The organism is Marinobacterium sp. xm-a-152, from assembly GCF_013282965.1.
GTDB lineage: Bacteria > Pseudomonadota > Gammaproteobacteria > Pseudomonadales > Balneatricaceae > Marinobacterium_E.
Map to the genome: position 1 here is coordinate 1 of NZ_WBYI01000009.1, position 57,671 is coordinate 57,671.

The 57,671-nt window shown below is 47.8% G+C and carries 59 protein-coding genes and 1 rRNA gene (1 of these 60 running past the window's edge); 37 read left to right on the forward strand and 23 right to left on the reverse strand.

Annotated features, from left to right (window positions below; all coding sequences use genetic code 11):
• Positions 1-43: 43 nt before the first annotated feature.
• From rrf to XMA152_RS09505, 3 genes are all read left to right on the forward strand, one after another.
• A 5S ribosomal RNA gene (gene rrf / locus XMA152_RS09495) occupies positions 44-159 on the forward strand.
• Positions 160-732: 573 nt separating this feature from the next.
• Positions 733-993, forward strand: coding sequence for a succinate dehydrogenase assembly factor 2 (locus XMA152_RS09500; protein WP_173483448.1), 261 nt, complete (start codon positions 733-735; stop codon positions 991-993).
• Entirely contained in the window at positions 971-1,390 is a 420-nt protein-coding gene (locus XMA152_RS09505; protein ID WP_173483449.1) for a hypothetical protein, read from the forward strand. Before XMA152_RS09500 ends, XMA152_RS09505 begins: the two co-directional genes overlap by 23 nt.
• On the opposite strand, the gene nadB is transcribed toward XMA152_RS09505, so the two are convergent.
• On the reverse strand, positions 1,380-2,987 hold the full coding sequence (gene nadB, locus XMA152_RS09510; RefSeq protein ID WP_173483450.1) for an L-aspartate oxidase: 1,608 nt from the start codon (positions 2,985-2,987) through the stop codon (positions 1,380-1,382). The genes XMA152_RS09505 and nadB overlap by 11 nt on opposite strands.
• Positions 2,988-3,202: 215 nt before the next feature.
• Between nadB and rpoE the strand changes: the two genes are divergently transcribed.
• The 16 genes from rpoE to adk all read left to right on the forward strand — a co-directional run bounded on the left by rpoE (position 3,203) and on the right by adk (position 18,038).
• Positions 3,203-3,781 carry an RNA polymerase sigma factor RpoE gene (gene rpoE, locus XMA152_RS09515; RefSeq protein ID WP_371731764.1) on the forward strand — a complete coding sequence of 193 codons (579 nt, stop codon included), beginning with the start codon at positions 3,203-3,205 and terminating at the stop codon, positions 3,779-3,781.
• Positions 3,782-3,799: 18 nt separating this feature from the next.
• The gene (locus tag XMA152_RS09520) at positions 3,800-4,594 is read left to right on the forward strand and encodes a MucB/RseB C-terminal domain-containing protein (protein WP_173483451.1); all 795 of its coding nucleotides are present in this window, start codon (positions 3,800-3,802) and stop codon (positions 4,592-4,594) included.
• Positions 4,595-4,597: 3 nt separating this feature from the next.
• Positions 4,598-5,026 (forward strand): SoxR reducing system RseC family protein, encoded by a 429-nt coding sequence (locus XMA152_RS09525; RefSeq protein WP_173483452.1) that lies wholly within the window; start codon positions 4,598-4,600, stop codon positions 5,024-5,026.
• A 22-nt stretch (positions 5,027-5,048) separates the two neighbouring features.
• Positions 5,049-6,446, forward strand: coding sequence for a DegQ family serine endoprotease (locus XMA152_RS09530; RefSeq protein WP_173483453.1), 1,398 nt, complete (start codon positions 5,049-5,051; stop codon positions 6,444-6,446).
• Between the two features lie 133 nt (positions 6,447-6,579).
• Complete coding sequence (lepA, locus tag XMA152_RS09535; RefSeq protein WP_173483454.1) at positions 6,580-8,379, forward strand: translation elongation factor 4; 1,800 nt, start codon at positions 6,580-6,582, stop codon at positions 8,377-8,379.
• 7 nt (positions 8,380-8,386) lie between these two features.
• The gene (gene lepB / locus XMA152_RS09540) at positions 8,387-9,178 is read left to right on the forward strand and encodes a signal peptidase I (RefSeq protein WP_173483455.1); all 792 of its coding nucleotides are present in this window, start codon (positions 8,387-8,389) and stop codon (positions 9,176-9,178) included.
• Positions 9,179-9,196: 18 nt separating this feature from the next.
• Positions 9,197-9,571 (forward strand): DUF4845 domain-containing protein, encoded by a 375-nt coding sequence (locus XMA152_RS09545; protein WP_173482122.1) that lies wholly within the window; start codon positions 9,197-9,199, stop codon positions 9,569-9,571.
• Positions 9,568-10,245 carry a ribonuclease III gene (gene rnc, locus XMA152_RS09550; RefSeq protein WP_173483456.1) on the forward strand — a complete coding sequence of 226 codons (678 nt, stop codon included), beginning with the start codon at positions 9,568-9,570 and terminating at the stop codon, positions 10,243-10,245. Before XMA152_RS09545 ends, rnc begins: the two co-directional genes overlap by 4 nt.
• Before the next feature lie 2 nt (positions 10,246-10,247).
• Positions 10,248-11,150 (forward strand): GTPase Era, encoded by a 903-nt coding sequence (gene era / locus XMA152_RS09555; protein WP_173482120.1) that lies wholly within the window; start codon positions 10,248-10,250, stop codon positions 11,148-11,150.
• Positions 11,151-11,855: a DNA repair protein RecO gene (gene recO, locus XMA152_RS09560; RefSeq protein WP_173483457.1), complete on the forward strand. Its 705-nt coding sequence runs from the start codon at positions 11,151-11,153 to the stop codon at positions 11,853-11,855. It begins immediately after the preceding gene.
• The gene (gene pdxJ, locus XMA152_RS09565) at positions 11,855-12,598 is read left to right on the forward strand and encodes a pyridoxine 5'-phosphate synthase (protein ID WP_371813300.1); all 744 of its coding nucleotides are present in this window, start codon (positions 11,855-11,857) and stop codon (positions 12,596-12,598) included. Before recO ends, pdxJ begins: the two co-directional genes overlap by 1 nt.
• On the forward strand, positions 12,599-12,973 hold the full coding sequence (gene acpS / locus XMA152_RS09570; protein ID WP_173483459.1) for a holo-ACP synthase: 375 nt from the start codon (positions 12,599-12,601) through the stop codon (positions 12,971-12,973).
• 71 nt (positions 12,974-13,044) lie between these two features.
• On the forward strand, positions 13,045-13,950 hold the full coding sequence (cysM, locus tag XMA152_RS09575) for a cysteine synthase CysM (RefSeq protein WP_173483460.1): 906 nt from the start codon (positions 13,045-13,047) through the stop codon (positions 13,948-13,950).
• A gap of 90 nt (positions 13,951-14,040) precedes the next feature.
• Positions 14,041-16,305, forward strand: coding sequence for a GTP diphosphokinase (relA, locus tag XMA152_RS09580; protein WP_173483461.1), 2,265 nt, complete (start codon positions 14,041-14,043; stop codon positions 16,303-16,305).
• Complete coding sequence (gene mazG, locus XMA152_RS09585; protein WP_173483462.1) at positions 16,305-17,126, forward strand: nucleoside triphosphate pyrophosphohydrolase; 822 nt, start codon at positions 16,305-16,307, stop codon at positions 17,124-17,126. The genes relA and mazG overlap by 1 nt, the downstream gene beginning before the upstream one ends.
• Positions 17,127-17,384: 258 nt before the next feature.
• The gene (adk, locus tag XMA152_RS09590) at positions 17,385-18,038 is read left to right on the forward strand and encodes an adenylate kinase (RefSeq protein ID WP_173483463.1); all 654 of its coding nucleotides are present in this window, start codon (positions 17,385-17,387) and stop codon (positions 18,036-18,038) included.
• A gap of 175 nt (positions 18,039-18,213) precedes the next feature.
• Here adk and XMA152_RS09595 read toward each other — a convergent pair whose 3' ends face one another.
• Genes XMA152_RS09595 through XMA152_RS09610 form a run of 4 tightly spaced genes read right to left on the reverse strand, consistent with a single transcriptional unit; the run spans position 18,214 to position 24,292 of the window.
• Positions 18,214-19,407, reverse strand: coding sequence for an NnrS family protein (locus XMA152_RS09595; protein ID WP_217364029.1), 1,194 nt, complete (start codon positions 19,405-19,407; stop codon positions 18,214-18,216).
• Between the two features lie 10 nt (positions 19,408-19,417).
• Entirely contained in the window at positions 19,418-22,504 is a 3,087-nt protein-coding gene (locus XMA152_RS09600) for an efflux RND transporter permease subunit (protein ID WP_173483464.1), read from the reverse strand.
• Positions 22,501-23,805, reverse strand: a complete 1,305-nt coding sequence (locus XMA152_RS09605) for an efflux RND transporter periplasmic adaptor subunit (protein ID WP_173483465.1) — start codon at positions 23,803-23,805, stop codon at positions 22,501-22,503. Before XMA152_RS09605 ends, XMA152_RS09600 begins: the two co-directional genes overlap by 4 nt.
• A gap of 4 nt (positions 23,806-23,809) precedes the next feature.
• Positions 23,810-24,292 carry a cytochrome b gene (locus XMA152_RS09610; protein WP_173483466.1) on the reverse strand — a complete coding sequence of 161 codons (483 nt, stop codon included), beginning with the start codon at positions 24,290-24,292 and terminating at the stop codon, positions 23,810-23,812.
• 89 nt (positions 24,293-24,381) lie between these two features.
• Here XMA152_RS09610 and XMA152_RS09615 point away from each other — a divergent pair, with 89 nt between their 5' ends.
• Entirely contained in the window at positions 24,382-24,966 is a 585-nt protein-coding gene (locus XMA152_RS09615; RefSeq protein ID WP_173483467.1) for a TetR/AcrR family transcriptional regulator, read from the forward strand.
• A 91-nt stretch (positions 24,967-25,057) separates the two neighbouring features.
• On the opposite strand, the gene ahpF is transcribed toward XMA152_RS09615, so the two are convergent.
• The 9 genes from ahpF to gloB form a co-directional block, all read right to left on the reverse strand.
• Positions 25,058-26,605: an alkyl hydroperoxide reductase subunit F gene (ahpF, locus tag XMA152_RS09620; RefSeq protein WP_173483468.1), complete on the reverse strand. Its 1,548-nt coding sequence runs from the start codon at positions 26,603-26,605 to the stop codon at positions 25,058-25,060.
• Between the two features lie 83 nt (positions 26,606-26,688).
• On the reverse strand, positions 26,689-27,255 hold the full coding sequence (ahpC, locus tag XMA152_RS09625; protein WP_173482111.1) for an alkyl hydroperoxide reductase subunit C: 567 nt from the start codon (positions 27,253-27,255) through the stop codon (positions 26,689-26,691).
• 115 nt (positions 27,256-27,370) lie between these two features.
• Positions 27,371-28,966: an ABC transporter ATP-binding protein gene (locus XMA152_RS09630; RefSeq protein WP_173483469.1), complete on the reverse strand. Its 1,596-nt coding sequence runs from the start codon at positions 28,964-28,966 to the stop codon at positions 27,371-27,373.
• The gene (locus XMA152_RS09635; RefSeq protein ID WP_173483470.1) at positions 28,963-29,988 is read right to left on the reverse strand and encodes an ABC transporter permease; all 1,026 of its coding nucleotides are present in this window, start codon (positions 29,986-29,988) and stop codon (positions 28,963-28,965) included. Before XMA152_RS09635 ends, XMA152_RS09630 begins: the two co-directional genes overlap by 4 nt.
• A 3-nt stretch (positions 29,989-29,991) precedes the next feature.
• Entirely contained in the window at positions 29,992-31,083 is a 1,092-nt protein-coding gene (locus XMA152_RS09640) for a microcin C ABC transporter permease YejB (RefSeq protein WP_173483471.1), read from the reverse strand.
• Positions 31,083-32,879 (reverse strand): extracellular solute-binding protein, encoded by a 1,797-nt coding sequence (locus tag XMA152_RS09645; RefSeq protein WP_254448303.1) that lies wholly within the window; start codon positions 32,877-32,879, stop codon positions 31,083-31,085. Before XMA152_RS09645 ends, XMA152_RS09640 begins: the two co-directional genes overlap by 1 nt.
• Positions 32,880-32,954: 75 nt before the next feature.
• Positions 32,955-33,203, reverse strand: a complete 249-nt coding sequence (locus tag XMA152_RS09650) for a hypothetical protein (RefSeq protein WP_173483472.1) — start codon at positions 33,201-33,203, stop codon at positions 32,955-32,957.
• Entirely contained in the window at positions 33,203-34,804 is a 1,602-nt protein-coding gene (locus tag XMA152_RS09655) for a LysM peptidoglycan-binding domain-containing protein (RefSeq protein WP_173483473.1), read from the reverse strand. The genes XMA152_RS09650 and XMA152_RS09655 overlap by 1 nt, the downstream gene beginning before the upstream one ends.
• Positions 34,805-34,925: 121 nt before the next feature.
• The gene (gene gloB / locus XMA152_RS09660) at positions 34,926-35,699 is read right to left on the reverse strand and encodes a hydroxyacylglutathione hydrolase (RefSeq protein WP_173483474.1); all 774 of its coding nucleotides are present in this window, start codon (positions 35,697-35,699) and stop codon (positions 34,926-34,928) included.
• A gap of 79 nt (positions 35,700-35,778) precedes the next feature.
• Between gloB and XMA152_RS09665 the strand changes: the two genes are divergently transcribed.
• Genes XMA152_RS09665 through dnaQ form a run of 3 tightly spaced genes read left to right on the forward strand, consistent with a single transcriptional unit; the run spans position 35,779 to position 37,696 of the window.
• Entirely contained in the window at positions 35,779-36,546 is a 768-nt protein-coding gene (locus tag XMA152_RS09665; protein ID WP_173482104.1) for a class I SAM-dependent methyltransferase, read from the forward strand.
• Entirely contained in the window at positions 36,543-36,977 is a 435-nt protein-coding gene (rnhA, locus tag XMA152_RS09670; RefSeq protein ID WP_173483475.1) for a ribonuclease HI, read from the forward strand. The genes XMA152_RS09665 and rnhA overlap by 4 nt, the downstream gene beginning before the upstream one ends.
• The gene (gene dnaQ / locus XMA152_RS09675; RefSeq protein WP_173482102.1) at positions 36,977-37,696 is read left to right on the forward strand and encodes a DNA polymerase III subunit epsilon; all 720 of its coding nucleotides are present in this window, start codon (positions 36,977-36,979) and stop codon (positions 37,694-37,696) included. The genes rnhA and dnaQ overlap by 1 nt, the downstream gene beginning before the upstream one ends.
• On the opposite strand, the gene XMA152_RS09680 is transcribed toward dnaQ, so the two are convergent.
• The 7 genes from XMA152_RS09680 to XMA152_RS09710 all read right to left on the reverse strand — a co-directional run bounded on the left by XMA152_RS09680 (position 37,684) and on the right by XMA152_RS09710 (position 43,484).
• Positions 37,684-39,303 (reverse strand): SufS family cysteine desulfurase, encoded by a 1,620-nt coding sequence (locus XMA152_RS09680; protein ID WP_173483476.1) that lies wholly within the window; start codon positions 39,301-39,303, stop codon positions 37,684-37,686. The genes dnaQ and XMA152_RS09680 overlap by 13 nt on opposite strands.
• Positions 39,303-39,677, reverse strand: coding sequence for a DUF2069 domain-containing protein (locus XMA152_RS09685; protein ID WP_173482100.1), 375 nt, complete (start codon positions 39,675-39,677; stop codon positions 39,303-39,305). Before XMA152_RS09685 ends, XMA152_RS09680 begins: the two co-directional genes overlap by 1 nt.
• A gap of 10 nt (positions 39,678-39,687) precedes the next feature.
• Complete coding sequence (wrbA, locus tag XMA152_RS09690) at positions 39,688-40,266, reverse strand: NAD(P)H:quinone oxidoreductase (protein ID WP_173483477.1); 579 nt, start codon at positions 40,264-40,266, stop codon at positions 39,688-39,690.
• Position 40,267: 1 nt separating this feature from the next.
• Positions 40,268-40,612, reverse strand: a complete 345-nt coding sequence (arsC, locus tag XMA152_RS09695) for an arsenate reductase (glutaredoxin) (protein WP_173483478.1) — start codon at positions 40,610-40,612, stop codon at positions 40,268-40,270.
• Positions 40,613-40,624: 12 nt separating this feature from the next.
• Positions 40,625-42,343, reverse strand: coding sequence for a proline--tRNA ligase (locus XMA152_RS09700; RefSeq protein WP_173483479.1), 1,719 nt, complete (start codon positions 42,341-42,343; stop codon positions 40,625-40,627).
• Between the two features lie 79 nt (positions 42,344-42,422).
• Positions 42,423-42,908 carry a DUF523 domain-containing protein gene (locus XMA152_RS09705; protein ID WP_173482096.1) on the reverse strand — a complete coding sequence of 162 codons (486 nt, stop codon included), beginning with the start codon at positions 42,906-42,908 and terminating at the stop codon, positions 42,423-42,425.
• Positions 42,909-43,049: 141 nt separating this feature from the next.
• Positions 43,050-43,484 carry a MaoC family dehydratase gene (locus XMA152_RS09710; RefSeq protein WP_173483480.1) on the reverse strand — a complete coding sequence of 145 codons (435 nt, stop codon included), beginning with the start codon at positions 43,482-43,484 and terminating at the stop codon, positions 43,050-43,052.
• 146 nt (positions 43,485-43,630) lie between these two features.
• Between XMA152_RS09710 and fabV the strand changes: the two genes are divergently transcribed.
• From fabV to XMA152_RS09725, 3 genes are all read left to right on the forward strand, one after another.
• Positions 43,631-44,824: an enoyl-ACP reductase FabV gene (gene fabV, locus XMA152_RS09715; RefSeq protein WP_173482094.1), complete on the forward strand. Its 1,194-nt coding sequence runs from the start codon at positions 43,631-43,633 to the stop codon at positions 44,822-44,824.
• Positions 44,825-44,992: 168 nt separating this feature from the next.
• On the forward strand, positions 44,993-46,078 hold the full coding sequence (hemH, locus tag XMA152_RS09720; protein WP_173483481.1) for a ferrochelatase: 1,086 nt from the start codon (positions 44,993-44,995) through the stop codon (positions 46,076-46,078).
• Between the two features lie 85 nt (positions 46,079-46,163).
• Positions 46,164-46,349 (forward strand): hypothetical protein, encoded by a 186-nt coding sequence (locus XMA152_RS09725; RefSeq protein WP_173482092.1) that lies wholly within the window; start codon positions 46,164-46,166, stop codon positions 46,347-46,349.
• Positions 46,350-46,357: 8 nt separating this feature from the next.
• Here the strand turns inward: XMA152_RS09725 and XMA152_RS09730 are convergent, their stop codons facing one another.
• Entirely contained in the window at positions 46,358-46,726 is a 369-nt protein-coding gene (locus XMA152_RS09730) for a hypothetical protein (RefSeq protein ID WP_173482091.1), read from the reverse strand.
• A gap of 47 nt (positions 46,727-46,773) precedes the next feature.
• Entirely contained in the window at positions 46,774-47,901 is a 1,128-nt protein-coding gene (locus XMA152_RS09735) for a GNAT family N-acetyltransferase (protein ID WP_173482090.1), read from the reverse strand.
• A gap of 53 nt (positions 47,902-47,954) precedes the next feature.
• On the opposite strand from XMA152_RS09735, the gene XMA152_RS09740 reads away from it, so the two are divergent.
• The 11 genes from XMA152_RS09740 to XMA152_RS09790 all read left to right on the forward strand — a co-directional run.
• A complete protein-coding gene (locus XMA152_RS09740; RefSeq protein ID WP_173482089.1) occupies positions 47,955-48,398 on the forward strand; it encodes an HIT domain-containing protein in 444 nt (147 codons plus the stop codon).
• Between the two features lie 238 nt (positions 48,399-48,636).
• The gene (gene aspS, locus XMA152_RS09745) at positions 48,637-50,400 is read left to right on the forward strand and encodes an aspartate--tRNA ligase (RefSeq protein WP_173482088.1); all 1,764 of its coding nucleotides are present in this window, start codon (positions 48,637-48,639) and stop codon (positions 50,398-50,400) included.
• Between the two features lie 341 nt (positions 50,401-50,741).
• A complete protein-coding gene (gene ruvC, locus XMA152_RS09750) occupies positions 50,742-51,260 on the forward strand; it encodes a crossover junction endodeoxyribonuclease RuvC (protein ID WP_173482087.1) in 519 nt (172 codons plus the stop codon).
• Positions 51,261-51,305: 45 nt separating this feature from the next.
• A complete protein-coding gene (gene ruvA, locus XMA152_RS09755) occupies positions 51,306-51,938 on the forward strand; it encodes a Holliday junction branch migration protein RuvA (protein ID WP_173482086.1) in 633 nt (210 codons plus the stop codon).
• Position 51,939: 1 nt separating this feature from the next.
• On the forward strand, positions 51,940-52,953 hold the full coding sequence (ruvB, locus tag XMA152_RS09760; protein WP_173482085.1) for a Holliday junction branch migration DNA helicase RuvB: 1,014 nt from the start codon (positions 51,940-51,942) through the stop codon (positions 52,951-52,953).
• Positions 52,954-52,959: 6 nt separating this feature from the next.
• Positions 52,960-53,376 carry a tol-pal system-associated acyl-CoA thioesterase gene (gene ybgC, locus XMA152_RS09765; RefSeq protein WP_173482084.1) on the forward strand — a complete coding sequence of 139 codons (417 nt, stop codon included), beginning with the start codon at positions 52,960-52,962 and terminating at the stop codon, positions 53,374-53,376.
• A gap of 12 nt (positions 53,377-53,388) precedes the next feature.
• Positions 53,389-54,066, forward strand: a complete 678-nt coding sequence (tolQ, locus tag XMA152_RS09770; protein WP_173482083.1) for a protein TolQ — start codon at positions 53,389-53,391, stop codon at positions 54,064-54,066.
• Between the two features lie 9 nt (positions 54,067-54,075).
• A complete protein-coding gene (gene tolR / locus XMA152_RS09775; RefSeq protein WP_173482082.1) occupies positions 54,076-54,492 on the forward strand; it encodes a protein TolR in 417 nt (138 codons plus the stop codon).
• 4 nt (positions 54,493-54,496) lie between these two features.
• Positions 54,497-55,444: a cell envelope integrity protein TolA gene (tolA, locus tag XMA152_RS09780; RefSeq protein WP_173483482.1), complete on the forward strand. Its 948-nt coding sequence runs from the start codon at positions 54,497-54,499 to the stop codon at positions 55,442-55,444.
• Positions 55,438-56,748: a Tol-Pal system beta propeller repeat protein TolB gene (tolB, locus tag XMA152_RS09785; protein WP_173482080.1), complete on the forward strand. Its 1,311-nt coding sequence runs from the start codon at positions 55,438-55,440 to the stop codon at positions 56,746-56,748. The genes tolA and tolB overlap by 7 nt, the downstream gene beginning before the upstream one ends.
• Positions 56,749-57,056: 308 nt before the next feature.
• Positions 57,057-57,671: the start of a Na(+)-translocating NADH-quinone reductase subunit A gene (locus XMA152_RS09790; RefSeq protein WP_173482079.1), read on the forward strand. Its footprint extends 726 nt past the window's final position; only the first 615 of its 1,341 coding nucleotides appear in the window; its start codon is at positions 57,057-57,059; its stop codon lies off the right edge, out of view.

Below are 57,671 nucleotides of genomic sequence, written 5' to 3' on the forward strand. Positions count from 1 at the left end.
ACCAAGACGCATCTTACAGTATCCAATGCGTTAACCAGTTTTGCCTGGTGACAATAGAGACGTGGAACCACCTGATCCCTTACCGAACTCAGTCGTGAAACGCGTCATCGCCGATGGTAGTGTGGGGCTTCCCCATGTGAGAGTAGGTCATTGCCAGGCACCTAATAAACAAAGAACCCCAGTACCGAAAGGTCCTGGGGTTTTTTGTTTATCAGGCGGCGGTGCCCTACTGTGCACTACAAAGGGTCCATGTGACCACAGATGCACCGAAGGTGCGCTGGGGAGGCGCCAACGGCGTCGCGAAGCGATGACGAGCAACGCTCGGCACCTATTGTAGGTCATTCACTCGAGCACCGTTCGTAACCTATTGTAGGTCATTGCGAGCTTCGTACAGGATCTCTGCCAAACCCTTCGCGGCCTTTGCAAGACCGCTCCAACGGTTTTAAAAAGGCTCTGCTAAATGCACCAGCGGATGACAGGATAAATCCTGTCACCGGCACCTTGTCAGATAAACCTGGCGCCAGTCCATCATTTTAATACACCGCTTCGCGGTGATCGCGGTCTGCCGCTACGCGGCAGTTCGCTCCTACAGTCGGACTTCGTAATACATCTCTGCTAAACCTATCACGGCCTTTGCAAGACCGCTCCAACGTCTCAACTTTCTCCCCCTACCATGCCCATTTAATGCTATATTTACTCTCATCTAATCAACGCGTTTTGGAGTGGTATAGCGTGTATTCTGAAGAAGACATTCGTCGTCTTACTTGGCAGTCTCGTCGTGGTATGTGGGAGTTGGATCTGCTGTTTGTCCCATTTATGGAGAATCACTTTCGTGATCAATCGGTTGAGGATCAGGATCGCTTTGTGAAGCTTCTTGATTGTGAGGATCAGGAGCTCTTTCTCTGGTTCATGCAGCGTGAAAAGCCGGCTGATCCTGATATGGAGAGGGCGGTCTCTGTGGTGTTGGATTGTGTTCGCGCCAGTAAGGTTTGATCTTATCGAATCTAAAGCCAAACGTCAGTTTACGTTTGGCTTTTTTGTTTTAGTTGCTTTAACCCCTTTACTCACCGGTGCATCGACTGCGGTGTATCTTCTTTTACTTATCTTCTCACTATTGGTCTATAGTGCCTTGGCTCCATTTGAGCGCTTTACCGGCTTTGTTTGGAATGCCGATAAAGATAGGTTTTACCTGTTTTTAGATGAGAAGATGTTAGAGACAGCTCCACCCGATCAAATCATAAACTTAAGGTTTGTTCTTTTTATTAAAGTGCAACCAATAGAGCGTGCATTACCCGTTTGGATTTGTGTCTGGTTTGACCAATTAGCAGAGAGTGGGTGGCGGCGCTTATCGGTTATTTCTCAATACGCGCCTATTAGAGCTAAGCGTTAACGCCCCAGAAGTAGTTTTCCGGTACCAGAACGGTGTCATAAAGATCAGGTGACTGTTCTGGGTAGTCGAGTGTGTAGTGAAGGCCACGTGATTCTGTGCGTTTCATAGCACAGCGAATGATCAGTTCTGATACCGTCACTAGATTACGAAGTTCGATCAGATATTTACTCACTTTATAGTTGCTGTAGTACTCATTGATCTCATCGTTCAATAGATCGATACGGTGCTGAGCTCGCTGTAGGCGTTTATCAGTACGTACAATACCCACGTAGTCCCACATAAAACGGCGCAGTTCATCCCAGTTGTGCGAGATGATGACATCTTCGTCTGAGTTAACTACCTGTGAATCATCCCAGTTAGGGACCTCTGGGAAGGCTTCTCCACTCTCTTGTAGTAGTGATGCCACCTGTTCAGCCGCGGATTTACCATACACGACACACTCAAGTAGCGAGTTTGATGCTAATCGGTTTGCGCCATGAAGGCCTGTAAATGCGGTCTCACCAATGGCAAAGAGTCCTTTGATATCGGTCTGGCCATTTATGTCGGTCATGACACCGCCACAGGTATAGTGTGCAGCTGGTACTACGGGTATCGGTTCCTTAGTAATGTCGATCCCAAGTTCTAAACAGCGCTCATAAATGGTGGGGAAGTGCTCTTTAATGAAATCTGCGGGTTTGTGAGAAATGTCCAGGTGAACATATTCACAACCAACACGTTTCATCTCAAAGTCGATGGCGCGGGCGACGATATCACGTGGTGCCAGTTCGGCTCTCTCATCAAATCGGTGCATGAAGCGGGTGCCGTTAGGTAGTTTGAGAATACCTCCTTCGCCACGTATTGCTTCGGTGACCAAAAAGCTCTGTGCTTTAGGGTGATAAAGGTAGGTAGGGTGGAATTGATTAAACTCTAGGTTTGCAACTCGGCAGCCTGCTCGCCAAGCCATTGCAATACCATCGCCGGAAGCGACGCCGTTAGGGTTGGTGTTATAGAGGTAAGCCTTAGAGGCACCGCCAGTTGCTAATATGATGGTTCGAGCAAGAAACAGATCAACGCTCTCTGTCTCTTGATTGTAGACATAGGCACCTACACACGCATCTTCACCTAAGCCTAATTTGCGACGGGTGATTAAGTCGATTGCAATTCGATCTTCAAACAGCTCAATGTTGCTTGCCGATTTGGCTTGACTGATTAGGGTTTGCTGAATCGCTTTGCCTGTTGCATCGGCCGAGTGAAGTACACGGCGATGTGAGTGGCCGCCTTCTCTTGTTAAATGATACTGCTCTTCCTGTCGTGTGAAAGGTACACCTTGATCGATTAGCCATTGAATGCCTTTGGGGCCATCTTTTACGGTGTGTTGAACAGAGTCTAAGTGTCCAAGGTTGGCACCAGCAACGAGGGTGTCGTTGATGTGGTTTTCGGTTTGATCTTTTGGATCAAAAACACCGGCTATTCCACCCTGTGCCCACCAGGTAGCACCATGCTCTAATTTACCCTTGCTCAAGACGTGCGCCTTCAGGTTGGAGGGTAAATTTAGTGCGGCTGTTAAACCGGCTGCGCCACTGCCAATGATCAGTACATCTGCTTCAAATCGTGCCATCTGTTTTGACTTATTGAGACCGTAAAAAAGAGCTCTATTATGCGAGTGTGTTTAGCTCTTGGTAAGGGGTTTGTAAAAAAACTTCAATAATTGGGGAACTTTTCGACATTTTTTGAATCTTAGTCTGTGTAAGAGATTGATCGGCTTGATATTAGGTTGGTGTAACAATCATACTGTCATCCTCCGAAGCCCTTTGGCATTGACTAGGATAGAGAGTGAACGATTCCAACCATAAGATAACCGATCAGATGCTTGTTGAGCGTGTACAGGCAGGTGATCAGCGTGCGTTTGATCTGCTCGTTAAGCGTTATCAGCATAAGATTATTGCACTGGTAGGGCGTTACATTCACGATCAATCAGAGTCGTTGGATGTTGCACAAGAGACGTTCATTAAGGCCTATAAGGCGCTTAAGAATTTTAGAGGTGAAAGTGCCTTTTACACTTGGCTGTATCGTATAGCCATTAACACTGCGAAGAACTATTTAGTCGCAAGAAGTAAAAGACCACCTGATAGAGATTTAGATTTTCAAGATCTAGAGAGCGACACAGAGCTTAGAGATCTTGAAACACCAGAAAATAGTTTGCATCGAGATGAGATGTTCGAGGTGATGACCCGAACGCTCGAGCAACTTCCTGAAGAGCTTCGAGTGGCGATAACACTCAGAGAGCTTGAAGGGATGAGCTACGATGAGATCTCCGAAGTAATGGGGTGTCCAATTGGTACCGTCAGATCAAGGATCCATCGAGCTCGTGAAGCGATTGATAATGAGTTGAAACCAATGCTCTCTAACTAGAGCAAATGAGGATCAAATATGTCGAGCAATAGAGAAAGTCTTTCTGCATTGATGGACTCGGAGGCAACTGAATTTGAGTTGCGTCGTGCTCTTAAACATTACGACGAGAACAGTGAAGACGCGCAAGTATGGCGTCGTTACCACCTCGCTCGTACCTTGATGCGTGAACAGAGCATCGACTCTACTGTTGATATCTCATCTCAAGTCATGGCCTCTATTTCAGAAGAGCAATCAACTCAGGTTGTAGAGACAAAAACCTCTAGTTGGAGTGCGTTAGGTAGCATGGCTGTTGCTGCATCCCTTACTCTAGCTGTCATGATTGGTTTGAACAGCGCTCAGTTAGGTGAGCCGAGCTCATTGGCATCCAATGGCTACCTAGAGCGTAATCAAGGTTCTTCGGATCTTATGCGCACATCTCTGGCGTCAGGCGTTGAGGCTTCACAAGAGAGCAAGCCAGCCCTAGAAGTGATTCGTCTATCTGAAGGTCTTCGCGGTCAGATCGATGAGCATCTTGCACTGTTAAACAGCAATGCGACTGACTGGCAGGTTAACTGGCTACCTGATGGCTTTGCTGAAGTATCAGAACGACTGGTTGGTGACAGTCAATCAAAACTCTACAAAAAGGGCGATCAGGTGCTGAGTGTGGTGATTAAACCGGCTGAAGCAGTCTCTGCATCGGAAGGTGCCTTAAGCGCTCAAGGTTTGGTAGCTGTAGGTCGTTTAGTTGATGATCGTTTTGTCTCAGTGGTGGGTGACTTGTCACTGACTGATGCAGATAAAGTGGCTGCAAGCGTGGTGGTCGCTAGCAACTAATTCATGATCGAAGAGCGCGCGACGGTTCTCCGTTCTGAGGCCGATCAAGTTTGGGTAGAGGTGAGTCGCCAAAGTGCTTGTGCAGCCTGTGCAAGCTCATCGACTTGTGGCCAGAAACGCCTCAGCGATTGGTTCCCAACCAAACGCGTTGAAGTTCTGATCGATAACCCCAGTCGTCTTATTGTATCGCCAGGCCAAGAGGTTTGGGTTGGATTGGAAGAGGGTGCCTTGGTTGGGGCCTCTGTCACCGTCTACCTTATACCGCTGGTCGGTATGATCCTTCTGCCAATTTTGGCGAGATTTTTAAACTTTTCAGAATTTTTTCAGATAGTTGGCGCTATCCTTGGATTCATAGTCGGCTTGTTCATTGGCCGTAATATGGGTTTAAGAGGCGTTGCATCAGGGCAGTATCAGCCACGTTTGCTTCGCTAAGGTTTTTACCTAAGGAGTAAATATGACCTTTCTTCGATCAATTACCTTCGTAGCGGGTATCGCTATTTCATCCTTGGCGATGGCCAAGCAGTTACCCGATTTTACGGATTTAGTGAAAACGCTGTCGCCATCTGTCGTCAATATAAGCACGATTCAAGAACAGAAACAGAGTTCTCGTTCGGCTATGCCTCATAACTTCAACGACCAGGAAGTGCCAGAGATCTTCCGCGACTTCTTCAGGGGCTTTCAGCAGCCCCCTGGGCAGCAGCCTCGTATGCATCCACAATCGCTGGGCTCGGGCTTTATCATTTCGGATGATGGCTACATTCTGACCAATCACCATGTGATCGATAAAGCTGAGAAAGTTCTGGTTAGACTGAATGATCGACGCGAAATTGAGGCAGAGATTATTGGTTCTGATCAACGTTCAGATGTGGCGCTGCTTAAGGTCGATGCTAAAGATCTACCGGCACTGGAGATCGGTAGCTCTTCTGAGCTTGAAGTGGGTGAATGGGTACTGGCTATTGGCAGTCCTTTTGGTTTTGACTCAACCGTTACGGCCGGTATTGTCAGCGCTAAGGAACGAGCCCTTCCAGGTGACTCTTATGTACCTTTTATTCAAACAGATGTGGCGATCAATCCAGGCAACTCCGGAGGCCCGCTATTCAATCTAGATGGCGAAGTGGTCGGTATCAACTCGCAGATATATACCCGCTCAGGTGGCTTCATGGGGGTCTCTTTCTCCATTCCGATCGATGTGGCTATGGAGGTTGCCAATCAGCTCAAAGAGAAGGGAAGTGTCTCTCGAGGTTGGTTGGGTGTAATCATTCAGGAGGTTACACGCGACCTTGCTGAATCATTCGGCTTAGATAAACCATCAGGTGCGCTGGTTGCACAGGTATTAAGTGATAGTCCTGCAGAAGAGGCAGGGTTTGAAGCGGGTGATGTCATCGTTAAATTTAATGGCCGTGAGATCGGTTTGTCAGCCGAGCTACCTGCTCAGGTTGGTCGTATTGCACCGGGTGAAACAGCGGATGTCGAGGTGTTCCGTTCAGGTAGGTCAGTCAACTTGAAAGTGACGATTGGCGAGCTTCCCTCAAATGAAGAGTTAGCGTCCAATCGAGCGCAACCTGAGCCTAAAGAGAGAAAGTCTCTGGGCTTGGTGGTTCAAAATATGACGTCTGAAATCAAAGAGCGTACCGGTGTTGATGCAGGTGTTTATGTTGAATCAGTTGGACAGGGCCCAGCGGCTAATGCCGGGGTACGTCAGGGTGATGTGATCACTATGCTAGCCGGTAAGGCAATCAGCTCAGTGGAGCAACTGAGCGATATCGTGGCCGACTTGCCAGATGACAAAGCGGTGCCACTTCGAGTGATTCGTGGCGGTAATCCAGTCTTTTTGGCAATGCGTCTCGAGTGAACTTAATGGATCGTTGAAAAGATCCTCTGCAGGGGCCTTAATGGCCCCTGTTTTCTATCTATAGGGCATGAATTCGAGTAGAATTGTGCGCTAAATTTTCTTTGTCGTTCCAAGAGTATAGGTTTTACACAGAGTGAGTGAACTAGATCACATTCGTAACTTCAGTATCATTGCACACATCGACCACGGTAAGTCGACGTTAGCCGATCGCATTATTCAAATTTGTGGCGGTCTGTCTGATCGTGAAATGGCTGAGCAAGTCCTCGATTCAATGGATATCGAGCGCGAACGTGGCATCACCATCAAAGCACAAAGTGTCACCTTGGATTACAAAGCGCGCAACGGTGAAACTTACCAGTTGAACTTCATCGATACGCCGGGACACGTCGACTTCTCTTATGAAGTTTCACGCTCACTCTATGCTTGTGAAGGCGCACTTCTTGTTGTAGACGCCGCGCAAGGTGTTGAAGCGCAGTCGGTAGCCAACTGTTACACCGCGATAGAGCAGGGCCTTGAGGTTCTACCTGTCTTGAACAAAATGGATCTACCTCAGGCTGAACCCGAAGTGGTTCGTCAGGAGATTGAAGAGGTGATCGGTATCGACGCTTCAGCTGCGGTCCCTTGTTCAGCTAAAACGGGTATGGGCGTTGAAGAAGTTCTAGAGGCGCTGATCGATGTAATCCCACCACCACAAGGTGACCGTGAAGCACCACTTCAAGCCCTAATTATCGACTCCTGGTTTGATAACTACCTTGGGGTTGTCTCACTGGTTCGTGTGACTCAAGGAACCTTGCGTCGTAAAGATCGCATCATGGTTAAATCGACTGGCATGAACTACCAGGCTGAGATGGTCGGTATCTTTACACCGAAACAGGTGAAAACTGACATCTTACAAGCGGGTGAAGTAGGCTTCGTTGTTGCCGGCATCAAAGATATTCACGGTGCACCAGTGGGTGATACCTTGACGCATCAAAAGACTCCTGATGTTGATGCACTGCCAGGTTTCCAAAAAGTTCAACCACAGGTTTACGCCGGTCTATTCCCAACGAGTTCGGATGACTATGAAGACTTCCGTGAAGCGCTCGACAAGCTAACGCTTAACGATGCTTCTCTCTTCTTTGAGCCTGAAACATCGGATGCACTTGGTTTTGGTTTCCGTTGTGGCTTCTTGGGTATGCTTCACATGGAGATCATCCAAGAACGCCTTGAGCGCGAATACGATCTCGATCTGATTACTACAGCCCCAACGGTTGTCTACGAAGTGGAGATGAACAACGGCGATATCATCTACATTGACAGCCCATCGAAACTGCCTGACCCAGGCGGTATTCGTGAGATGCGTGAGCCGATCGTGACAGCGAATATCCTTGTGCCTCAGGATTACCTTGGCCAAGTCATTGGCTTGTGTGTGGAGAAGCGCGGTATTCAGAAGAACATGCAGTTTGTCGGTAAGCAGGTTCAGTTAAGTTACGAACTACCAATGGCTGAAGTGGTATTGGACTTCTTTGACCGGTTGAAATCGGTATCACGTGGATACGCTTCGCTTGAGTACAACTTCACCCGTTTCGAGGCCGCTAAGCTGGTTCGCATGGACATTCTAATTAACGGTGAGAAAGTGGATGCTTTGGCCGTTATCCTGCACCGCGATAACTCAATGTACCGTGGCCGTCTGCTCTGTGAAAAGATGAAAGACCTAATTCCACGCCAGATGTTCGATGTTGCTATTCAAGCGGCTCTGGGTGGTAAGATCATTGCTCGTACAACGGTTAAAGCTCTGCGCAAGAACGTCTTGGCAAAATGTTACGGTGGTGACGTGAGCCGTAAGAAGAAACTGCTCGCTAAGCAGAAAGAGGGTAAGAAGCGCATGAAGCAGGTGGGTCGAGTTGAGATCCCGCAAGATGCATTCCTAGCCGTACTGAAGGTAGACAGCTGAGGCTAATATGAACTTAGATTTTGCACTGATTCTGGTCGTAGTTACATTAGTTACAGGCCTGCTATGGTTATTGGATATCGCCTTTTTTGCGCCCTCTAGAAAACGCAAAGAGTCGCAAATGGTGGAAGAGGGTTTCGAAGAACCTAAGGTTAATAAACCCTACTGGGCCGAACTCTCTAGCTCTATCTTTCCAGTATTAGCGGCTGTTTTAATTCTTCGTTCATTTCTATACGAACCCTTTCAAATCCCTTCAGGTTCGATGCTGCCAACGCTGAAAGTTGGTGACTTTATTTTGGTGAATAAATACCACTACGGTCTTCGTACACCGGTTGGAAACATAAAGTTTGTTGACAATAACGAGCCGCAACGTGGCGACGTTATGGTATTTAAATACCCTCAAAACCCGAGTGTGTACTATATTAAACGTGTGATAGGTCTTCCGGGTGACGAGATTGTTTACAAAGATAAGATGCTCTTTGTGAACGGTGAGCCGCAGAATCAAACGTTGATTGCTCAAATACCAGCGATCAACCCCAAGCGTCTTCAAGTTGAAGAGCAGCTAGGCGATGTTTCGCACGAGATCTATCGCGATGTGAATGCACGTGTAATGAATGGTGGCTGGCGTGTGCCAGAGGGCCACTACTTTATGATGGGCGATAACCGCGATAACAGTAATGACAGCCGTTATTGGGGCTTTGTTCCTGATGAATTGATCGTCGGTAAAGCGGTGAGTGTTTGGATGCATTGGGCTCAACTATTGAGCATTCCAGATTTCACAGCGATGCGATCCATTCAGTAAATAATACTGAGGTTGAGTATGGATAAGCACATTCGACAAAAGGGCATCAGTACACTATCGATACTGTTGCTGCTTATTGTTGGCTCAGTTGGCTTTAGCCTTGGGTTTAAACTGCTAGCGCCTTATTCAACCCATACAACCGTGGTCAGCATTATTGAAGACATTATTGCTGACCCGGCTGAACTCTCAAAAAGTCGCGCCGAGATTCGTCGTGATATCGAGCGTCGATTTACGATTAATCAAGTAGCTCTGCCTGGACGTGACGCTTTGCAGATCACTCAGGATACTGGTGAACTGATATTCACACTGGACTACGAAGAACGCGTCCCTCTGTACGGCAACATTGATGCTGTCGTTGTTTTTAAAGATGAATTTAAAGCGATAAAACCTTGATACGACCTGTCTCAGAGTTGGCTAGAAAGCTTGGCCACACCTACCAAGATGAATCCCTGCTTGAATTGGCGTTAACGCACCGAAGCTGTGGTAAGCGCAACAATGAACGCCTGGAATTTTTGGGCGATTCAATCTTAAACTTTGTCATAGCTAATGCGCTGTTTGATCAGTTTGATCAGGCTAAAGAGGGCGAAATGAGCCGTCTCAGAGCAAAGTTGGTGAAAGGTGAAACTCTTGCAGAGATCGGTCGTGAGCTGGGCTTAGGTGATTATCTTCGCCTAGGTTCGGGTGAGTTAAAGAGCGGTGGCTTCCGCCGCGACTCAATTTTGGCCGATGCCGTAGAAGCGATCATTGGTTCCATTCACTTGGACAGTGATTTTGAGACGTCTAAACAGTTCATCTTAGGGGTGTTCAAAGAGCGTTTAGCAGCGATCGATCTTAAAAAGTCAGTGAAAGACTCTAAAACGCGCCTTCAAGAGTTTATGCAGTCACGACGTAAGCCGCTACCTGACTACCAACTGGATAAAGTCGTTGGTGAGGCGCATGATCAGACCTTCTATATCTCTTGTCAGGTTCAACTGTTGGATCAAAGCTGCAAGGGTGTTGGATCCAGCCGCCGCCAGGCAGAACAAGAAGCCGCTCGTGCTGCACTGATTGCACTAGGGCAGGAGTAATCATGGAAGCGAATACACGCTGTGGCTATGTTGCTATTGTTGGTCGACCCAATGTAGGTAAGAGCACACTGCTCAACCATATCCTTGGTCAAAAGCTGAGCATCACCTCAAAAAAACCTCAAACGACTCGTCATCAGATTCTTGGTATTAAAACCGAAGAGGATCTGCAGGTTATCTACGTTGATACACCCGGGCTACACAATGATGCCACCGGTAAAGCGCTTAACCGTTACATGAACAAAGCCGCCTCTGAGGCGCTGCGTCATGTCGATCTAGTCGTCTTTATTGTCGATCGTACCGCTTGGACTGAAGAGGATGAGATCGTACTGTCTAAGTTGGAGAAGCTTCGTTGCCCAGTTATTTTGGCGGTCAATAAAGTGGATCTACTCAAGGATAAAGAGTCGCTTCTCCCTTGGATAGAGACGCTCAATAGCAAACGCCATTTTGATCAGATCGTGCCTATCTCTGCTCACAAAGGACATAACGTCGATCAACTAGAGCGTGCCGTTGAGTCCTACATGCCGGAAGGGATGCACTTCTACCCTGAAGATCAGATCACCGACCGTAGCTCCCGTTTTGTCGCGGCAGAGCTTGTGCGTGAAAAACTGATGCGTAATCTAGGGGATGAAGTCCCTTACGGAACCACCGTTGAGATCGAAGAGTTTACTCAAGATGAACGTGGTCTGTTGACGATCAGTGCACTGATTCTTGTCGAGCGAGAGGGGCAAAAACGCATTGTTATCGGTGATAAGGGTGAGCGAATCAAAGTGATCGGTCGTGATGCTCGCATCGATATGGAGCGTATGTTTGATGCCAAGGTCATGCTGAACCTTTGGGTAAAAGTGAAACGCGGCTGGGCAGACAACGAACGTGCCTTAGCAAGCCTTGGTTATCATCACGACTAAATGAACAGTCGCACGGAACAGGTCGCAGCGTTTGTTCTTCACTCGCGTCCCTATCGTGAAACCAGTGCACTTGTTGATCTATTTACACTCGAGTATGGCAAAGTTTCAGTAGTCGCTCGAGGTGTGCGCAGGCCAGGCTCAAAGTTACGCCATACGCTTCAACCCTTTACGGTATTGGCCGTTCGATTTGCAGGCCAGTCAGAGCTTAAAACGCTTCATCAAGCCGAATTGGCAGAACTACTCCCCACGTTGACTGGCAAAGCATTAATGTGTGGCTTGTACGCCAATGAACTACTGGAACGGCTGCTTCAACCCTTAGAGACGACACCTAAGTTATTCCTCAATTACAAAGTTTTGCTCAATGATCTACTTCAGTCTCAAGATCACGAGGTGAGTTTACGGCTATTTGAGCAGGCGCTACTGAAGGAGTTAGGGAGTTGGAGCGATCTGTCAGGCTGTCATCAGCCGTACTACCGTTATGATGTTGTGCAGGGTATAAGTGCGGTGGATGAGGTTGCCGCGGCACATTTCACAGGTGATCAGCTTCGTTCCATTGAACAAGGTGAGTATACTGATCCCAGCGTTAAGAAAGCGGCAAAGTATTTAATGAGAGAGCTTTTAAAAGAGCAGTTAGGTGACAAGCCCCTGCGATCAAGAGAGCTGTTTCAACCGAGATCTAAAGAGAGAAAAGGAGAGAGTGAGTGATCCAGCCAAATCGTATTTTGTTAGGTGTGAACATCGATCACATTGCGACTCTTCGTCAAGCTCGTGGTACTCAATATCCAGACCCTGTCTATGCAGCGTCTATTGCTGAGCACGCTGGTGCCGATGGTATCACGGTTCACCTCCGTGAGGACCGTCGCCACATTCAAGATCGTGACATTCGTCTATTGGCGCAAACGCTTCAGACTCGTATGAATTTTGAGATGGCAGTCACTGATGAGATGGTCAGTTTCGCTGAAGAGATCAAACCTGCACACGCCTGTTTAGTCCCAGAAAAGCGCGAAGAGTTGACGACTGAAGGCGGTCTGGATGTAATTGGTCATGAGATTCACATTCAGTCGGCGTGTAAGCGCTTGGCGAGAGCCGGAGTCGAAGTCTCCCTCTTTATCGACCCTGATCAGGCACAAATTGATGCGGCTAAACGTGTGGGAGCTCCAGTGATTGAACTGCATACTGGTGCTTACGCAGAGGCAGAAGGCCAAGAACAGTTAGACGAGCTTGAACGACTTAAAGAGGCAGCAACCTATGCCCACTCAATAGGTCTAGTGGTCAACGCTGGTCATGGTCTGCACTACCATAACGTAGAGCCGATTGCTGAAATTCCAGAGTTCAATGAGCTAAACATTGGTCATGCGATCATTGCCCGTTCACTCTTTGTCGGCTTGGATCAAGCGGTTCGTGAAATGCGTGATCTGATGCTTAATGCCAGAGCGATGGCCAGTTAAATGATCATTGGAACCGGTGTCGATATTCTTGAAATCTCTAGAGTGGAGCGTGCACTTGAGCGAACTCCCGGTTTCGCGGAGAGAATATTGACTCCCAATGAGTTGGAAGCGTTCAACCAATCTAGCCAACCCGCGCGTTTTTTAGCTAAACGTTTTGCAGCGAAGGAAGCGGCCGTTAAAGCCTTGGGTACGGGTATCGCAAAAGGCGTTAGCTGGCAGCACCTCGAGGTGGTTAAGAACAGTGCAGGTCGCCCTGATCTGTTGGTGACTGACAAAGCTCTAGAACACGCCGAGGTGCTTGGCATTACCCGGTGGTTTTTAAGCTACAGTGATGAGCAGCACTATGTGGTTGCTCAAGTGTTCGCTCAGGCTTAATTCACCATTTCGATGGTAGAATTCCCCTGATATAATCGAATAATAAAATTAATTCTTATAACGGATTAGAGATGAGCTCAACTCAATACCCTACTATCGCTGAGCTGGTTGGCAATACACCGCTGGTCAGACTGCAACGTATCGAAGCGCCAAATAACAATACCATTCTCTGTAAATTAGAGGGTAATAACCCTGCGGGCTCCGTTAAGGATCGTCCGGCCTTGAGTATGATCACTCTTGCTGAAGAGCGTGGCGAGATCGCACCAGGTGATACATTGATCGAAGCGACTTCCGGTAATACCGGTATCGCGTTAGCGATGGCCGCTGCAATCAAGGGGTATACGCTTAAGTTAATCATGCCGAATAACATGAGCGAAGAGCGTAAATCGGCTATGAGTGCCTATGGTGCAGAGCTGATTGAGGTGACCAAAGAGGAGGGCATGGAAGGTGCTCGTGACCTTGCCGAGGCGATGCAAGCGCGCGGCGAAGGCAAGGTGCTTAATCAGTTTGGTAACTTCGATAATCCTGAAGCGCACTACCGCACAACAGGGCCTGAAATCTGGCAACAAACCTCAGGAACTATCACACACTTTGTCAGCTCCATGGGAACTACAGGTACCATCATGGGGACCTCGCGCTACCTTAAAGAGCAGAATCCAAGCGTTCAAATTGTTGGTCTTCAACCCTCTGAAGGGTCTCAAATCCCTGGCATACGTCGTTGGCCAAAAGAGTATCTTCCAACGATTTTCGAGGAGAGTCGAGTTGATCGTGTATTGGATGTTGCTCAGGCGGATGCTGAAGTCATGATGCGTCGTTTAGCTACCGAAGAGGGTATTTTCTGTGGTGTTTCGTCAGGTGGTTCCGTTGCTGGCGCGCTAAGATTGGCTCAAGAGGTTGAAAATGCAGTAATCGTCGCCATTATTTGTGATAGAGGCGATCGTTATCTTTCGACAGGTGTCTTCTCTAAGTCATCATAGGTTAAGCCCCGTCGTTCTATTATTGACGCCGTTTTTATGAGTTTGAGCTAGGGTATCAGCTCGCTACTCGCAATACAGGAGTAGCCTACATTGGTTAAGGTTCGTGACGATCAACCGGTTCGTGAAGATGGATCCGTTGATCTGGATCGTTGGTTAGAGATTCTATCTAACCGTTATACATTCGAAGATGAAGCGCGTTTCCGTCAGGCATGCGAATTAGTTGAAGCCTCCTTGAATGAAGAGAGCTCAACTCATGATGTCTGGTCACTGGGGCAAAACGCCTATCTTACTGGTCTGGAGATGGTCCAGATCCTCGTTGACCTACAGCAGACAGAAGAGGCTCTTGTTGCCGCTGTTCTCTATCGTGCTGTTCGAGAAGAGCGTCTCTCTATTGATCGTGTTAAAGCCAAGTTTGGTGCAGAGATCGCTCGTCTGCTTCGCGGTGTCTTGCAGATGGCAGCAATTGGCAGTCGCAAAAACCCACGTGATGAAGAGGGTGTGTTAGGCACTGGCGGCAGTCAGGTCGACAACGTCCGTAAAATGCTAGTGGCCATGGTGGACGATGTCCGGGTTGCGCTGATCAAACTGGCTGAGCGGACCTGTGCGATTCGTGCCGTCAAAGAGGCAGACCGACGTAAACGCTACATCGTGGCACGTGAGGTGTTCGATATTTACGCCCCATTAGCGCATCGGTTGGGTATCGGCCATATCAAGTGGGAGTTAGAAGACCTCTCATTTCGATATCTAAAACCTAATGATTACAAGCACATTGCCAAGCTGCTTGCTGAGAAGCGTCTTGCTCGACAAGAGTACATCGAGAACGTCATTAAGCTTCTAGAAGAGAAGCTCGAAGAGGTCGGTATTGAAGGTCAGGTCTCTGGCCGCGCCAAACATATCTACAGCATCTGGCGAAAGATGCAGCGCAAGAATATCGAATTCAATCAGGTTTACGATGTTCGTGCCCTGCGTATATTGGTGCCAGAAATTCGTGATTGTTACACCGTGCTGGGCATCGTTCATGGCGCATGGCGTAATATCCCGCACGAATTTGACGACTACATCGCATCACCAAAACCCAACGGTTATCGTTCACTGCATACCGCGGTATTCGGTCCTGAATCACAGGCGGTAGAGATTCAGATTCGCACCTTTGATATGCACGAAGAGGCTGAGCTAGGCGTCTGTGCTCACCACCTTTACAAAGGGACAGATACAGCGAGTCGCGCCGATGGCTACGAAGAGAAGATCTCTTGGTTACGCCAGGTTCTAGAGTGGCATGACGAACTGGGCGATACAGAATCATTGGGCGATATTCTCCACTCCGATGTGACCCAGGATCGTGTCTATGTATTCACGCCTGAAGGGCACGTCATAGATCTTCCTGCTGGCGCTACCCCGGTCGATTTTGCTTACCGTGTTCACACTGAGATCGGTCACCGCTGTCGAGGTGCACGTGTCTCCGGTCGTATTGTTCCGCTAAACCGCGCGCTGCAGACCGGTGATCAAGTTGAGATCATGACAGGCCCAGAAGAGCGCCCAAGTCGTGATTGGCTCAACACCAACCTAGGTTATGTAAAAACCTCTAAGGGTCGAGCCAAGATTGCTCATTGGTTTAAGACTCAGGCTCGTGATCAAAACGTGGATGCGGGTAAAGAGATGATCCAGCGTGAGTTTAAGCGATTGGCATTAGACGCCACTGACGTAGACCTATCGGATATCGCACAACGTCTTAAGTTCCTATCGAATGAGAACATGTTTGCGGCCCTCGGTGCAGGCGATCTAAGAATCTCGCAAGTGATCTCAGCGGCACAAGCGCGTGAAGAGCAGGCCGAACGTGAATCACAATTGGATCTGGATGTTCCAGCTTCGTCACCTAAACAGAGTAGGTCGAGTGACTCCGGTGTCCATGTGGTTGGCGTCGGCAGCTTGATGACGCAGTTTGCTAGTTGTTGTAAGCCGATTCACGGCGATGCCATTGCTGGTTTCGTGACTCAGGGCCGGGGCGTCTCGATCCACCGTGAAGATTGTAAAGAACTACAACACCTGCGCGAGGTGGAGCCCAGTAAAATTGTTCAAGTGGCTTGGGAAGAGGAGGCTGAAGCCACCTACCCAGTCGATATTGTCATAGAGGCCTTTGACCGATCAGGACTGTTGCGCGATGTTATGACCATCTTAGCGAACGAGCGAATCAATATATTGTCGGCTAACACACTGACGGATAAGAGCAGTAACGAAGCGAATTTGGCGCTGACCCTAGAGATAGGTCGACTCGATAAGCTTGGCAAAGTGATGGATAAGATCAATCAAATTCCGAATGTCAGTGACGTTCGCCGTGAACGCTCAGGGGTTCATTAATGAGTGATCGCTATACCCTGGATGATCTCATCTACCTGATGGAGCGCTTGCGTGACCCAAAAACCGGTTGTCCATGGGATTTGGAGCAGACCTTTGCTTCAATCGTGCCTCATACCCTCGAAGAGGCTTACGAAGTAGCTGATACCATCGAACGAGAGGATTGGCCTCATCTAAAAGATGAGTTGGGCGATCTGCTGTTTCAGGTCATCTTCTATTCGCAACTGGGTAAAGAACAATCCCTATTTGATCTTCATGAAGTGGTTGATCAGCTCTGCGGTAAGCTGGTGCGTCGCCATCCTCATGTCTTTCCAACAGGTCAGTTACGTGACAGTGCTGAGTCGGTTGAAATAGATCAGCAAACGGTGAATGCACAGTGGGAGCGCATCAAAGAGCAGGAGCGTGAAAGTAAAGATCGCGCACGTGTTTTAGATGAGGTACCAACGACACTGCCGGCTATGAGTCGTGCCGTAAAGCTAACCAAACGTGCCTCTAAGGTGGGGTTTGATTGGGATGATGCTACCGGTGTGCTGGATAAGATTGAAGAGGAGATCCAAGAGCTCCGCGAAGCGATGCAGCAAGGTGATATGGATGCGGTTCGCGAAGAGTTAGGCGACCTACTATTTGTTAACGCCAACCTTGCACGAAAATTATCAGTCGACCCCGAGCAGGCTGTTCGTAATACCAACCTTAAATTTGAACGTCGCTTCAACCATGTCGAGGATAGGGTGCTAGCCAGTGGTAAGGATTGGAGAGAGTTTACGCTTGAAGAGCTAGACGCTTGGTGGGATGAAGCCAAAAAGATCGAGAAATCTAAAAAATAGGTTTGATAGAGTCTTTGGCACTATTCGCTTAAAGCCTAATAGTGATTCAGTTCTCAAGCTCTATGCAGACATGCTAATATGCTCCGCTTGCTCGGGAAAAGATTCCCTTGAGCGCACTTTAAACTGCTTTATAAAGTGCTAAAGGTGACACCGCACGGCTATGGTCGAATTGTGTAATAGCCTCACCTAAATTAATGTCAGCGGTAAGAATTTCAATGCTGCGCCCAGGCGCAGCGTATTTTTTTAAGGAGAAAAATAATGCGAATGATACTTCTCGGTGCACCAGGTGCCGGTAAGGGTACTCAGGCTCAGTACATCACTGAGAAATACGGTATCCCACAGATCTCAACTGGGGACATGCTACGTGCAGCCGTAAAAGCGGGTACGCCTCTAGGTGTTGAAGCCAAGAAGGTTATGGACGCAGGTGGTCTGGTATCAGACGACATCATCATCGGCCTAGTTAAAGAGCGCATTGCAGAATCAGATTGTGCTAACGGTTTCCTATTCGACGGCTTCCCGCGCACCATTCCTCAAGCAGATGCTCTTAAAGAAGCTGGCGTTGCTCTAGATGCAGTCGTTGAGATTGACGTTGCAGATGAAGAGATCATCAAGCGTATGTCGGGTCGTCGTGTACACCCTGGTTCAGGTCGTACTTATCACGTCGTATTTAACCCACCTAAAACTGAGGGTAAAGATGACGTAACAGGTGAAGATCTTGTACAGCGTGAAGATGATCAAGAAGGGACTGTTCGTGCTCGCCTAAACGTTTACCATGATCAGACTAAACCTCTGATCGGTTATTACCGTGGTTGGGCTGATGAAGATGCTGCAACTGCTCCAAAATACGTCTACGTAGAGGGTGTGGGTAGCGTTGACCAGATCCGTGATCGAGTATTCGAAGGCCTAGCTTAATTTTAAAGCTTAGCTAATTAAAAACCGCACTTTTTAGTGCGGTTTTTTTATGCCTGCAGAGGGGGATTCTCATTCTAAAATCTCTTAAAAGGCAGCAATCGACCCATTTGAGACACTCAAGTTAAATTTACACCCCACGTTTCAAAGGTCATTTCAGCATTATCGTGACATGTTTTCATGTGAATACAATTTTTGTATAGGCAAACACAAAAATCAAAAAGCCTATACTCCAAAGTAGAGCTGATGACGCTATAACTATTGAATATTCCATGCCGAATAATGACCCTGTAACGCGGTCAATCGCAGCTAAACTAAGGGCTAATAAGGAACAAATAACCCAAATATTAGCCTTAATTAGTAGTCCAGTATGGCCTAATGAAACTCTCGATATCATCGATAAGATCATAAGCCCCATCCCGCCAACCGTGATCGAATGAAAACCAATTGAAACACTTGGAATTAAATGCATTTTTGCTAAGGCGAGTAGAATAAAACCTAGACTCATAGCTAAGTAACTAAGATGTAAAGACCATACTAGTGGGACCTTAAACGTCACCCATAGTCTCCATCGCAAAGCCCTAACTAGATTTGAAATCCCCGCCACGAATAGAACGGCAATGCTAAGAGTGTTCGGTACAAAGTTTTGAGCCAAAGTTGTAATAAACACAATCACAATGCTTAGAATCGAAAGCTGCTCTAACCACCTAATCGAGTTAACCCGAGGTGTCTTTGTTCCGTTGGCTGTGAACATGGGAAAGACTCGCCCCCCCATTATGCTCATTACTAGCGCTGCAAGGATGACCATGGCGTGCGAAATAGTGGTGATATCAACGATAGAGTCACTCGACAATGAAAAATGAAAGACAGTATTCATCATCGCCATCACAAGTAGGATAGGTACAAAAAAGAGATTTCTCCACATCTTGGCTTGCAGTATCGGGCGCGCTAAAAAGCCAGCACAGGCTGGCAAGAAGAGAATATCTATAACGATTGTGTAATCACGAAAAAAGGCGGGTTGAAAGGCAAGTGTTATACGACCTAGAAGCCATGTCAGTACAAGAGCAGCTAACCACCATCCTTCAATGCATTTTCGCTTTGTCCAGGTTTGCACAGCAGTTAGGAGAAACCCAACCATGATTGCTGGAAAAAAACCGAATAGCATCTCATGAAGGTGCCACGCATAGGCACCGCCATAGAAATTAAACTCAATTAAGCCCAGAAAACTAAGAGCCCAAGCAGGTATGCTTAATGCACCAAACAAGGCACCTAGCCAGAAGAATGGTCTAAAAGCAGCATTCAAAAACGCAGGCTGGAGCGTCTTTATGCTTTTTTCGTCAGTTATAGACCCGTCAATTTGTAATAGCGCCACAACCAGTCTCTTATCTTGTCGATGACTTAGATTTTAGGTCATTAACAATTGCATACAGTGAAGGAACAACAATCATGACCAATACTGTCGAAGCAAGTAAACCGAACACAACAGAAATCACCAATGGTTTAAGGGTTTGTGCTTGAGTCGATGTTTCCGTGAGTAATGGCGCCATTCCCATTATGGTAGTTGAAACTGAAACAAAAATAGGGCGAAATCTAGAGCGAACAGCTTCACTAGCGGCATCTATTACCGTCTTGGTATCAGATGCTCTCTCCTTTATGACGCCGATTAACAATATAGCGTTGTTTACAACGATACCCGAGAGCGATGCAGCACCAACAAGGGATGGCATGGATATGTTGTAACCCATCAAATAGTGACCCCATACGACGCCAAGAAATGCCATCGGGATAGTTAGAAGCACTATTAAGGGTTCAACATAGCTTCTAAATTGGAATGAAAGAATGAGATATACCCCTACTATTCCAATCAAGAAGCCACGAAGAATAGAGGCAACAGTTTCAGCCGAATTCGCTGCTTGTCCAGCAATCTCAAAAGTAATACCCGAGTAATTTGATTGGATATTTGGAAGCAAGGTTTTCTTTACGTCAGCTGTAATGGCATCTGCATTGGCTATGCGGCCATCCACATCTGCTTGAATTGTTACAGATCTTTTGCCATTTCGTTGCGTAACTGAACTCCACTCTCTAGTTTCATAAAGCTTTACAACATTAGGTAAGAGAACAGTTGAACCATCATTCAATAGTAGTTCAAACGCCAACAGATCGTCGATGTCTTGTGTGCTGTTATCTGCAAACTTCACTTCAATCGCGTATTGGAGTTCACCAACGCGAATATCATCAAGGGTTTCGCCAAGAAACGCTCCTCGCAACTGATTAGCAATAGCTAATGGCGTTAAGCCTAAAGCTTGTCCGTCAGAAGTTATCTGCATGCCAAGTTGAGGCTTGCCAACATTTAGATCATGTTTGGAGTTTAATACGCCATTGTACTTCTCTACTTCACTTAATAGCTCTTGCGAAGCCTTCGAAAGCAAATTCAAATCCTCATGGAAAAGTCTTAGCTCTACGGCTATACCCTGCGGACCAATACCAGGCTCTGTAATAATTAGGGATGTGATGCCTGGTAATACCCCAATTTCACGTTTCCATATTTCAATGAGTTCATCGAGCGTTGTAGCTCGAATCTCTGCAGATAATAGATCCGCTGAAACCGTAGCCACATGACTTCCGCTCTCTCCAACAGATAAATTTCTTCCGAATCGAGTTATCACACGTTTCACAAGGTCCTGTTGTTGCGGTTGTTTAGACTTTAGCTCGATATTCACACGCGCAAGGGCTTCTTCCACCTGGCGGACAGCTTCCTCAGTTCTACCGAGCGATACACCCATGGGTAGCAAAATTCGTGCTTCAATTACATCACCATCAATTTCAGGCATTGCTTCACGCTTCACTACGCCAGAACCTAAGGCTCCAATAGTAATGATCAACAATCCAACGGCGACTCCAACAACTAACCATCGATGATCAATAGCCCAGTCTGCTAATCTGCCAACGCCGCGCTCTTTAAATGCATTAAAGATCTCCTCGAAGCGAACTTTGAATTTGTTGGGTGAAAAATTAGATTGAGTTAGGCTATGTTTAAGATGGTGAGGAAGTATGAAAAATGCTTCTACTAAGCTTGCTGTTAGTGCAGCCAAAAGAACGACTGGAAGCACCTCAAGAACAGCGCCAAGCTCACCCGCCAAAAAGGATAACGGCAAAAATACAGATACGGTTGTAAGGAATGAAGAAACCACACCTGGAGCTACCGCGACAACGCCCTGAACTACTGAATTCAAAGTGACGTTGCCGTGTGAGTGCACAGCTATGGAGTCGGATAATACAATGGAATCGTCCATGACAATCCCTATGGCCATAAGCAACGCAACTACGGTGATCATATTTAAACTTTCACCTGTCAATGACATCCATGCAAAGGCGCCTAGAAACGCTACAGGCAATCCCATTGCTGCCCATGCTGCATAAGCAGGTCTGAAGAATAGGCTCATTACAAGTACAACCAGTACAAGACCAACGACACCGTTTTGAACAAGCATTGTTAAACGATCACGTATTATTGAAGTTACATCTTGAACGACTTCAAGGTGAATCGAACCAATTCCTCTGCTTTGCTCGGCTTTCACCGCATTTGTTAAGTCGTCGAGAGATCTTAATGCGTCAGCATCTAGGGGTTTGTGTACTTCAAGTAGAATGACAGGAACACCATCTAAAAAAGCTGCATTACTCGATGGCTCATATTTTTCATCTACCCTAGCGATATCACTCAGATTGATCACGGCACCATTGGTTAAAGTGACAATGGGCAGATTTAATATTGCATTTTTAGATAGCGCTTCGGTGTCGAATCTGATGTTGTACTCACCGCTTTCTCCTTCAAGCGTACCAGCTGGAAGATTGATGCTTTGTTGCTTAAGTGCATTAGCAATAGAGGAAGTTGTTAAACCGTACTCTTTCAAAACACGAGGATCAGCCTGTATTGACCAGGTTCTCTCCCCAACACCAGAACGAATAACTTTAGCTACAGTATCGAGTGAAGCTAATTGGTCTTGTAGATTCTTTGAGTAGTGATCAAGTTGTTCCAGTGGTAGCTCACCAGATACAGCGACAGAGGCCACTAAATCAGTGCGATGAAGTTCACGAATAACAGGAGCTTCAGCTAATGTTGGAAATGAATCTATTGCCGAGATTTCAGTTTTTAGATTGCTAACAAACCTAACAGCATCACCACTTGGCTGCATAGTCGCTACAGCGTGAGCTAAATTGTTTTGTGCTGTACAGACAAAATCACTCAGTGATTCAACTGATTGAACGGCATCCCATAGGGGCTCACATATTTTCTTTTCAACATCTGAAGGTGTTGCGCCACGATAAACGACCGATACCTCTGCCTCGACAGGGCGAAAGTCTGGAAATGTCTCTCGTAGAAGAGTTGGTGCTGAAAACGATCCAACGGCTATAAACACTAAAAGAAGTAAGTTTGCTGCAGTGGGATGAGATGTAAACCATCGAATCATTTCGCTACCTCAATCCCAGTAAACTTTTGTCCTGGTATTGCTGTTATAAGAGAGTCGAGTATCAATTTGTCACCCGCTTTAAGCCCGCTCATAATTTTCACTTGGTTCTCTTGCATGAGACCAAGCTGGACTTCTCGAAACTCAATTTCATTCTCTTCATTTAGCAATAGAACTTGATCTTGGTGGATCGCAGATAATGGAATCGTAATTACACTTGAGGGCTGAATTGTTCTAAATACCAACTCAATGGGTTGATTTGGTAACAGCGGGAAGTTCTGAGCGGCTGAATGGCTCGAATATGGATCATCTACCCTTACTACGATTTGAAGTGTTCTTGCTCGGTTATCTAGCTCTGTGCGAACAGATATCATCTCTGCCTTCCAAGATTCGCTTACGCTCCCAACTGTTCGCACTTCAGCGGAAACCAGTTTATTTAATGTATCTGTTACAAATTCATTATTCAGCGTGGAAGGTGGCGTATTTAGACCGATTAAATCTCTGAACTTATCGATGTTTACTTGTGCAGTAACATCGGCTGATTTAATGCCTATCCCTTCAATTAACGGCTGTCCAACATTAACAGCCTGATAGTCTTCAACAAGCAGTTTAGAAATCCTAAGTGGGTAAGGCGCGATAACATCTGTTCTAGCTAAATCCCTATGTGCACGGTCTAGTGAGATACTTAACGCTTGCTTTTGAGCTAACAGCTTCTGCTTCTTAGGTTCTACAAGTAACAAGCCATTATTAATGTCTGTAACTATTTTCTCCGAAGTCAGAGTGGCCCTTTGGACATCATCCAATTGCTTACGTGTTGCGGATCCGCTGGCATATAGCTTTTGGATTCGATCTAGATCTGCTTTTGCGAAGGTAAGCTGTCGCTGCTCTAAATCTAAGATCCGTTGAGTGTTTTCAGCCTCGGCATTAAGAAGTGAAAGCTCGTACTCAATACCAGACAACTCAGCACTAATTTGAGAAATAGCAAGCTCATAGTCCAAAGGATCTATCTTGAGAATGACATCACCAGCGTCAACCCAAAGCCCTTCAACGATTGAGTCATTTGATCGGTAAATTTCCCCTTTAACCTGTGCAACAGCCGACCATTTGTCGCTTGCCTCAATTGTTCCCGAAATCGACATCTCTGAGAATGCTTCCTCGGGCTGAACAACTAGGTATTTAACCGCTTTGATTTCTATTAACGATGCGCTCTTTTCTGGTGGTTTGACGCCGTTGAGTAGTAATGCAGTTCCAGCAATTCCCACAACAATAGGAATTCCAAACTTTAAGTAACGAGTCCACTGCATCTTGTTACTTCCTTGCAAGAAACATTCGATTCAATAAACCATCTTTCATTATGAAATGATGGTAAAGAGCAGCTAAAACATGCCCAAGAACTGTTATTAAAAGTAATACCTTAAAAAGGTTGTGTGCATTGGCCGCAGCTTCAATATTGAAGAACCATGCCATTCCACCGCTAAGTACCATCATCAGTAAAATTGCATAGAGAAGCTTATGCGCTATGTTTGATAATCTGTTGCCGAGTAAGTCTTTTGTTTCATGGGTGCTTATTGACCTCAAACGCAATCGTATGAGTACAATTACTGCTATAAAGATACCGCCAGCTACGTGTGATAGCACCAGCGGATCAAATGAAACAGACTTGCCTGATTGGATGAGTTCCCAAGCGTTTACAATAGAGTCATGAAGCACGTATTGAGCTATAACAAGGGCTACTGTACTCCAATGGAGTACGATTTGAGTTTTGCTATACCAGCGTAATTGATCGGACATGGTTTTGGGTCCTTAAACTATTAATTAGATAGTTCTAATGTTATGTTAGTATTTAATTACTTACAAGAGAAAACGTTTTGCTAAAAAGAATGTCCGCATCAAAGCGCAAAGATGAACTTATCAATGCACTTCTAGAGTTGGCTTATGAAATAGGACCAGACCGCCTTACTACCAGTGATATCGCAGCGCGAATTGGAGTCACTCAGGGAACGGTTTTCCGCCATTTCAAAAATAAAGATGAGTTGTGGGTAGCAGCAATACGCAAAGTCACTGATGGACTGAAGAGCGCATGGGCTGAAAATTTACTCCTATCCAAGGAGGTGGATGCCAAACAGCGAGTTGCTCGATTAGTCCATTGCCAGCTTGAACTTATTCAAAATACACCAGCTTTGCCCTTGATTCTCTTTTCACGTGAGTTAAACACGGAGAATGAAGAGCTGCGAACGATTATCAGAGAAACACTGTTTGTGTTTGATAGCCATCTCTCATCTCTGATTGAAAAGGCGCTCATTGGTCGTGACCAATCGGAAATTACAGTGCCTGATATAGCCAAATATTTAACATCGTTAATACAGGGGCAGGCTGTACGATGGGGATTGAGTGATAAGAGCTTCGATTTAGTAGCTAGTGGCAATCAATTATCCCTCAAATTGATTGATATCTTAATTAGCTAGCCCATCAACTGTGAACGGCGGCTATGTGCCGTTAAGAGACAAAAAAGGAGAGCATTAAACTCTCCTTTTTTTATTCGCTAGCCGCTTCGACTTAGTTTCGAATCAGATGATCAAAGGCGGATAGAGAGGCTGTAGCTCCGGCACCCATCGAGATGATGATCTGTTTGTAAGGCACGGTGGTTGCATCACCCGCTGCGAAGACGCCTGGTACATTGGTAGCACCGCGATCATCGATCTGGATCTCACCAAATTTGGTTAGCTCAACGGCACTCTCTTTTAACCACTCAGTATTTGGCACTAAGCCTATCTGAACAAATACACCTTCTAGCTCAACGCTGTGAGATTCGCCAGAGGTGCGGTCGGTATAGATCAATCCGTTAACCTTACCATTCGCTCCAGTGATCTCTGTGGTTTGCGCGTTCTTGATAATGGTGACATTAGAGAGCGAGTTTGCTTTGTCTTGCAACACTTGGTCAGCACGGAGTGTGTCACCAAACTCTAAAACGGTTACCTCACTGACCACACCGGCAAGATCGATCGCGGCTTCGATGCCTGAGTTGCCACCACCAATCACCGCTACACGTTTACCTTTAAACAGAGGGCCATCACAGTGAGGGCAGTAGGCAACACCTTTGCCCTTGTATTCAGCTTCGCCTGGAACACCAATCTCACGCCAGCGTGCACCCGTCGCCATAATGATGGTTTTGGATTTTAGGGCAGCGCCGCTCTCTAAGTTCAGTTGATGCAGGCCATCGGCTTCAGAGAGGCCCGCTGCGCGTTGCGCTGTAATGATATCTACGTTGTACTCTTTAACGTGCTGTTCCATGTTAGAGACCAGTTTTGGTCCCTCTGTGTAGGGAACTGAGATTAGGTTCTCAATGCCCATAGTGTCTTGAACCTGACCACCAAATCGCTCGGCGACCAAACCGGTGCGAATCCCTTTGCGTGCTGCATAGATGGCAGCGGCAGCACCTGCAGGGCCGCCACCTACAACGAGTACATCGTATGGGGCGCGTTCTGATAGCGCTTCTGCTTCGCGCTCAGCACCGGCAGTATCAAGCTTCGCTAGAATCTCTTTGAGCTCAGTACGTCCTTGGGTAAATAATTCACCGTTCAGGAATACAGCGGGTACGGCCATCACCTCGCGCTCTTCTACTTCAGATTGGTAGAGTGCGCCATCGATCATCGTGCTGGTGATGTTTGGATTTAGGCGTGCCATGAGGTTTAGAGCTTGCACTAAATCCGGACAGTTTTGACAGGAGAGCGAGATGTAAGTTTCAAAATGGAACTCACCCTCAAGGCTCTTAATCTGACTCTGAACCTCTTCTGGCTCTTTGCTTGGGTGTCCACCCGCTTGAAGAAGAGCAAGAATCAGAGTTGTAAATTCGTGACCCATTGGGATGCCTGAGAACACAACACGTGGTTCAGCATCGGCTTCACCAAGTATGGCCATGCTTGGCACTCGGTGATGATCCCAATCAGTCAACGTAATTTTGTCGCTACGCTCAGCGAGCGTTGTCGCGAGCTCTCTAAGTTCGTTACCTTTTGCTGAGTCGTCAGCAGCTAACTTCAGCTCAATCGGTTGTTTGATGTAGCTAAGGTACTGGTCCAACTGTTGGACAATATTTGGCTCTAACATGATGACCTCATGAATAAAAAATAACTAAGCTTTAGAGAGAAACGAGGCTGCGAGTGCAGCCTCGGGAAAGGACTTAGGTCCGATTAGATCTTACCAACAAGATCCAAAGATGGTGCTAGAGTCTCAGCGCCTTCTTTCCATTTAGCAGGACATACTTCGCCTGGGTGAGCAGCAACGTACTGTGCAGCTTTGATCTTGCGAAGAAGTTCTGATGCGTCACGGCCTACAGAACCAGAGTTGATCTCAACGATCTGAATTTTACCTTCTGGATCGATAACGAAAGTACCGCGCTCAGCAAGACCTGCTTCCTCGATCATTACGTCGAAGTTGCGAGAGATCTGGCCAGTTGGATCGCCGATCATTGGGTAAGTGATTTTACCGATCGTCTCAGAAGAGTCGTGCCATGCTTTGTGAGTGAAGTGAGTATCAGTTGATACTGCGTAGATCTCAACACCGATCTTCTGGAACTCAGCGTAGCTGTCTGCAAGGTCACCTAGCTCAGTAGGGCAGATGAACGTGAAATCTGCTGGGTAGAAGAAAACAACAGACCACTTACCTTTAAGGTCAGCTTCTGAAACTTCTACGAATTCGCCAGCGTGGAATGCTGTTGCGTTAAATGGTTTAACTTCCTGATTAATGTAAGCAGACATTCTGTCTTCTCCTTGGTTGGTTAAATTGTCATGTTTCAAGAATGCGACGAATATTAGAGTTCGCCGACAAAAAGGTAAAATTAATTGTAACTAATGATGTTATTAATAAATGCTATCAGGCGGTCTCTTTTTCAAGGGCTGATGCAGAAATTAATTCTCGGGTGTAATCCGTTGAAGGGGCATTAAAAATGGCCTCTGCAGAGCCAGATTCAACCACTTTGCCACCTTTCATCACCATAACGCGGTGACTTAACGCTTTTATGACAGCGAGATCGTGGCTAATAAAAAGATAGCTTAGTTGATATTGGCGTTGCAGGGATTGAAGTAGATCAATGACCTGTTTTTGAACCGTTCTGTCGAGGGCAGAGGTCGGCTCATCTAACACGATTAATTTTGGTTTTAATACCAGTGCGCGAGCGATGGCGATTCGTTGTCGCTGGCCACCTGAGAACTCATGGGGGTAGCGATGTCTAGATTCGGGATCTAGCTGTACATCCAGAAGGGCTTGAATGACAGCGGCTTCCCTCTGTTCTGGTGAGAAACTCTGTTGTACTTCCAGTCCTTCACTAATGATCTCTGCTACTGTCATTCTGGGGCTGAGGCTACCGAAGGGGTCTTGGAAAACGATCTGGGCAACACGGCGATGAGGTCGCATCTCCTTTTGGTTGAGCGAATCAACACGTCTGCCATCTAGCCATATCTCACCTTCGCTCTTGGTCAGTTTCAGAAGGGCAAAGGCAAGCGTTGATTTACCTGAACCAGATTCACCGACAATACCAAATGTCTCGCCCTTTTTGATCTGCAGATCGATGCCGTCAACTGCTTTAATATAATCATAAACGCGTTTCAGAAGGCCCTGAGTTTTAGGGAACCAGACTCGAATGTTTTTAGCTTCTAACAAGGTGTCAGCGTCTGCTTCAACTGCATCGAGGTCGCGTACAGGTTCTGCATTGAGCAGTGTGTTTGTGTAGGGGTGTTTGGGCGCATTAAACAGTGTAAGAGTATCGCCTTGCTCAACGACCTTTCCCTGTTGCATGACGAGAATTCGATCGGCGTAACGCTGCACAATATTCAGATCGTGCGTGATGATCAGTATGGCCATTCCCAATTTTTGTTGCAGTGCCGTCAGTAGATCTAATATCTGTTTCTGTATCGTGACATCCAACGCAGTGGTGGGTTCGTCGGCAATTAGAATCTCGGGTTCGTTGGCTAATGCCATCGCAATCATGACACGCTGGCGCTGACCGCCTGATAGCTCGTGGGGGTAACTTTTTAAACGGGATTCAGGTGATGGGATACCCACCAGGTCTAGAAGCTCTATCACTCGTGTGCGGGCCTTAGAACCCGATAATCCCTTATGCAGTCTAAGCGATTCAGCTATCTGTTTCTCGATAGTATGAAGCGGATTAAGAGAGGTCATCGGCTCCTGAAAAATGTAGCTGATTCGGTGGCCTCTTATTGATCGAAGTTCGGCTTCTGTCGCGTCCTGAAGCGCTTTCCCCTGGAAAACAATTGAGTCTGCTTGTATCTCTGTCTGCTCAGGCAACAGTTTCAATAGCGACAGGGCAGAGACCGATTTACCTGAACCCGATTCGCCAACAATCGCCAGTGTTTCACCGGCGCTTAGAGAAAAACTAAGATTCTCTACAGCTGCTTCAGGCTGATCAGGAAATCGAATCGATAAATGTTTTACGTCTAGAATCGGTTTCATCGGCTCTGTTTCCTAGGATCAAACGCGTCGCGAACGCCTTCACCAATAAAGATCAGTAACGTCAGCATGATAGAGAGTGATAAGAAAGCGGTCACACCTAACCAAGGTGCATGTAGATTCTCTTTGCCCTGTGCCACAAGTTCACCTAGGGATGGCGAGCCGGGTGGTAGGCCAAAGCCAAGAAAGTCGAGCGCGGTTAATGTCACCAGTGCACCATTAAAGATGAACGGCATAAACGTCAGTGTCGCAACCATAGCGTTGGGAAGGACATGCTTAAACATGATGACTGAGTTCGGTTGCCCTAGAGCCCTTGCTGCTCTGACATACTCTAGGTTGCGTGCACGCAAGAATTCAGCTCGCACCACATCCACCAAATTCATCCATGAGAAGAGCAACATAATCCCTAGCAACCACCAGAAATTAGGCTCCACTAGGCTGGCTAGAATGATCAATAGGAAGAGAACCGGCAGACCGGACCAGATCTCAATAAAACGCTGCATAAACAGATCGACCTTGCCTCCGTAATACCCTTGTAAAGCACCCGCCACAACGCCAATCACCGAGCTTGCAAGAGTCAGGACTGTGGCAAACAGTATCGAGATGCGAAAACCGTAGATCAATCTTGCCGCGACATCACGCCCTTGATCATCAGTGCCTAACCAGTTGTCGGTGGTAGGCGGAGAGGGGGCTGGTTGGTCCAAGTTAAAGTTGATTGTGTCGTAGCTGAACGGGATAACGGGCCACCACAGAGTGCCGTTTTGCTCCTCAATCAGCTCAGTAATATAGGGATCGCGGTAGTCGACTGGTGCATCAAAGTCACCGCCAAAATCGGTCTCTGTATAGTTTTCCATTAATGGATAAAACAGCCCTTGATCCGTTTTGATTAAGATCGGTTTGTCATTCGCGATCAACTCGGCAAAGAGCGACAGGGTAAACAGCAACATAAAGATCCACAACGAGTAGTAGGCTCGTCGGTTGCTTTTAAACTGTGCAATGCGTCGCTGAGTAATGGGTGATGCCATCGTTTAACCCTCTCGACTCTCAAAATCGATACGAGGATCGACAAGGGTATAGGTGATGTCTGATACCAGCTTTAATAGAAGCCCCACTAGGGTGAATATGTAGAGGGTACCGAAAATAACAGGGTAATCTCGGTTGATAACCGCCTCATAGCCAAGCAGCCCTAAACCATCCAGCGAGAAGATCACCTCAATCAACATCGATCCTGTGAAGAAAATACCTATCAATGCAGCAGGCATGCCCGCTATGATCAGTAGCATGGCATTTCGGAATACATGGCCGTAAAGGACCTGATGCTCGGTTAAACCCTTAGCCCGAGCGGTCAGTGCATACTGCTTATGGATCTCATCAAGGAAGGTGTTTTTAGTTAGCATGGTTAGCGTTGCGAAGCTGGAAATAACGGACGCTAGGATTGGTAGAGCAAGGTGCCAGAAGTAATCCCCGATTTTTTCGATCAGAGTCATCTCTTCAAATCCGGGTGAGGTTAAGCCACGCAACGGAAACCACTCAAAGTAGGTGCCGCCGGCAAATAGCACGATCAGTAAAATAGCAAACAAGAAGTTTGGGATCGCGTAGCCAACAATGATGATGCTGGAACTCCAGACATCAAATGGGGATCCATCTCGAACCGCTTTTCGAATGCCTAAGGGAATGGAGACTAGATAGGTGATCAGTGTGGTCCATAGCCCAAGTGAGATCGAGACAGGCATCTTTTCGACAATCAGATCAACTACTGGTTTATCACTGAAAAAACTACGGCCAAAATCGAAGGTTAGATAGTCTGTTAGCATCTTAAAAAACCGCTCATGGGCCGGCTTGTCAAAGCCATAGAGCTGTTCGATCTCAGCAACCAGTGCGGGGTCCATGCCTTGGGCACCCCGATATTTTGAATCGCCGCCTTGTGCATCGGCGCTGATGTCTGAACGCTCTCCTGAACCAATACGACTGGTCGCATCAACCGAAAATCCCTGTAGGTGAGCGAGAGCTTGTTCAACCGGTCCACCAGGCGCCAGTTGAATGATTAGGAAGTTCAACAGCAAGATACCGAACAGCGTCGGTATCATGAGCAGTAATCGTCGAAAAATGTACGCTGCCATTATGGCTTAGCCCACCAGGTATCCAGTCCAATGGTGTAGGTGGGGCGAATCGCAGGAAACTCAAATTTATCCCAGTAGGCGACACGGTGTGAATCGATGTGGAACTGAGGCACCACAAAATGGTTCCACTGCAATACTCGATCCAGTGCTCGAGCACGCAGCACAAGCTGCTCACGATCCGGAGCTTGAATCAGAAGCTCCACTAACTGATCAATCGCGGGATCTTTGATGCCAATTAGATTTCGGCTACCGGGTTGATCGGCGGCTTCCGATCCCCAAAACTCGCGCTGCTCATTGCCTGGAGAGCTGCTCTGTCCAAAGCTGCCGACGATCATGTCGAAGTCAGTTGAACGAAGGCGGTTAATATACTGGGATACATCGACGATGCGGATGCTGACCTGCATTCCCAGTTTCTCTAGGTTTTGTATAAAGGGTGCAACAACGCGTTCAAAATCCTTTTGCACCAGTAGTATTTCGAAATTGAATGATTCACCGGCAGCATTAACCAGTTTGCCATCTTTTAGTGTCCAGCCAGCCTCTTTTAAAAGCTTAAGCGCGGTGCGAAGTTGAGTTCGGTTGCGCCCATCCCCTTTGGTGGTTGGCGCTTGGTAAACGGTTGTAAACACCTCATCCGGAATCTGGCCTCTGAACGGCTCCAAAATGGCCAACTCTTTTTCACTGGGCAGTTCAGTGGCGGCCATCTCTGAATTAGAGAAGAAACTGTGACTGCGAGTGTATGCGCTGTAAAACAGGTTGGCATTGGTCCACTCAAAATCGAAGCCGTTCGCGATGGCTGATCGAACACGAGGATCACTGAACTTGTCGAGGCGCGTATTAATGATAAAGGCTTGCATACCGGCCGGGTTGGCATCAGCAATCAGCTCCTTCTTAATACGACCCTCATCAAATGCCGGGCCTGTATAGCTGGTGGCCCAGTTCTTAGAGGAGTTCTCCTCTCTAAAGTCATACTCCTCAGCTTTGAATGCCTCCAGTGCGACGGTGCTGTCACGGTAGTAATCAAACTGCATCGCATCAAAGTTATAGCGACCGCGGTTAACCGGAAGGTCGGCTCCCCAATAATCTGGGTTACGCTTGTAGGTAATGGTTCTACCCGCTTCAAAAGAGTCTACAACGTAGGGCCCTGAACCCAAGATAGGCTCCAGCGAAGGTTTGGTGAAGTCTCGTTCTTTCCAGTAGTTCGCAGAGAGAATAGGGACCTCGCCAATGATCAGCGGCAATTCGCGGTTCTCTTCACTGCCAAACTCAAAACGGACAGTATGGTCTGTAATGGCGGTGATTGAACGGATGTCGCGGTAGTAAGCTTTGTAGAAGGGTGAGCCCTGTTCACGCAATAGTCTGAAGGTCTCGATGACATCGTTTGCCGTCACAGGACTGCCATCGCTGAAGCGTGCCTGCTTACGAAGATCAAACTCAACCCAGGCTCTGGATTCAGGCATACGGACCGCTTCGGCTAGTAAGCCGTACTGAGTGAAGGGTTCGTCATAGGAACGAGCCATCAGGGTGTCAAAGGTTAATCCGGTACCATCCGCTGCGGTGCCTTTGATAATAAAAGGGTTAAAGCTATCAAAGGTGCCGTTGGCGGCCTGTTTAAAAACTCCGCCTTTAGGTGCTTCTGGATTCACGTACTCAAAATGACTAAACCCTGCATCGTATTTCAGGTCGCCGTGCATCGCGATCCCGTGCGAAGACTCGACACCGGCATGAGCCGTCAGTGCAACGGTGAATGAGAGAATGGCGCCTATTTTTTTTATGGAATTTTTTTGAATAGAACCCAAAACCACGGAAACCTCCTACGAAACAGTTTGTAAAACTATACGTTAGAAATAGGGTGGTAGGGTTAAAAATTCAACTTATTTTGTTGAATTGAGTGACTCAGCAAGCTTTTCCAGTTGCTGATGGCGTTCGCCACGAGGCGTCTCTTGGCTTTTAAGCTGCTGATCCAACTCCATCAGTTTAGTCAACTTGGTTTGATCGCCTATGGAGAGGCTGCGAATGAGGTCTTGATCAACCCATTTGCGGATGCGCTTCATCACAACCACTTTGAAGATCACGGCTAGAACCACAGAGATTACGATGATTGCAATGCCTAAAGTATCCATTAGCCCTGCTCAGGCTGTTTAACGCGAAGGGGTTGGCCTGGCATCAATAGGGTATCGATGCTGATGTCGTTCCATTTAAGCAGTTGCTGGACACTGATGTTGTGGCGCTGCGCAATGACGCTGAGGTTATCACCCTTGCGGACCAAGTACTGTGCAGTTGAAGAGGCTTGAGCGTCGGCTTTGAAAATCGCTAAACGCTCACCAATTTTAAGCGTCTTAGAGGTGCCAAAGTTGTTCCAGCGAGCGATCGACTTGTGATCAACGCCGTAGATTTTCGCAATTTTCCAGAGCGAATCACCGGATTTAACCGTGTGAAGAATCTTTTTACTGCCTGCGGGTGCGCTCTTGCGGATACTGGCGGTGCGACGTTGCGTATCACTCAAGCGGTACTGGCTGGCATCAACAAGCGCCGATGGGATCAATAGAGATTGGCCAACGCGAATCAGAGAACTTTTCAAGTCATTCGAGGTCTGAATGGTCGAAATGTTTGTGTTAAAGCGCTTAGCGATGACCGATAAGCTATCGCCAGGTTTAACTTCGTAACGAGCCCAGTTGATTCTGTCTGAAGGGGCGAGTGATGCAAGTTCGGTTTTAAAGCGCGCAGCGTTATCAACTGGAACTAATAGCTGGTGCGGTCCTTCTGGGTCCGTAGCCCATTGTGAATATCCCGCGTTGAGCTTGTAGATCTCATCCAGTTCCACTCCGCTCAACTCAGCAGCGCGTGACAGATCGATCTGACCACCAGTATCGACGATTTCAAAATAGGGTTTGTCTGCAAGAGGTGCTAAAGCAAGACCGTGCTTTTCTGGGTTTTTGAACACCTCAGAGATCGCTAAAATTTTAGGGACGTAGTGGCGAGTCTCGCGCGGCAGTTTTAGATTCCAAAAATCGGTTGGCTTGCCGGCTTTTTTATTGCGTTTAACTGCACGACCCACGGTGCCCTCACCGGCGTTGTAAGCGGCCATGGCCAACAACCAATCCCCATCGAGGTAGTCATGCAGATACTCTAGGTAGTCCAATGCCGCATGCGTTGATGCAACAATGTCGCGTCGACCGTCGTACCACCAGTTACGCTTAAGACCAAAATGATCGCCGGTTGCTGGCATGAACTGCCATGCTCCAGACGCTTTAGCCGGTGATTTGGCAAATGGGTCGTAAGAGGATTCTACTGCTGGTATTAGAGCGATCTCTGCCGGCATGCCACGTTTGATCACTTCATGCAGTACAAAGTGGTAGTAACGAGACGCGCGGCCCGTTAGGCGGTTCAAATATTTGTCGTGCTCAACATACCAGTCAATATGCTGTTGAACGACCTTTTTGTCCAGGTTATGGTTGAGTCGCATGTTGTTGCGGGTTATTTCCCACAAGTCTGCTTTCTTAGGATCTTTCTCAAGCTCTAGAAGTACCGATTTAATCGGGGCTTCATCCCACTCTGGCTTCACTTTGGGTTCGGTACGCTGAACAAGAACAGGCTCGCTCTCAAGCACCTGCACAGGCTCCGTTGGACTCTGCTGTGCGCTCTGTTGTGTCGCGACGGTCTGACAGCCTGCGAGTGTGATCGCAAGGGCTCCAACCATCAGTGTCGATTTCAACTTTGCCATAGTGCCTTTCTGGACATTTATACCGAAAATTTAAAGCCGCAATTCTACCTGTGAGGGGCTATTGGGTCAATTTCATTAATTTTCTGTTAAGGAATAAAAAGTCCACTTCATAGATCACTATTTAGAAGCTGTTCTTCCATTCTCGCAGCGCCGCCAAGGTCTCGACTCCAGCAGAGAGTGTTTGGTTCGAATAGTGGCTGGCGCTTTTAATCAACGCCATCTCTCTTGTGCGCATGTAGGGGTTTATCTGACGTTCTAATCCGATGCTGCTTGGCAGTGTAGGTCTGTTGTCAGATCTTAGCTGTTCGCATTGAGTGATCGCTTGGTCGATGTCACTATTTGCTGGATCAGCGGCTTTGGCAAAGGCCAGGTTGGCTAAAGAGTACTCATGCGTACAGTAGACCTCGGTCGCATCCGGTAGGCTTGCAAAGTAGTCCATTGCTTGTTGCATCTGATCTGCACTTCCTTCAAACAGGCGGCCGCAGCCAGCTAAAAACAGTGTATCGCCACAGAACAGCTGTGGTGTATCGCCGTTAACTAAGTAGGCGATATGATCCAGTGTGTGTGCAGGGACAGCTTTAATACTTAGAGACGCCCCAAACAGCTCAATGGAGTCTCCGTCAGATAGAGGGTGTGTTACACCAGGAAACTTTGACTCAGATGAGCCGTAAACAGGCACTGAGTATCGCGCATTTAATGCGTCAACACCGCCAGTATGATCTCGGTGGTGATGGGTGACTAGGATAGCAGCCAATGTTTTGTTGGATTGAGTCAGATGCTGTTCAACCACATCCGCATCACCTGGATCGACAACGGCAATGGATGAGTCATCAGGTGATTCGATGACCCAGATATAGTTATCGTCAAATGCGGGTAATGGGGTTAGCTTAAACATCCTGAACTCCGAAGCTGAAATTTCCCCCCAGGTTACCTAGAATAGAGATCAATGAGAACCTCCTTTGAAGGTGAAAACGATGAGTAGTGTGACTGATTTGAACGCAGTCAGCGAACTGCAGGCCTGGTATGACTCAGAGTTGGGTCAGCAGTTTTTGGCACAAGAGCGCCAAATGATCGAGCGTGCATTGCTCTCCGTGCAGGGCAGTCGTCTATTACAGGTTACTTTGGACGGTCGTCAGTGGCTCTGTGATACAGCCAGAGCTCAGCACGCTGTATTGGTTGCTCCTAGAGTTGAGCTAGGGATGGAAGAACGAACCCTAATTGCAACGCCAGAAGAGCTGCCCGTGCAGTCGGCGGTCATTGATATTTTGGTATTGCACCATGCTCATGAGTTTTCTGCGGATCCACACCAAGTTATTCGTGAAGCGGCCCGTATCCTTCGCCCTGGTGGTCATCTGATTTTGTTGGGTTTTAATCCGACCTCCTGGTTAGGGTTGCACTCACAGTTTAAGAGAAATCAGGGCGCCCCTTGGCGTGCCCAATTTATCTCGCAACACCGTTTAGGCGATTGGTTTAAGTTGCTGCAGCTCTCATCCTTAGGTGGGGACTCTAAAGAGTTCAACTACCCTCTGGAGAGTAACCAGTGGCGGCAACGGATCAGGCCTGTGGCCAAGGTGATTAAGGCGTTGCCGTTTAAATCCGGCAATCTATTCACAATAACAGCAAGAAAAGATGTAGCGGGTCTCACACCACTGCAACCGCAGTGGAATCGTCGTCTACTTGGCAAGTTACAAGTGATAGAATCTAAAGCAACAAGTGCTGGTGTAAGGCGAAATAAGAGTTGAAAGTAGTCACGATATATACCGACGGGGCCTGTAAAGGTAATCCTGGGCCTGGTGGTTGGGGTGCGCTATTAAGTTATGGCGGTGCTGAGAAAGAGATGTGGGGTGGGGAGCATGAAACCACCAATAATCGCATGGAGATCATGGCGGCTATCGAATCGCTAGAGTGTTTAAAACGACCCTCTAAGGTAATTCTCTACACAGATTCGGAATACCTGCGCAAAGGGATCACAGAGTGGATCCACGGCTGGATGAAGCGAAATTGGAAAAACTCCCAGGGCAAGCCGGTTAAAAATGCCGAGCTTTGGCAGCGACTTCATCAGGCGACACAACAACATGACATTGAGTGGCGATGGGTTAAGGGCCATAGTGGTGATCCAGGTAATGAACGAGCCGATCAGTTGGCTAATCGCGGATATGAGGAACAGCTCTAATGAGTCGTCAAATTGTACTCGATACTGAAACCACCGGTCTTGAGCCCGAAGAGGGTCACAACATCATCGAGATCGGTTGTGTGGAGATGGTGGCACGCCGCTTAACCGGTAACAACTACCATCAATACATTCTGCCCGATCGTGAGGTTGATGCTGAGGCGATGCAGGTCCACGGCATTACCAATGAATTTTTGGCAGACAAGCCTAAGTTCAATGTTGTGATGCACGAATTCATTGAATACGTGCGTGGTGCCGAACTGATCATCCATAACGCGTCGTTCGATGTCGGCTTCATTAATAAGGAGTTTGAGCGCAACGGGATTAAAGAGCGCATCGAAGAGTTCTGTACGATTACCGACAGCTTAGCCTTAGCGCGTAAAAAACACCCTGGTCAGAAGAACAACCTAGATGCTCTCTGTCGTCGGTACTTTATAGATAACTCGCACCGTGAATTGCACGGCGCCTTGCTCGACTCTGAAATCCTAGCCGATGTCTATTTGGCGATTACGGGTGGTCAAACCGCCTTGAGTCTATCGGTGGATGGGCAAGATGAAGAGGGTGGTGGACAGCGAATCAGACGCCTTACTCCTGAACAGGTTTCTGGTCTTAAAGTGTTGAAAGCGAGTGAAGATGACCTCACTGAGCACGAACGTTTTTTGGATATGCTGGATAAGAAATCAGACGGCGCTGTGTGGCGAAACCTTTCTCAGGAGTCATGAGACTCTAGCCATTCAATCAAACGTTGAATGGCGTTGCCACGCGTGCGACTCAACTGCCTTTCCAAGCCAAGGTCCGTTAGGTAAGTCTTGATCTGTTCGACAGTGGATCCCTGATCAATCTGGTGCTTAAAAAGCTGAATCAGAGCAGTAATCTGACGGCTCTCTGAGCACCCATCGAACTGAATAAAACCCTTTTCACTACTCAGTTTTAGCCAAGTCTGACTGGCACAACCTGTGACGAGATTTTCTGGTCGCTTTAGGCTTGGGTCTATTGAGACTGATCCCAAACTCATCAGTGCATTCAGTCGTGTTGGCCAATCTTTCGCTTGCTCAACCTGTTCTATCCAAAGCTTTGCTGAATCGCTATTCGATGTCTCATCACTCGTCACTGGTTGATGGCTACAGAGTGAACGCAAAAGGGCGATACAAGTGTCTAGCTCTTCAATTGTGTTATAAAACGCTAAAGAGATGCGCACAGAAGAGTGCAATCCAAATGACTGCATGAGCGGTTGCGCGCAGTGGCTACCGGCACGAACAGCGATGCCCTGTGCATCGAGTTGAGCGGCTATGTCGTCGGCATTGATCGTCTCATGATAGAAACTCACAATGGGTAAGCTGAACTCTCCAGCAGGGAGTATTTTAATCCCCTCTATGGATTTGAGTCCCTGCAAGAGGTGACTGGTCAGTTGCTGCTCGTGCTCTTCTATCTCTGCACGGTCTAGATTGTTTAGGTACTCAGCGGCAGCTGCCAATCCAATGGCGCCGGCAATATCGGGCGTGCCCGCTTCAAAGCGCAGCGGCGCCTCGGCATACTGGGTCTCAGTTAAGCTGACCGACTCAATCATCTCGCCGCCAACTTGCCAAGGGGGCATCGCATTAAGCAGAGCCTCTTTCCCGTAAAGAACCCCAATACCGGTCGGACCAAACATCTTGTGACCCGAAAACGCATAAAAATCAGCGTCAAGATCCTGCATGTCCAAGACCAGGTGCGGTGCCGCTTGAGCCCCATCGATCAGAGTCGTTAGGCCCTCTCTCTTGGCCAGTTTTACCATCTCTTTAATGGGGTAGACGGTGCCTAGGACATTGGAGGCGTGGGGTAGTGCCACCAGTTTTGGATTGAGTTTAAGGTAGCTTTGGTACTGATCTGAATTGAGTTCACCTGACGCTGTCAGTTCGATGACGTCTAAGTGGGCGCCAACCTGCTGCGCTAATCGCTGAAACGGAAGAATCGCAGCGTGATGAGCAGAGATAGCGATAACAATGCGATCACCTGCCTTGAGAATGGGTCTTAGGTAACTCTCGGCGACGAGATTGAGACCTTCGGTTGCACCTCGAGTCCAGACAATTTCATTGGGTTTAGCATTAATGAACTGTGCTAATTGACCTCGAGCCTGTTCAAAGTGTGCGGTTGCTAGGCTGCTCAGGTGGTGAGCCGCACGGTGAACATTGGCATTCTCTTTCCGATAAAACTGAGTTATTGCATCGATCACTTCGCGCGGTTTTTGAGTGGTAGCCCCGTTATCGAAGTAGATCAGGGGTTTCCCATCAACTCGTGTATTGAGGATAGGAAAGCTCGAACGTATTCGTCGCAGGGTTTGGCTGTCCATCAGTGACTGGTTTGCTCACGCAGCCAGCGACTCTGCCAGCGTGTATACATCATCGCAGCGGTAAACAGAGTCGAAATCAACAACACTTCAATCACACCATAGAGGGCTAAATGGGGTTGGATAGCCGTCAGTACACTGCCCAAGAAATAGAGCAGCAATACGAAGCAGAGCCAAGCGTGAGGACGCGGTGTGCCCTTTAATATAGCGGGTGTAAAACCGATCAGTGGCAGTAAGTGAACCAGCCAAATCACCCAAGGGTTATCTCCAGAACTCGGTGCTAACCATAAGAAACGTAGAGTGTAGAAGATTAAAAGGGCGATAAAGCTGACACGGGTAATTAAACCACTGATTGACGCTTTGCGTTGTAGAGACATGTTAACTCCTTTAACGACTGCTCAAACGCTGCGCTAGGGTACCTAAACGTTTACCCTGAGCGACGGCAATTCTCTGTTCGTCTTGTGATAGGCGGTGACTGTTTTGCGATACCTGACTGGCACCGTAAGGTGTGCCACCACGGGTGGTTGAGTGCAGTTCAGCAACATTATAGGGAACACCGACTAACAGCATTCCTTGATGGATCAAAGGCAGAGCCATAGAGAGCAGCGTACTCTCTTGACCGCCATGCAGTGAGCTGGATGAGGTGAACAGTGTTGCCGGTTTATCGATCAGCGAGCCAGACAGCCACTCTGACGTGGTCGTCTCGATAAATGCGCTTAACGCACTGGCCATATGACCAAACCGGGTTGGACTTCCTAATGCTAGGCCTGAGCACTCTCTTAAATCGTCCTGTGTGACATAGAGTGTCCCTTCACTATCTGCGAGGTCAGACGTTTCTGCATCCGGAACGGTTCTTATTTGAGCGTTAATACCAGATTGTTCAATGCCCAGTGCGATCGATTCAGCCAGCGCACGGGTCGCGCCATGACGACTGTAGAATAGAACCAGTACGTACGGCGCAGACATATTACAGAATCTCTAATACTTGCTCAGGAGGGCGGCCAATGCGCGCCTTGTCACCGTTGATCACAACGGGACGCTCCATCAGTTTTGGGTACTCAACCATAGCGGCAATCAATGCATCAGCTGAGGACTCTTTAGTCAGACCGGCCAACTTGAACTCATCCTCTTTGGTGCGGACTAAGTCGATAGGTGTGACACCCAGTGCAGCGATCAGTTGGCGCAGCTCATCGGCGGATAGAGGCTCTTTTAAATATTCACGAACGGTGAGTTCAGCACCTTGCTCTTCAACCAGTGCCAAAGTTTGACGTGATTTAGAACAGCGAGGGTTGTGAAGAATAGTGATGCTCATTGAAATAGTTCCTTATTGGCCCAGTTTCGCGATCAGCGCGTCCACGGCATTATCCAGTGGAAGATCAGAGGCTTTAGCGTCACGACGGCCTTTGTACTCAAGTTGGCCGGCTGCAATACCGCGGTCAGAGATCACCAGGCGGTGTGGAATGCCTGTTAGCTCCATGTCAGCAAATTTAACCCCTGGGCGCTCTTTTCGGTCGTCTAGTAGTACATCAACACCTTTTGCCTTCAGTTCTGAGTAGAGTTTGTCCGATAGCGCTTTTACGTCATCAGATTTATCGTAGTTCAGTGGTACTAGAGCAACGGTGAAAGGTGCTAGAGATTCTGGCCAGATGATGCCGTTCTCATCGTGATTCTGCTCAATGGCAGCTGCAACGACACGAGTAACACCGATACCGTAACAACCCATGGTCATTGGCACCGCTTTGCCGTTTTCATCCAATACCGTTGCATTCATCGCTTCGGAGTACTTCAAGCCCAACTGGAAAATGTGTCCAACTTCGATACCGCGACGAATGTTCAGCGTACCTTTGCCGTCTGGACTTGGGTCGCCAACTTGCACGTTGCGAAGATCTGCAACGCGTGGGGTAGGAAGATCACGCTCCCAGTTAATTCCGAAGTAGTGTTTACCATCGATGTTAGCACCGGCACCAAAGTCAGACGCACAAGCCACTGCGCGATCAATAACGATCGGAATAGGAAGGTTGACTGGACCAAGGGAGCCAGGGCCGGCGCCCACAATTGCACGGATCTCTTCCTCAGTTGCCATGGTCAGAGGAGAGGCAACTTCAGGCTGCTTCTCCGCCTTAATCTCATTTAACTCATGGTCGCCACGAACCAGAAGGGCAACGATCTCTGAATCAACCTCGTCCGACGCTTTGACCATTAAGGTTTTAATCGTCTTCTCGATCGGTAGGTTGTGCTGTTCAACGAGCGCGGCAATGGTTTTAGCATCAGGCGTGTCAACCAAACGCATCTCTTCTGTAGGTGCATCCGGAGCGGCTTTAGGTGCGATTGCTTCCGCCATTTCAACATTGGCTGCGTAATCGCTGCTGTCAGAGAAGGCGATATCATCTTCACCAGAAGCGGCAAGAACGTGAAACTCATGAGAGCCGGTACCCCCAATAGAACCGTTATCGGCAATGACTGGACGGTAATCTAGGTTAAGGCGGTCGAAGATGCGAACGTAAGCATCAAAGTAGTCGTCGTACGTCTTCTGTAGTGACTCTTGGTTGATGTGGAAGGAGTAGCCATCCTTCATAACAAATTCACGTGAGCGCATTACACCGAAACGCGGACGAATCTCATCACGGAATTTGGTTTGAATTTGGTAAAAGTTAGCCGGTAGCTGTTTGTAACTCTTAAGCTGGTTGCGAACCAGATCGGTAATCACCTCTTCGTGAGTCGGTCCAACACAGAAATCACGCTGGTGACGATCTTTCAAACGGAGCAGTTCAGGTCCGTACTGTTCCCAGCGGCCTGACTCTTGCCACAATTCAGCCGGCTGAATCGCAGGCATCAGTAGCTCCTGAGCACCCGAAGCATCGAGCTCTTCGCGAATGATCTTTTCAACCTTGCGCAGTGTTTTAAGACCCATCGGTAGCCAGGTGTATAGGCCTGATGCCAGTTTGCGGATGAGGCCCGCACGAAGCATTAACTGATGACTGATAACCTCTGCATCAGCAGGAGTCTCTTTGACGGTCGCAATAAGAAATTGACTAGCACGCATGGTGAAATTGTTTCCAGCTCAAATAAAAAGAGCCCATAGTTTAAGGATGGGCTCTTTCGGCTACAAGTTTTAAAAACAATTATGCGGTTTCAGATACTAAATCTAGCTCTTCTAACATCGCTTCTAAGCGATCAATTTCCGTCTCATTAAAGACTGGGATGCCAGACTCAATGACCTCTTGCGCTGCAATACCAGCGCCAGACGCCTCTTTACCACTGAAGGCAGCGCCTGAGATGTCGCGATTACCACAGGCTGGGCTATCTGCTTTCATCAAAGCCGCAACGCACCCCTCTCGCTTTGCCAGTTCTGCTGTGAGCTCGGCGCCAAGAACAAACTGCGGAGTAACGTCTTCGCCTTCATCTGTGATGACTTCAACCGGAATACGACGAGCAATAGTGGCGTAGGGGCGAGGGACAGTGAGACCACCGGCGACCTCGGGACAGATCCTAACGAGGCGATCTTCGTTTTGTAGCCTCTCTAGCAGGGGGTGATTAATGAGGTTGTGACGTCCATCGTATCGAACGTTTTCGCCCAAAAGACAGGCGCTGATAAGCACTTTATTCATAAATGTGTGACCGTGTTTTTTTATTATTGTGTCGTAGATGTCGCTGTACGACGATTTAGTGGTTGGCGATCATACAGAAGTGGAAAGGGGAAGTCAGCCTGTGAGTCTCAATCAATGGTCTTACACAGGCTGTTAGGCTGTTTAAGCCTCTGGACGGGCGTCCACCATAAAGGTTGCTTCACCCGTTGCGATTACCTTGTCGCCAACATAAACGTTGGTGTCACAAAGGACACGACGACGGCGTTCATTGATCTCTTTAACGGTGATTTCTGCTCTCGCTGTTTGCCCGATAAAAAGGGGTGCCTTGAACTTAATCTGCTGATCAACATAGATCGCTCCAGGTCCAGGAAGTTTCGTACCGGCCACAGTAGAGATTAATGCCGCACTTAGCATGCCGTGGGCAATGCGCTGGCCGAATGGAGTTGTCGCCGCATACTCTTCGTTGATGTGTACAGGATTGGTGTCACCCGAAATGCCTGCAAAGCCATAGACATCTGCCTCAGAAATGGTCTTTGCAAAACTGTCGCTCATACCAACTTCAAGGTCTTCTAAGTAGTAGCCGTGTAAATTATCCATAAATCATCCTAAACAGTGTGGAATTGGGTTTTTGCAACAGGTTACTCACTTTTTCATGGGGTGCAAGAGAGGTTTCAAGATTCCCCAGTGGGGATAAATCAGGTATCTTTGCGTTTCGTTATATTGAATGGACTAAACTTTCTACCATGATCATTAAACCAAAAATTCGCGGTTTCATCTGCACAACAACTCACCCAACAGGCTGTGAAGCAAACGTTCGCGAGCAAATTGCGAAGACTCAAGCGCAAGGAACGATTGATGGTCCTAAGCGTGTACTTATTGTAGGTGCATCATCGGGTTATGGTTTGAGTTCACGTATAACAGCAGCCTTTGGTGCGGGTGCTTCTACCATTGGTGTCTTCTTTGAAAAAGAGGGAACCGAGAAGAAACCAGGTACCGCGGGTTGGTATAACTCGGCGAGTTTTGAAAAGCTGGCCCACGAAGCAGGGCTTTACGCTAAATCGATTAACGGCGACGCTTTCTCTCATGAAGCGAAAGCGAAAACCATTGAGATGATCAAAGAGGACTTAGGTCAAATTGATCTTGTGGTCTATTCGCTGGCGTCTCCTGTTCGTAAAATGCCAGACTCTGGTGAGGTGATTCGTTCTGCCTTGAAGCCGATCGGTGAGGTCTACCGTTCAACAGCGATCGATACTAACAAAGATGTCATCATCGAAGCGGAAGTCGAACCAGCCAATCAAGAAGAGATCGACGCAACCGTCAAAGTGATGGGCGGTCAGGATTGGGAGCTTTGGATCGAAGCTCTGGATGAAGCAGGCGTTTTGGCTGACGGTGCTAAAACCGTTGCTTACAGCTACATTGGTACCGATATCACTTGGCCGATCTACTGGCACGGTACCCTTGGTAAAGCGAAGCAGGATTTGGATCGTGCTGCCTCTGAATTGAATGCGCGCTTGTCGAAAAAGGGTGGTCAAGCAAACGTAGGGGTTCTTAAGTCCGTTGTGACACAGGCCTCGTCTGCTATTCCTGTGATGCCACTCTATCTAGCTATGGTGTTCAAAATCATGCGTGCTGAAGGTGTTCATGAAGGGTGCCAAGAGCAGATTGACCGACTATTCCGCACCGGTCTCTACGGTGACAGCTGCGAAATGGACGAAGGCAACCGCTTCCGTCTAGATGATTGGGAGCTTCGTGACAGTATTCAAACGGCGTGTAAAGCCCTATGGCCAGATGTCACTTCTGAAAATCTGTTTGAATTGACCGATTACCAACTCTACAAAGATGAGTTCTTGAAGCTGTTCGGCTTCGGTATTGACGGTGTTGATTACGACGCTGAAGTGGATACTTTGGTTCCGTTCAAGCCACTCGAATTGTCTTAATACAAGTCAACTCAAAAAAAACCGGCTATGTGCCGGTTTTTTATTGTCAGTTGCTACAGGTGATCGTAAAGCCCATAGAGTGCGTATGGATTTTTCTGATTTCAGTCTTGGTGCACTCACATAAGATTGGCTACACTGTCACCATCAAACATTTAGAGCGTTTTTTAGATGAAATACAAAGGCTTTCCAAAATTTTCTCATAGCCAGAAAGATAAAATCGGCGTCCTTGTGACCAATCTGGGTACACCGGATGCACCGACTCCCAAAGCGCTTAAACGCTACCTTAAGGAGTTTCTTTGGGATCCTCGTGTCGTGGAAGTTCCGCGTCCAATTTGGTGGATGGTTCTCAATCTTATCATCTTAAATATACGCCCGAAGCGTTCTGCTGAAGCCTACTCAACCGTGTGGACGGACGAAGGCTCACCGCTTCTTACTCATACTAAAAATCAGACAGAAGCTATCCGTAACCATTTTGAATCGATGTATGGCGATCGCGTCGTGGTTGATTTTGCGATGCGTTATGGCAATCCATCGATTGAATCAGTGCTAGATCGCATGCAAGAAGCGGGTGTTCGAAAGTTAGTAGTGTTGCCACTCTATCCGCAATACAGCGCTTCAACGACCGCTTCTACCTTTGATGCGGTAGCGAGTGATTTTCAAAAACGCCGTCTGATTCCAGATTTCCGTTTTATTCAGCAGTACGCTGATGAACCTGCTTACATTGAGGCGGTAGCAGAGAAGATCCAAGCTCATTGGGCTGAGCATGGGCGAGCGGATAAACTCATTCTCTCTTATCATGGTGTACCAAAACGATACCTTTTAAATGGCGATCCGTACCACTGTCAGTGTCATAAAACGACACGACTGATTGCCGATCGTTTGGGGTTAGAAGAGGGGGAGTACATGACCTGCTTCCAGTCTCGATTTGGTCGCGAAGAGTGGTTGAAGCCATATACTGATGAGACGCTTAAATCCCTACCTGGCCAGGGTGTGAAATCTGTTCAGGTGGTCTGCCCTGGGTTTTCGTCTGATTGTCTTGAGACCATTGAAGAGATCGGTGAAGAGAACCGCGAATATTTCGAAGAGGCGGGTGGTGAGCGTTATGAATACATTGAAGCGCTAAACTCTGATGCATCACACATTAACATGCTGTGTGGATTGATTGATCGTGAACTTCAAGGGTGGATCTCCAAACCTGAAGATGATTATCAATTACGAGCATCCGAAGCCAAAGCTAAAGGCGCGGAACAGTAGAGTTTGTTCTGCGCTAAAAAGCACTTTGCCTAGTGAATACTTTAGGCCACAATAGAATCTAATCTATTGGATCAGGAGGTCTGTGATGTCTGCTACGAAACCGCACCCTAAATTTCTTGAAGCGATGAGTCAGTTGTCACAGATGGACGAAGATGAGCGATTATCAGAGGCGAACAAAGAGCTGTTTGATCAAGCGATCAAGTACGCCCCACTCGATATTCAGCCTCAATTGATTGCGATTCAGAAAAAGTACGAAACCCCACTGCACTGATTGCTCGTTTATTGATCACTCCAATGCGACAGCTGGGACTTTAACCTCTCAATTTTAGCTTCAGCTCGATCCTCTCTAATTTTCGGTGGCGTATCAGTTGTGCGTCGCCCACCGTAAGACTGAACGGTCACTTGCCCATGTTTGACCTCGCTGGCGCGTTTAACACTGTTAGCGCGTCGATCAAAAGGTGAAGTACGACGTTCGGGGCCTTCATAGGCATCATGAATCGCCTGTCGCCACCAGTCATAAGCCGCATCATAAGAGACCAGTAGTTCGCTGGCGCGCTCTCCAGAGGGGAATTCCCAAAAGTAACGTATCTTTCCTTCTACAAGGTCACGAATAAGATAAGCGTCTTTGAGCTGGTTGAGCAGTGTCATGTTTAGTCCGTTAAATGGATTGTCTGGAATCTTTTCATAAGAGTAGACTATAAATCTGTGTTCTTAAACGGAAGTCTTTCAGATAAGTAAGATTTTTGTGATGACAGATAGTCCCGCTCCTCATCAACGAAGTTAGCGATCGCTTTGTGAAATTCTGGGTGATTAACCCAATGTACAGAGTGAGTAAATATAGGTTCAAAACCGCGCTTAATCTTATGTTCTCCCTGTGCACCTGAGTCAAAGCGCTTGAGCTGTCGTGCAATGCAGTAGTCGATCCCCTGGTAGTAGCAGGTCTCGAAGTGCAGCGCGTCATACTCTTCATAACAGCCCCAATAGCGACCATAGAGCGTACTGCTGTCATGGAAGGATAGGGCGCCCGCAACGATTTTTCCGTCAAGTTGTGCAAAGACAAACAGCATCTGCTCGGGCATGGTGTGCACTAATTCGGTAAAGAAACTCTCATTTAGGTAGGGCTCACGTCCCCGTTTAAGGTAGGTGAGTGAGTAGAGTTCGTAAAACTGCTGAAGTTGATCTTGGGTAATATCTGAACCTGAGAGGTGAATGAATTTAAACGCCTCGGTTTTTTCGCGCTCTTTACGCAGCTCTTTGCGTTTTCGAGAAGTGAGCCCTTCTAGGAAGTGGTTAAAGTCACGATAATCTCTATTAAACCACTGATACTGCAGTCCGCTTCTGATTAACAAATCCCTAGGCAGAGCGCTTTTTATCGATGAGTCGTTTGGAAAGAGAAGGTGCCAGCTCTCTAATTTGTACTCGCTAGCAAAGGTTTTAATCGCTTGGGATATTCTCTGTAGAGACTCTTCAGCTTTCAGTTTACCTACCCATCTCGGGCCGGTTGATGGCGTAAAAGGGACTGCGCTTAGAAGCTTTGGATAGTAGTTTAAGCCGGATTGATGGAAAGCGTTTGCCCAACTCTGATCAAAAACATACTCACCCCAAGAGTGGTATTTAATATAGAGAGGGAGATAGATAATCGTCTCACCCTCCTCAATTAATTCTAAGTGACAGGGTTGCCAACCCTGTTCCGTCGAAACAGACCCTGAATGTTCCATCGCGGCCAAGAATTCATGACGCAGAAAGGGATAGTCGGAATCCTTAAGTTCATTCCAACGATGCTTATCAATACTATTAATGGATTGATGAGTCCTAATTTCCATCTGCTTGGTCTATATTTAAGAAAAGGTTAGGTCGTTACGAGGAGTATATAGAAATGGATGAACTAGAACTCGAATTTCAGTTAGATGCTCAACTTGCTGCGGATACGATTAAGTTGGGTGATTTCCCGCTCTCTTCGGTTTTGCTGATGAATGATAGCCAATATCCTTGGCTGATTCTTGTACCTCGTCGTGCGGGTATGACAGAGATCTACCATCTCAGTGCAGAGGATCAACAGCAGATGCTGCTGGAGACCAGTGCACTGGCTCAAGCGTTATCCGATATCTTCGCGGCCAAAAAGATGAATGTTGCGAATCTAGGTAACATGGTTTCCCAATTGCATATACATGTTATCGCCCGGTTAGAGAGTGATCCTGCTTGGCCAGGACCAGTCTGGGGGAAAGTGCCAGCACAGCCTTACAGCTCAGATGAGCTAGCCTCTGTCAAAGAGCGTTTGGATGCCTTGTTAACCGGTGAAGTTGAGTTTAGAGCGGTATAATCAGCGTTTGACAGGTTGAAAACCAGTTACCGCTCTTCGTAGATAGTTTGACGTCCCAAAGGTGACAGGCCTTAAGCCTGTCACCCGCTCTAGAATCCACAAGATACTCTTTGAAATACCAAAAATTGCCCTGTAATAGCCTGTTAATTCAGGTATAATTCCCGCCTTTCGGCCATAGGCCTAACCATTTTAGTTAATACTCGTTTCAGCGGGTTTTAGTAGATAGGACAGCAGAGTTATGCGCAGCCACTATTGCGGCGATCTTCGTGAAGAACATATTGGACAAGAAATTACCCTGGCAGGTTGGGTGCACCGTCGTCGTGACCACGGTGGCGTAATCTTCCTAGATCTTCGTGATCGTGAGGGTTTGACACAGGTTGTGTTTGATCCAGATCGCGAAGAGAGTTTCGCGTTGGCGGATAGCTGCCGTAACGAGTTCGTAGTTGAGGTTAAAGGCCTTGTTCGTGCTCGGCCAGAGGGTACTACCAACCCGGATATGCCAACGGGTGCTATCGAGGTGCTGGGTAAAGAGCTGATCATCCTGAACAAGGCTGAAACTCCTCCTTTTCAGTTGGATGAGCACCAGCAAGTGGGTGAAGATGTTCGTCTTCGTCACCGCTACGTCGATCTCCGCCGTCCAGAGATTCAAGAGAAGCTTCGTTTCCGCTCTAAAGTGACTCACCAGGTTCGTGCTTACCTTGAAGATCAAGGTTTCCTAGATATCGAAACGCCGATTCTGACTCGTGCTACACCAGAGGGTGCACGTGACTACCTAGTCCCAAGCCGTACTCATGAAGGTAGCTTCTTCGCACTGCCTCAGTCACCACAGCTGTTTAAACAACTGCTGATGGTCTCTGGCTTTGATCGCTACTACCAAATTGCTAAGTGTTTCCGTGATGAAGACCTGCGTGCTGATCGTCAGCCAGAGTTCACTCAGATCGATATCGAGACCTCATTCCTTGATGAGCACGAGGTGATGGCAATCACTGAAAATATGATCCGTGGCCTGTTCAAAGATCAATTGAACATCGATCTAGGCGAGTTCCCGCACATGCCATACTCTGAGGCGATGCAGCGTTTTGGTTCTGATAAGCCAGACCTGCGTATTCCTATGGAATTGGTTGATGTTGCAGACCTTGTCGCAACTGTCGACTTTAAAGTGTTTGCTGGCCCAGCAACGGATCCAAAAGGTCGCGTCGCGGCTCTTAAAGTACCGGGCGGTTCAGAGCTGACTCGTAAGCAGATTGATGAGTACACTAAGTTCGTATCAATCTACGGTGCGAAAGGTTTGGCGTGGATTAAAGTGAATGATCTAGCGGCTGGCGCTGAAGGCCTTCAGTCTCCAATTGTTAAGTTCTTGGGTGCAGAGATTGCGCTGCAGATTATGGAGCGCCTTGAAGCGAAAGATGGTGATCTTGTCTTCTTCGGTGCGGATAAAGCCAACATCGTTAACGAAGCCTTGGGTGCGCTGCGTATCAAAGTGGGTGAAGACCTTAACATGCTTGAGCGTGAGTGGGCGCCACTATGGGTTGTCGACTTCCCAATGTTTGAAGAGAACTCCGATGGCAGCATGACAGCGCTTCACCACCCATTCACAGCACCGAGCTGTTCACCAGAGGAGTTGATTGCTCAGCCTGAAGGTCAGCTGTCACGTGCCTACGATATGGTTCTTAACGGTTGTGAGCTTGGTGGTGGTTCGGTTCGTATCCACGATCAAGAGATGCAGAAAGCGGTCTTCAAAGTACTGGGTATCAGTGATGAAGAGGCGGACGAGAAGTTTGGCTTCCTATTGAACGCGCTTAAGTTCGGTGCGCCACCACATGCGGGTCTGGCGTTCGGTCTTGATCGCTTGATTATGTTGATGACAGGTTCTACTTCGATTCGTGAAGTGATCGCCTTCCCTAAAACTCAGTCAGCGGCATGTCCAATGACTGAAGCGCCGGGTGAAGTGAGCGCGGCTCAACTGCGTGATCTAAACATCAAGTTGCGTAAAACACCTTAATCTAGTGTTTGATTAAAAAAAACCGGCGGTAAGCCGGTTTTTTTGTGTCTCTGGAAAATGCTGAAAGACTTACAACTCGCAGATGCGAGTTGATCGCGGTTTTTCGCTGCGCTCAAATTCGCTCCTACAGTCGAGCTACGCAGAGAGATCGTTGCAAAGTCCTACTATAGGAGCGTATTGGCGCCCCGCGCCAAACCGCGATCGATTGGACTTGCTAATCGAATTTAATGCTCCGGTGACTGGCTTTAGCCTGTCAACCGCTGTCTGTTTAAGGTATTGGTCTCAATCACAACTACTGTTAGTATATACAGCATTAAAACAATCACTACGACAGGCGACCGATGCTGATATTGGGAATCGACCCAGGTTCAAGAATTACCGGATACGGCATCATCAATGCTCAGGGTAATAAGGCTGAGTACGTTGCCAGTGGTTGTATCAAAATCGCGGATGCGACCCTTCCTGATAAGTTAAATCAAGTCTTTAGCGGTGTCTCTGAACTGATTGAGCGCTACCAGCCTCAAGAGTGTGCGATAGAGCAGGTCTTTATGTCTCGTAACGCTGACTCTGCGCTTAAGTTAGGGCAGGCACGAGGGGCCGCTATCGTAGCGGCCGTCAATCGAGGCGTAGAGGTTCATGAATATGCGGCACGCCTGGTGAAGCAGGCAGTAGCTGGAACTGGCGCTGCGGATAAGGGGCAGGTCCAGATGATGGTGCAGCGTATTTTGTCACTTCCGGGGTTGCCACAGGTCGATGCGGCTGATGGGCTGGCCATCGCACTCTGTCATGCCTATACCCGTCAAGGCTTAATAGCGACAGCGGGAACTCGTCGTTCAGTAAAAGGGCGATGGAGATTGTAAGTGCTTTCGAATAATATCAATGCGTTACTTTATTGAGGTCAGATTGTGATAGGTCGTTTAACAGGTGAATTGGTAGAGAAGTCACCTCCAGAGTTGCTGATAGATGTTTCCGGTGTCGGTTATGAATTGGAAGCATCCATGAATACCTTCTACAAATTGCCGGACGTCGGCACCTTTGTAACGCTGTATACACACTTCGTTGTGCGTGAAGATGCACAGCTTCTTTATGGATTTGCCGACAAAAACGAACGCACTCTGTTTCGAACCCTGATCAAGGTGAATGGGGTGGGGCCTAAGTTGGCGTTGACCATTCTTTCGGGTATCTCCGTCCAAGAGTTCATTCGAACGGTTCAGCATGAGGACAGTACAGCCCTGGTACGTCTGCCGGGTGTCGGTAAAAAAACCGCTGAGCGTTTAATCATCGAGATGAAGGATAAGCTGGATCGACTTGAGCTACCGACCCGTGTTGAAGCGGAACTGAGTGATTTTGCAATGCCCATCGTGGATGCGAAGCCTACCGTCGATTACAGAGCAGATGCAGAGACGGCACTGGTCGCATTGGGTTATAAACCGCTGCAAGCAACTAAGGCGATTGAAAAAGCGGTCACCGAATTGGGTGAGACGGCCGATACAGAATCGTTGATTCGTCAGGCACTTAAGATGATGGTGGCAAGCTAAGATGCAGATTGAACCTGATCGTTTTATATCGCCGGTTAAGACACCCAATGAAGAGGTGCATGATCGCGCGGTTCGCCCTAAGACACTTCAAGACTATGAAGGTCAGCCGCAAGTTCGAGAGCAGATGGAGATCTTCATCCATGCCGCTCGCAAGCGTAATGAAGCACTGGATCATACTCTGATCTTTGGCCCGCCAGGATTGGGTAAAACCACACTGGCCAATATTATTGCCAATGAGATGGGCAGTGAAATTAAAACCACCTCTGGCCCTGTTTTAGAGAAAGCGGGTGATATTGCAGCTCTTCTGACCAATCTTGAGCCGGGAGATGTGCTCTTCATAGACGAGATTCATCGACTCAGTGCCAGTGTCGAAGAGGTACTCTATCCCGCGATGGAGGACTACCAGCTCGATATCATGATCGGTGAAGGCCCAGCTGCACGATCGATCAAACTGGAACTGCCCCCCTTTACGTTAGTCGGTGCTACGACACGTGCCGGCTTATTGACGTCACCACTGCGTGATCGTTTCGGTATTGTGCAGCGGTTAGAGTTCTATTCGATTGCCGATCTGACCAATATTGTCATGCGAACGGCACGTTTAAGTGGTTCTGAAATCGATGAGGGTGGTGCGCACGAGATTGCACGTCGTTCTCGCGGTACTCCTCGTATTGCCAACCGGCTCCTGCGCCGTGCACGTGACTTCTCTGAAGTGAAAGGGGATGGGCGTATCACCGAAGAGATGGCTGATCTGGCATTGAATATGCTCAATGTCGATCAACATGGTTTTGATCACATGGACCGTCGAATGCTGCTCGCCATGCTAGAAAAGTTTGGTGGTGGTCCTGTTGGTGTGGACAGTCTTGCGGCAGCCATTAGCGAAGAGCGTGACACCATCGAAGACGTTCTCGAGCCCTATTTGATTCAGCAAGGTTTTGTCATGCGCACGCCAAGAGGGCGGGTGCTAACCGACCATGCTTACCGATACTTTGGTGTCGATAAGCCTGAAGGAAACTAGTTTATTATGGCGTTTCAGTGGCCTGTCAGAGTCTACATAGAAGATACCGATTTTGGCGGTATTGTTTACTACGTTAATTATCTAAAATTTATGGAGCGTGCTCGGACGGAGTTGTTGCGTTCGGCGGGTTGGTCGCAGCACGAACTGTCACAGCAAAATTTGATTTTTGTGGTTGGTTCGGTGGAGGCGCAATATTTAGCGCCGGCTAGGCTTGATGATTCGTTAATTGTCAGAACAACCGTCAAAAAACCGCAAGGTGCACGTGTTAAATTTCTGCAAGCTGTTGTTAAGGAGGGATCTGATAGAGTCCTCTGCCAAGCAGAAGTTGAAGTGATATCCGTCACTGGAGCCATGCGTCCGAAACGCTGGCCAAAAGAGTTAATTACATCAATCACCCAAGCGCATCCGGAAGCTTGGGATTAACAGGAGTTGAGTGTGGAAGATCAGCTGTCGATTTGGAGTCTCGTATTTGGTGCGAGTTTCGTCGTCCAGTTAGTTATGTTGTCGCTTTTGGCGGCTTCGTTTTTATCTTGGGTTGTTATCTTTCAACGTCGCCGCGTCATTAGCGGTGCACAAAAAGCGTTTAAAGCATTTGAAGAGCGTTTTTGGTCGGGTGCTGATTTAGGTCAGCTCTACCGCGAAGCCAATGCTGAACCTAATTCAGAGAGCGGAGCTGAAAATATTTTCCGTGCTGGACTCAAAGAATTTACACGTCTGACACAGCAGTCAAATGCTGATCCGGATATGGTGATGAACGGTGTGCAGCGAGCCATGCGTGTCGCAATGGCACGTGAAGAGGAGAAGCTCGAAGCGCACCTTCCTTTCCTTGCAACGGTGGGTTCTACCAGCCCCTATGTCGGTCTGTTTGGAACCGTGTGGGGTATCATGAATGCGTTTCGTGGTCTGGCTAACGTTCAGCAGGCGACCCTTGCCTCGGTAGCGCCGGGTATTTCAGAAGCCTTGGTCGCGACGGCTATAGGTCTGTTTGCGGCGATTCCGGCCGTGGTGGCCTACAACCGTTACTCAGCATCGGTGGATTCTCTGTTGAACAGTTACGAAACCTTTGCCGATGAGTTCTCTAGCATTCTTTACCGTCGCGTTCATGCTCGTTAAGGGTAAAAGATGATTAGGCGTCAGCGCACAAAGCGCAAATTGAATGCAGAGATTAACGTCGTACCCTATATCGATGTGACCTTGGTTCTGCTGATTATCTTTATGGTGACAGCTCCTATGTTGACTCAAGGCGTTGATGTGGAACTCCCGAAAGCCTCCTCTGAGCCTGTAGAGACTCAAGATGAAGAGCCATTGATCGTGACGGTTGATGCAGAAGGACTTTACTACATCAATTTGGGTGAAGATGAGACGGTTCCTAAAAGTGCCGAACAGATAGCGGGTCAGATCAGGCAGATACTCTCGGTTAACCCTGGAAAAATGATGTTGGTTCGAGGTGATCGTCAAGCGAGCTATGATCAGGTGGTTCAGTTAATGGTGCTGTTACAGGGTGCTGGAGCTGAACGAGTCGGTTTGGTGACGGAGTAGATCCTTGTTCGATCGTAGTTATCTTCTGCCAACCCTTTTTGCTGCACTGGTTCATGCACTGGTGTTGGTGGTTATTTCAGGGGTTTGGATCGGTCAAGAGGTGGATCGTAAAGCGCAGCCGCGACATATCGAGGCTCGAATGGTCGATCTTTCGGCTCTGGCTGAAAAGAAAGCCGCTGAAGAGAAATTGATGAAAGATAAAGCAGCTGCAGAGGCTGCGAAGAAAAAAGCCGCGGAACGAGCCAAGAAAGCCAAAGCCGATGAGGCAAAGCGCAAGAAAGCAGCGGACGCTAAACGTAAAGCGGATGCTAAAAAAGCCGCTGATAAGAAAAAAGCCGATGACGCTAAGCGCAAAAAAGCGGCTGAAGAGAAAAAGAGAGCAGAGGCTGAACGTAAAGCTGCAGAGCGTAAAAAAGCTGAAGCGGCTAAGAAAAAAGCTGATGCAGAGGCTAAAAAAGCCAAATTAAAAGCCGCTGAAGAGGCTAAGAAAAAGGCGGAAGCTAAGAAGCGTCAAGCGGAAGAGGCTAAACGCAAAGCTGCAGAAGAGGCCAAACGAAAAGCGGATGCAGAGCGTAAAGCCCAGGAGCAGGCTGAAGCAAAACGTCGCGAAGAGCTGGCAAGGCAGCGTGCCGCAGCAGCTGAAAGAGCAGCACAAACGGTCGCTGATGTAGGTGCCTACATTCGAACGCTAACAGAAGATAACTGGCGTCTGCCCTCTACAGCACGTAACGGGATGACAGCGACCGTGCGGATTCACTTCTTCCCATCGGGTGAAGTGGATCTGGCAGAGATTATTAAAAGCAGTGGTGACATGGCTTACGATCGATCAGTACTTCAGGCGATTGAGCGTGTAGGGCAGTATGAGTTGATTGCAAGCGTCGACCCGATTACGTTTGAGCGTAATTTGCGTAGAGTGTTAATTGAATTTAGACCTGAGGGATTGAGATGGTAAATCTTAACCAATTTAAAAGCCTGATATTTGTTCTGTTGTGGGCGCCACTAATCGTTAAAGCTGAATTGGTTGTCGAAGTGACACAGGGTCTTTCTGAGCCAACACCGGTAGCGGTTGTCCCTTTTAAGTGGACAGGGCAGGGTGCGCTCCCAGAAGATGTGGCGCAGATTGTCGATCAAGATCTATCACGTTCAGGTCTATTCACTACTTTACCAAGATCAGCGATGTTAAGCCTGCCTTCTGAGCGCAGCCAGGTCTTCTTCCGTGATTGGCGAATGACGAAGAGTGACTTTCTTGTGGTCGGTAAAATCGAGCCGATCTCCGCGACACGCGTCAGCCTTCGCTATGAACTTTATGATGTTCTTAAAGAGGAGAACATCATGATCCAGCCTTTAGAGAGTGACATTAACCAACTTAGAGATGCGGCTCACTTTATTGCGGATCAGATCTATCAGGCACTGACAGGCAATCGTGGTGCTTTTTCAACTCGCATCGTCTACGTCACCGCTGAACAGTTGACCAGTCAAACCTCTCGCTACCGTCTTGAGATGGCTGACTGGGATGGCAACCGTCCGCGTGTAATTTTAGAGTCACGCGAACCGATCATGTCACCGAGCTGGTCCGCGGATGGCAAGAAGATCGCTTACGTTTCGTTTGAAACGGGTCGTCCATCAATCTATGTTCAGTACCTGGCAACCGGGAAACGCGAACGAATCCAATCATTCTCCGGCTTGAATGGTGCGCCGGCTTGGTCACCTGATGGCAATAAGCTAGCACTGGTGCTCTCTAAAGACGGTAATGCCGAGATCTATGTGTTGGATGTGACCTCGGGTCAGTTGCAACGAGTGACTAATCACTATGGTATCGATACCGAGCCAAGCTGGGCGCCCGATGGTGAGTCGCTCTTCTTCACCTCTGACCGAGGAGGGTCGCCACAGATCTATCGTCTATTCTTGGCGACACGTCAAATGACTCGAGTAACCTACGAAGGAAACTACAACGCCCGTGCCAGCATGACCCCTGACGGTCGCTTCCTAGCGTTGATTCACCGCTCAGGTGGGTCAGGTAATCGCTTCTCTGTTGCGGTATTGGATCTAAAGACTGATCGACTCGATATTCTGACAGAGACCGGTTTGGAAGAGTCTCCCACCATTGCGCCTAATGCCAGCGTAGTCCTTTATGCAACGCAAGAGGGTAATCAAGGTGTGCTATCAGCAGTCTCTTTGGATGGTCAGGTACGATTTAGAATGCCGAATACTCGTGGTGATGTTCGCGCTCCTGCATGGAGTCCCTACCTTTATTAATGTTGGTAGTATAATTCCACATAACCGGACAGGTTATTCCTGTCCGTCATAAACACCCCCGCCTTCGGTTTTAAAAAGCATCTATATAACAAACCGTTAACTGTTTATTCAAAATTAGTTAGCTGTTTGTCCTGTAAATTAACTACATAATCACTGAAAGCCCCTCTCCCTCTGTAGCGGCAATAAACCTCTGTCAGGTATAATTTGCGCGATTTTGGGAAAGGTCCGTCTGTACGATTGAGCTTCAAAAGAGCGAGATGGTTTCAGTACGAGGCTTTAAAAATTTTTAGCGGATTGGAATAAAGCGAATGATCAAGATCAGAAAGGGTCTAGATCTGCCTATCACAGGTGCACCAGAACAGAAGGTATCCCCTTCAGCTGATGTTAAAACTGTGGCGCTTCTAGGAGCCGATTACGTTGGTCTAAAACCAACAATGATGGTTCGGGAAGGGGATCGAGTAAAACTCGGTCAGGTGATCTTTACTGATAAGAAGAATGATGGCGTTCAATTCACAGCTCCTGGTGCAGGGGTTGTTACTGCGATTAATCGCGGTGAACGTCGAGTGCTACAGTCAGTCGTCATTGAATTGGATTCAGACGAAGACGCAGTTGAGTTTTCTAGTTACGCAGCTTCTGAGCTTGCCTCTTTGGAAGAGTCTCAGGTTCGTGAAAACCTAATTGCTTCAGGGTTGTGGGCTTCTCTAAGAACTCGTCCTTTCGGTAAGGTACCAGCAGTCGATGCGGTACCAAGTTCGATCTTTGTGACTGCGATGGACACCAATCCATTAGCGATGGACCCTAGCGTTGTTCTAAGTGCCGAAAAAGAGGCGTTTGAACAGGGTCTAACCGTTCTGACTCGCATCCAAGCCAACAACGTTTATCTCTGTGCAGCTCCAGGTACAGAGCTACCTTCCGTATCTGGT

Bases quoted from the DNA above. Each gene is read 5' to 3' on its own strand.
- acpS (WP_173483459.1), top strand. From the start codon at position 12,599: ATGATCATTGGAACCGGTGTCGATATTCTTGAAATCTCTAGAGTGGAG.
- wrbA (WP_173483477.1), bottom strand. From the start codon at position 40,266: ATGTCTGCGCCGTACGTACTGGTTCTATTCTACAGTCGTCATGGCGCG.
- ybgC (WP_173482084.1), top strand. From the start codon at position 52,960: ATGGCGTTTCAGTGGCCTGTCAGAGTCTACATAGAAGATACCGATTTT.
- era (WP_173482120.1), top strand. From the start codon at position 10,248: ATGGAAGCGAATACACGCTGTGGCTATGTTGCTATTGTTGGTCGACCC.
- XMA152_RS09610 (WP_173483466.1), bottom strand. From the start codon at position 24,292: ATGTCCGATCAATTACGCTGGTATAGCAAAACTCAAATCGTACTCCAT.
- XMA152_RS09740 (WP_173482089.1), top strand. From the start codon at position 47,955: ATGGATGAACTAGAACTCGAATTTCAGTTAGATGCTCAACTTGCTGCG.
- XMA152_RS09655 (WP_173483473.1), bottom strand. From the start codon at position 34,804: ATGGCAAAGTTGAAATCGACACTGATGGTTGGAGCCCTTGCGATCACA.
- fabV (WP_173482094.1), top strand. From the start codon at position 43,631: ATGATCATTAAACCAAAAATTCGCGGTTTCATCTGCACAACAACTCAC.
- tolR (WP_173482082.1), top strand. From the start codon at position 54,076: ATGATTAGGCGTCAGCGCACAAAGCGCAAATTGAATGCAGAGATTAAC.
- gloB (WP_173483474.1), bottom strand. From the start codon at position 35,699: ATGTTTAAGCTAACCCCATTACCCGCATTTGACGATAACTATATCTGG.
- XMA152_RS09665 (WP_173482104.1), top strand. From the start codon at position 35,779: ATGAGTAGTGTGACTGATTTGAACGCAGTCAGCGAACTGCAGGCCTGG.
- XMA152_RS09640 (WP_173483471.1), bottom strand. From the start codon at position 31,083: ATGGCAGCGTACATTTTTCGACGATTACTGCTCATGATACCGACGCTG.
- XMA152_RS09685 (WP_173482100.1), bottom strand. From the start codon at position 39,677: ATGTCTCTACAACGCAAAGCGTCAATCAGTGGTTTAATTACCCGTGTC.
- XMA152_RS09710 (WP_173483480.1), bottom strand. From the start codon at position 43,484: ATGGATAATTTACACGGCTACTACTTAGAAGACCTTGAAGTTGGTATG.
- XMA152_RS09635 (WP_173483470.1), bottom strand. From the start codon at position 29,988: ATGGCATCACCCATTACTCAGCGACGCATTGCACAGTTTAAAAGCAAC.
- lepB (WP_173483455.1), top strand. From the start codon at position 8,387: ATGAACTTAGATTTTGCACTGATTCTGGTCGTAGTTACATTAGTTACA.
- XMA152_RS09730 (WP_173482091.1), bottom strand. From the start codon at position 46,726: ATGACACTGCTCAACCAGCTCAAAGACGCTTATCTTATTCGTGACCTT.
- adk (WP_173483463.1), top strand. From the start codon at position 17,385: ATGCGAATGATACTTCTCGGTGCACCAGGTGCCGGTAAGGGTACTCAG.
- XMA152_RS09615 (WP_173483467.1), top strand. From the start codon at position 24,382: ATGTCCGCATCAAAGCGCAAAGATGAACTTATCAATGCACTTCTAGAG.
- ruvC (WP_173482087.1), top strand. From the start codon at position 50,742: ATGCTGATATTGGGAATCGACCCAGGTTCAAGAATTACCGGATACGGC.
- XMA152_RS09630 (WP_173483469.1), bottom strand. From the start codon at position 28,966: ATGAAACCGATTCTAGACGTAAAACATTTATCGATTCGATTTCCTGAT.
- XMA152_RS09525 (WP_173483452.1), top strand. From the start codon at position 4,598: ATGATCGAAGAGCGCGCGACGGTTCTCCGTTCTGAGGCCGATCAAGTT.
- ahpC (WP_173482111.1), bottom strand. From the start codon at position 27,255: ATGTCTGCTTACATTAATCAGGAAGTTAAACCATTTAACGCAACAGCA.
- XMA152_RS09520 (WP_173483451.1), top strand. From the start codon at position 3,800: ATGTCGAGCAATAGAGAAAGTCTTTCTGCATTGATGGACTCGGAGGCA.
- cysM (WP_173483460.1), top strand. From the start codon at position 13,045: ATGAGCTCAACTCAATACCCTACTATCGCTGAGCTGGTTGGCAATACA.
- arsC (WP_173483478.1), bottom strand. From the start codon at position 40,612: ATGAGCATCACTATTCTTCACAACCCTCGCTGTTCTAAATCACGTCAA.
- dnaQ (WP_173482102.1), top strand. From the start codon at position 36,977: ATGAGTCGTCAAATTGTACTCGATACTGAAACCACCGGTCTTGAGCCC.
- XMA152_RS09545 (WP_173482122.1), top strand. From the start codon at position 9,197: ATGGATAAGCACATTCGACAAAAGGGCATCAGTACACTATCGATACTG.
- ahpF (WP_173483468.1), bottom strand. From the start codon at position 26,605: ATGTTAGAGCCAAATATTGTCCAACAGTTGGACCAGTACCTTAGCTAC.
- XMA152_RS09650 (WP_173483472.1), bottom strand. From the start codon at position 33,203: ATGGATACTTTAGGCATTGCAATCATCGTAATCTCTGTGGTTCTAGCC.
- tolB (WP_173482080.1), top strand. From the start codon at position 55,438: ATGGTAAATCTTAACCAATTTAAAAGCCTGATATTTGTTCTGTTGTGG.
- XMA152_RS09605 (WP_173483465.1), bottom strand. From the start codon at position 23,805: ATGCAGTGGACTCGTTACTTAAAGTTTGGAATTCCTATTGTTGTGGGA.
- hemH (WP_173483481.1), top strand. From the start codon at position 44,993: ATGAAATACAAAGGCTTTCCAAAATTTTCTCATAGCCAGAAAGATAAA.
- mazG (WP_173483462.1), top strand. From the start codon at position 16,305: ATGAGTGATCGCTATACCCTGGATGATCTCATCTACCTGATGGAGCGC.
- XMA152_RS09680 (WP_173483476.1), bottom strand. From the start codon at position 39,303: ATGGACAGCCAAACCCTGCGACGAATACGTTCGAGCTTTCCTATCCTC.
- XMA152_RS09705 (WP_173482096.1), bottom strand. From the start codon at position 42,908: ATGAATAAAGTGCTTATCAGCGCCTGTCTTTTGGGCGAAAACGTTCGA.
- XMA152_RS09530 (WP_173483453.1), top strand. From the start codon at position 5,049: ATGACCTTTCTTCGATCAATTACCTTCGTAGCGGGTATCGCTATTTCA.
- ruvB (WP_173482085.1), top strand. From the start codon at position 51,940: ATGCAGATTGAACCTGATCGTTTTATATCGCCGGTTAAGACACCCAAT.
- XMA152_RS09735 (WP_173482090.1), bottom strand. From the start codon at position 47,901: ATGGAAATTAGGACTCATCAATCCATTAATAGTATTGATAAGCATCGT.
- nadB (WP_173483450.1), bottom strand. From the start codon at position 2,987: ATGGCACGATTTGAAGCAGATGTACTGATCATTGGCAGTGGCGCAGCC.
- recO (WP_173483457.1), top strand. From the start codon at position 11,151: ATGAACAGTCGCACGGAACAGGTCGCAGCGTTTGTTCTTCACTCGCGT.
- XMA152_RS09600 (WP_173483464.1), bottom strand. From the start codon at position 22,504: ATGATTCGATGGTTTACATCTCATCCCACTGCAGCAAACTTACTTCTT.
- XMA152_RS09725 (WP_173482092.1), top strand. From the start codon at position 46,164: ATGTCTGCTACGAAACCGCACCCTAAATTTCTTGAAGCGATGAGTCAG.
- aspS (WP_173482088.1), top strand. From the start codon at position 48,637: ATGCGCAGCCACTATTGCGGCGATCTTCGTGAAGAACATATTGGACAA.
- XMA152_RS09700 (WP_173483479.1), bottom strand. From the start codon at position 42,343: ATGCGTGCTAGTCAATTTCTTATTGCGACCGTCAAAGAGACTCCTGCT.